Origin of the sequence: Lentzea miocenica (assembly GCF_033949945.1) — a bacterium.
In the GTDB taxonomy this organism is placed as follows: Bacteria; Actinomycetota; Actinomycetes; order Mycobacteriales; family Pseudonocardiaceae; genus Lentzea; species Lentzea miocenica.
This window is the reverse complement of the sequence record NZ_JAXAVW010000039.1, coordinates 1-57,152: the sequence shown is the minus strand read 5'-3', so window position 1 is coordinate 57,152 and position 57,152 is coordinate 1. Positions and strand designations below refer to the sequence as shown.

Sequence of the window (57,152 nt, the reverse complement as noted above, 5' to 3'; positions counted from 1 at the left end):
CGTGGTCGTGGTGGTTGTCGTCGTTGTGGAAGTCGTGGTGGACGTCGTGGTCGAGGTGGTCGTCGGTGGGTTGCCGCCGCCGCGCGGCAGGTCGGCCGCGATGGCGTAACTGGTGCCGCCAAAGGTGAACGTGAAGTTCGACGGCGACGCGATCGGCATGTAGTAGTTCAGCCGGACGTCGACCGACGCGTTCGGCGCGATGGTCTGCCAGCTCGGCAGCGTCACGACGACGTGCTGGAAGTCGCCGCGCAGCCCGCCGACGTTGGGACCGCTGTGGCCGCGGGTCGCCACGGAGAGCCCGAAGCCGGACTGGTCGGTCATGCTGCCCGGCGCGCTGGTGCCGTAGTCGAACTCGACGCGGGTCCCGCCGGGAATCGTCGTGGTGGAGTTGTTGGTGATCCGCATCGTCGGGTTGATCGGGTAGTTGGCGTCGCCCAGCGCGAACCCTGACACGCTCACGTTGACGTTGAGCACGGAAGAAGGCATCGTGCGGCCGGCCTTCGACGCGCCATAGGGAGCGGCGCCGCGCAGGCCGTCGTTGAGCTTCGAGATCAGCGTGTCGCCGATGTAGTACTGGTTCTTGGCGCTGTCGAAGGCGTAGTCGCCGGCCAGTTCCCAGATCATGACGCCGCCGATGCCCTTGCCGGCGACGTAGCTCGCCTTGGCCGCGATCGACGCGTCGTCCTCAGTGGACAGGAACACGCCCTTGGAACTGTTCCACAGCCACGGGGTCACCATCGTGCTGTTGTAGTTGCGGGAGTAGGTGCCGGTGACGCGGTCGTCGGGGTCGTTGACCGGGTCGAGACCGTACTTGGTCAGGTAGTCCGGCGTGATGCCGTTCTGCAGATTCATGGCGTGCCACATGGGGTTCACGCCCGACGGCACCTCCATGCCGTTGAGATCGTCGTGCCACAGGTTGTCGATGCCGATCGCCCCGTTGCCGCAGGGGACGGTCGACCCCACGGTGCCGCCGGTGCCCGGCGGGCACTGCGCCTGGTTCGGTAGGGCCGCGCGGCCCCACATCCCGCTCGTGCCACCGGTGACGCCTCTCCAGCCACGGGTGTAGAAGCCGACGCCGATGTTGATCCGGCCGGCCTGCATCGCGCCGCGGAAGTAGTGATAGGCCCAGTCGGTGTTGAGATAACCCTGACCGTCGTACTGCGGTGTCGTGTACACCTGCCAGTGCGCGAGCTCGGCGTCTTGGCCGTTGTCGTACAACGCCGCGTTCGGGCCCACGAAGTGATTCCACGCGCCGTGCAGGTCGTAGCTCATGATGTTGAGGTAGTCGAGGTACCGCGTGACGCCGTAGACCTCCTGGCCGCGCAACAACCAGCCGCTGGCCGGCACCGCGGCCGTGAGCAGGTAGTGCTTGCCGTCCGCGACACCCGCCCGGTCCAGCTTGTCGCGCAAGGTCTTCATCAGGTTCTCGTAGCCCGCCCACAACGTGCCGCGGTTGGCGTTGGAGATCCAGAAGTCGTCCGGGTTGCCGGCGTAGTTGTTCGACGTCGCGTACTCGTAGTCGATGTCCGCGCCGTTGAACCCGTACTGCCGCAGGAAGGCCACGACCGAGTCGGCGAACGTGTTGATCGACGCCTGCGACTGCGCGAGCTTGTAGAAGCCACCGGTGGCGTTGCGGGTGCCGTCCGGGTTCAGGATCCCGCCCGACTCGGCCCAGCCACCGATCGAGATCAGTGTCTTCACGTTCGGGTACTGCTTCTTGTACTTGGTCAGCAGGTTGAAGTGCCCCTTGTACGACAGCGCCGGGTCCATCTCCGCGCCGGGAACGCCCGGCCACTCCATGCCCGTCGACGCGTTGTTCGCGCCAGCGGGTCCCACCGAGATCCGGTTGTCCGTGCCGATGCCCGCGAACGCGTAGTTGATGTGGGTGATCTTGGTCCACGGGATGTTGCTCGCCAGGTAGGCGGGCGCGCCGTTCTTGCCGGTGCGCCAGTTGGTGAAGTACCCGATCACGCGGCGGGTCTTGTCGCCCATCTTCTCGCGACCGGCGGTGTCGTAGACGGCGCAGTACGGGGTGTCGACGCCGGGCGTGCGGTACAGACCGTCCGGGCGGCAGTCCTCGTGCCCCGCGGCGAGAGACACGTTCGGGCTGACCAGCGAGACGACCACGAGACCCGCGAGAGTGACCAGGGCCGCCAGCAGGGGAAGGATCTTTCTGGAGAGGGTTCTGCGCATGCCGAACCTCCTTGCAGGGAGGCGGCCTGTACCACCAAGTCTGGAACCGGGACGTGTCCCGGTCAATACGAGGTATAGACCAATGCATCAAATAGTTGACATCGACTAGTCAGCATCGGATAGTTGAGATCGACCAAGGAGGTCGCAGTGCGTCGCAAGGTGTCGAACCCGCTGGCCCTGGCTGTGCTGGCATTTCTCGTGATGGGCCCACAGCATCCCTATGAGCTGGGCAAACAGCTCAAGGAGACGGGCAAGGACCGCGACATCAAGTACAACCGCGGGTCGCTCTACATGGTCTTCGAGCAGCTGTTGAAGGCCGGCTTCGTCACCGAGCAGGAGACCGTCAAGGACACCCAACGGCCTGAACGCACGGTCTACGCGTTGACCGACACCGGGCGTGACGAGCTGTACGACTGGATGCGCGAACTCGTCCGCGACCCGGTCCACGAGTACCCGCAGTTCGGCGTGGCGCTGTCCCTGATCTCGGTGCTGGACCCGGCGGAGACCGTGGAACTGCTCCACACCCGCGCCGCGGCGCTCACCAAGGTCCTCGACGACACCCGCGCGATGGTCGCCAAGGCCACCGGCGACGGGGTCGAGTGGATCTTCCTCGTCGAGGAGGACTACCGGATCTCGGTGCTGGAGGCCGAACTGCGGCTGGTCGAGAAGCTCACGGGGGAACTGTCACAGGCCGACTACCAGCGCCGGTGGCACGAGGTTTTCGGGAGGAACACATGAAAGCGTTAGTCATCGGGGGCGGCATCGCGGGACCGGTCACCGCGCTCGCCCTGCAGAAGGCCGGCATCGACTCGGTGGTCTTCGAGGCGTACGACACGAGTGCGCACGGAATCGGCGGCATGCTGTCCTTGGCGCCCAACGGGTTGGCGGCGCTGCGGCTCGTCGGCCTGACACCCGACTTCGGCGAACCCTTGCGCACCATGGTGATGGCCGACGCGAAGGGCCGCACGCTGGGTCGCATCACGGGCGACATGAGCCGGGTGGTGGCTCGCGCCGAGCTCTACCAGCGGCTGCACGACCTCACGGTGTCGCAGAAGATCAAGATGGAGTACGGCAAACGGCTCGTCGACGTCGAGTGTCGCGATAACGGCGTCACCGCCACGTTTTCCGACGGCAGCACCGAGGAAGGCGACGTGCTGATCGGTGCCGACGGCATCCGTTCGGCGGTGCGCACGATCATCGATCCCCAGGCGCCGCAACCGGAGTACGTCGGCCTGCTCGGGTTCGGCTCGTACGCCAGGGACAGCGGCGTGCACGGCGACCCGGAGACGATGTACTTCGTGTTCGGCAGCTCGTTCCTCGGCTACTGGGAACAGCCGGACGGCAGCATCGCCTGGTTCAACAACCTCGCGGTCGACCGGCCGATGACACCGGCCGAGGTCAACGCGATCCCCGCCACCACGTGGTTCGAGCGCCTGCGCGAAGCCTACGGCGACGACGTTCCCGCGAAGCAGCTCCTGGCCCACAGCGACGAGGTGATCGGCGCGGGCCCGTTGGAGATCATGCCGAGCGTGCCGCGCTGGTACCGCGACCGGATGGTCCTGGTCGGTGACTCGGCCCACGCGCCCAGCGCCAGCTCCGGCCAGGGCGCGTCACTGGCGGCCGAGTCGGCGGTGCAGCTGGCCAGGTGCCTGCGTGACATCCCGGACCTGCCGACGGCTTTCGCGACCTACGAGCAGCTGCGGCGCCCGCGGGTCGAACGGATCGCGGCCCGCGCGGCCAGGACCAACAGCGACAAGCGCGGGATGGGCTTCCTGACCCGGTTGCTCATGCCGGTCGTGATGAAGACCTTCGGCGCCAAGGCGTTCACGAAAGACCAGAACTACCGCATCGACTGGGACGCTCAGGTCAGCCGGTAACCGTGCGCGGGCCGGTTCGCCATGCCGTACCGCGGTTGCACCTCGGCCTTCCCGATCGTCACGAGGTGCTCCAGATAACGGCGCGCGCTCACGCGTGACATCCCGGCCCGCTCTCCCACCTCCTGCGCCGACAGATCGCTTTCGCTGTCCCGCAACGCGTCCGTCACCAGCCGCAGCGTCACGGCCGACAACCCCTTGGGCATCACCAAAGCACGCGGCCGGTGGTGCATCAGCTGGTCGACCTCGTCCTGGTCCAGCACCTGCCCCAGCCGCTGCACCTCGATGCGCTGGGCCAGGTACTCCCGCATCCGGTCCAGGAACGCCGTTCGCGTGAACGGCTTCACCAGGTAGTTGTCCACGCCTCTGGACATGGCCTGCCGCACGGTTTCCCGTTCGCGGGCGGCCGTGACCGCGATGACGTCGACCGGCGGCCCGCTGCGGGCACGCAGCCGGGCCAGCACCTCGAGCCCGGACATGTCGGGCAGGTGGATGTCCAGCAGCACCAGGTCCGGCCGCAACGCCTCCACCGCCCGCAACGCCTCGCCGCCGCGGTGGGCCTCGCCGACCACCTCGAACTCGGGCATCGCCTCCAGGAAACCCCGGTGGATCGCGGCCACCGCGAAGTCGTCGTCGACGACCAGCGTCCGCACGCTCATCGGTTCCCCGTTTCCGGCAGCCACACGTCGAACGACGCGCCGCCGAGCTCCGAGTCGGTGATCGCCACCCGGCCGCTGCGCCGGGTCACCACCCTCGACACCAATGCAAGTCCTATCCCCCGGCCGTGCGCTCCCATTACATCCTTCGAACTCACGCCCAGGTCGAAGATGCGACCACGTTGTGACTCAGCCACTCCCGGACCGTCGTCGTCCACGACGACCCGCACTCCCGTGACCGACGAACGCACCAGCACGCGCACGACGCCGCCGGTCTCGACGGCGTCCACCGCGTTGTCGAGCAGGTTGCCCAGCACGGTCAACGCGTCGTCGCCCGCCCGGATGTCCACCGAGCTCTCCGGATCCAGCCGCAGCTCCACGCCGCGTTCGTGCGCCGTGGAGGACTTGGCCAGCAGCAACGCCGCCAGCGCCGGGTCCGCGTTCGCGCCGTCGATGATGTCCGCGGTGAGCGAGCCCGCGCCGCCGACCCGTTCGATGTAGGCGACGGCGTCGGACTGCCGCTCCAGGTCCAGCAGCCCGCCGATGACGTGCAGGTGGTTGGAGAATTCGTGCGCCTGTGCCCGCAGCACTTCCGTCACGGTCCGTTGGCCGTCCAGTTCGCGCAACGCGTCGTGCAACTCAGTGCGATCGCGCAACGTCAGCACGACACCGACGGCACGGTCGTGTGTCTTCGCGGTCATGCGGTTCGCGACCAGAACCCGTTCCCCGGCCAGCACGAGCCGGTCCGCCACGTCGTCCACCGACCGCGCCAGGTCCAGCAGCCCGTCGTCGAGGACTTCCTCCGCCGGCTGACCGGTGGGGTCGTCAGTGAGACCGAGCAACCGCATCGCCTCGTCGTTGACCAGCGCCAGCCGCTGGCGGTCGTCCACGGCCACCACGCCCTCGCGGATGCCGTGCAGCATCGCGTCCCTGGTCTCCAGCAGCTGCGCGATCTCCGCTGGTTCGAGCCGGAACGTGCGGCGCCGGACCAGTTGCGTGACCAGTGCCGCGCCGAGCACCCCGACCAGCGCGGCCGCCGCCAGCCACCCGATCAGCTGGGGCAGGTCCTCGGCGAGGTCGTCGGACAGCTGGCTCTCCAGGATGCCGACCGAGGCCATCCCGATGATCCGCCCGTCGGCGGCCCGCACCGGCACCTTCGCCCGCAGGGACGTGCCGAGCGTGCCGGTCTCGGTGCCGACGAACACCTCACCGGACAGCGGCGTGCTCGGGTCGGTGGAGACGCGTTCGCCGATGCGTTTCGGATCGGGGTGGGCGTACCGGACGCCGTTGCGATCGGTGACCACGACGTACGTGACCTGCGAGGCCTTGCGGATCAGCTCCGCCAGCGGCTGGATGGTCGCGGACGGTTCCGGTGAGTCGAACGCCTGCACGACCGTGGGCAGCCGAGCGACGCTCTCCGCGACGGACAGCATCCGGTCCTTGTACGCCTCGCGGATGCGGTCGCTCTGCAACTTGGCCGCGAGCAGCCCGGCGGCAGAGGTCGTCATCAGCACGATGACCGCCTGCAACACCAGGAGCGACACGCCCAGCGAGAGGGACCGGCGAAACATGGAGTGCATTCTTGCGCAACCAGTGTGAACCGCGTCACGAACTAAACGACCAATACGTCTTTTACGACCGATGCACACGTTTACGCAGCCGTCATACCTAGCGTTCCCGCCCAACGTCCGGCAACGAAGCTGAGGAGTGGGCTCGATGGGTGCAGGCTGGAGACGAGCGGTCGCGTTGACCGCGGTCGGACTGGTGCTCGCGGGATGCGGTCAGGCGGCGAAGAGCTCCGGCGGCGGTGACGCCATCGGCAAGCTGGAGATCATGGCGCCGGCCGACCCCGGCGGCGGCTGGGACCAGACGGCACGCGCCATGTCCGCGGCCGTGTCCGGGGCGAAGCTCGCCGGATCCGTGCAGGTCAGCAACGTGGGCGGCGCGGGTGGCACGGTCGGCCTGCAGAAGCTCGCGAACGAGCGGTCCACCTCCTACCTGATGATCACCGGCCTGGTCATGGTCGGTGCGGTGGAGACCAACGCGTCCACGGCGCGGCTGGAGGACACCACCCCGATCGCGCGGCTGACCGCCGAGGACGAGGTGCTGGTGGTGCCCGCCGACTCGCCGTACAAGTCGGTCGACGACCTGCTGGCGGCCGTCGCGGAGAAGGGCAAGGGCGTGTCGATCACCGGCGGTTCGGCCGGCGGCACCGACCACATCCTCGCCGGGCTGCTGCTCAAGGCGAAGGACATCTCGCCGGACAAGCTGAACTACGTGCCCTACTCGGGCGGTGGCGAGTCGCTGGCCGCGTTGCTGGGCAAGAAGGTCGACGCGGGCATCTCCGGCATCGGCGAGTACCGCGAGCAGATCAAGGCGGGCAAGCTGCGCGCGCTCGGCACGTCCGGCCCCAACCAGGACCCGACGCTGAAGGTGCCGACCTTCAAGGAGCTCAACCTGGGCGTCGAGCTCACGAACTGGCGCGGCGTGGTGGCGCCGGGCGGGATCTCCCCCGAGGCCAAGGACCGGCTGACCAAGCTCGTCACCGACATGCACGCGAGCCCGCAGTGGAAGGAAGAGCTGACCAAGAAGGGCTGGACCGACACGTTCCTCAGCGGCAGCGAGTTCTCCACGTTCCTGAACAAGGAGATCGGCCGCATCCGCCCCGCGCTGCAGAGCATCGGGCTCGTGAAGTGATCTCAGGAAAGATCTCGGCAAAAGTCGAGGAGTACGTGTTCGGCGGTCTGGTCGCGGCGATCGGGGTTTTCACCCTCCTCGACGCGACCACGATCGCCGCGCGTGCGGACAACGCGGTCGGGCCGCGTGCTTTCCCTTACGCGGTAGGGGTTCTCCTCGTCGCGACGGGCGTGGCGGCGATCATCGCCACCGCCCGCGGCAAGCTCGGCCAGGCCGAGGAGGGCGAGGACGTCGCCGTCGACAGCCGCACCGACTGGGTCACCGTGGGCAAGCTGGTGGCCGTGCTCATCGCACATCTGGTGCTGATCGACCTGGTCGGCTGGCCGGTCGCGGCGACCGTGCTGTTCTTCGGCGCGGCGTGGACGCTGGGTGCGGTCTGGTGGCGCGCGCTGCCGATCGCGGTGGCGCTGGCGCTGGTCGTGCAGGTGGTGTTCGCGTCCGGACTGGGCCTCTCGCTGCCCGCCGGGATCTTCGAAGGGGTGCCGTTCCTCGATGGATAGCATCACCGCTCTGCTGGAGGGTTTCGCCACCGCCGCGCAGCCCGCCTACCTGCTCTACGCGCTGCTGGGCGTCACGCTCGGCACGGCCGTCGGCGTGCTGCCGGGCATCGGACCGGCCATGACGGTGGCGTTGCTGCTGCCGTTGACCTACACGCTGGACCCGACGGCGGCACTGATCATCTTCGCGGGCATCTACTACGGCGGCATGTACGGCGGATCGACGACCTCGATCCTGCTCAACACGCCGGGTGAGTCAGCGTCGATCGTGACTGCCTTAGAGGGCAACAAAATGGCACGCGCCGGACGTGGCGCGGCAGCGTTGGCGACCGCTGCGATCGGGTCGTTCGTGGCGGGCACGATCGCCACGGTGTTGCTGACGCTGCTGGCGCCGACCATCGCGGACATCGCGGTGACCCTCGGACCGGCCGACTACGTGGCGCTGATGGTGGTGGCGTTCACGACCGTTGCGGCGCTGCTCGGCTCGTCTCCGGTGCGCGGCCTGGCGTCGTTGGGGCTCGGCCTGTTCATCGGCCTGATCGGCACGGACACCCTGTCGGGTCAGCAGCGGTTCACCCTCGGGGTGTCCACGCTGGCCGACGGCATCGACGTGGTCGTGGTGGCGGTCGGCGTGTTCGCGGTCGGCGAGGCGCTGTACGTGGCGTCGAGGTTGCGGCACGGGCCGATCGAGGTGATCCCGGTCGGCGGCAAGTGGATGACCCGCGAGTTCTGGGCGCGCTCCTGGAAACCTTGGCTGCGCGGCACGTTCATCGGGTTCCCGATCGGCACCGTGCCCGCCGGTGGCGCGGACGTGTCGACCTTCGTGTCCTACGCGGCGGAGAAGAAGCTCTCGAAGAAGCCTGAGGAGTTCGGGCACGGCGCGATCGAGGGGGTGGCGGGTCCGGAGGCGGCCAACAACGCTGCCGCGGCAGGTGTTCTGGTGCCGCTGCTGACTCTGGGCCTGCCGACGACGGCGACGGCCGCGGTGATCGTGGCGGCTTTTCAGAGCTACGGCATCCAGCCCGGACCGCTGCTGTTCACCAACAACTCGGCGATGGTGTGGGCGTTGATCGCGTCGCTGTACATCGGCAACGTGATGCTGCTCGTGCTGAACCTGCCGTTGGTGAAGATGTGGGTGAAGGTGCTGCAGATTCCGCGGCCGTACCTGTACGCGGGCATCCTGCTGTTCGCGGCGCTGGGCACCTACGCGGTGAACTTCGTGGTGGACGACCTGATCGTGCTGCTGATCATCGGTGTCGCCGGGTTCTTCATGCGGCGGCACGGATATCCGGTCGCGCCGCTGGTGGTCGGGCTGATCCTGGGGCCGATGGCGGAGGAACAGGTCCGGCGCACGTTGCAGATCAGCGAGGGCTCCTTGAGCGCGTTGGTGACCAGTCCGTTCGCGGCGGTCGCCTACAGCGTCCTCGTGGTGCTGCTGGCCGTGGCGGTCGTGGTGCGGGTGCGCCGGAAGAAGGCGGAAACTCTGGTGTAACGCAACGGCGTGCGCGACGATCTTGGGTCGTGGGAGGACAACGGTGATCCGGCGGCCCCGGCTCGAGGGGCTGCTCTGCACGACGAGGCTCACGACTCTCGTCGCACCCGCCGGTTACGGCAAGACAACGCTGCTGACGCAAGCGGACACCGACCGTCCGGTCGTGTGGCACACCTGCCAGGAAGGCCATCGGCTGTTGCAGCCGATGGCCATCGCCTTGTCTGCCAGTTGGACCAGTGTCCCGGCACTGTCCGGTGAGGACGAAGCCGGACGGGCGCACGCCATCGCCGGACTGCTGGCCGACGCCTGGCCAGAGGACGTGCTGGTGGTCCTGGACGACATACATGTGCTCAGACGAGGAGATCCGGCCGTACAGCTGCTGGAGGCACTCTGCCTGCAACTGCCGCCGAGTGCCAGGATGGTTCTGTCCGGACGTTCGCTGCCGCCGTTCTCGTTGCGGCGGCTGAAGGTCGACGGGGACCTGACCGAGATCAACGCGGCCCAGCTGGCGTTCACGGCCGAGGAGACCACTGTGGTCGCTGGTCACGACGTGCACGACGTCACCGGCGGGTGGCCGATCGCGGTGCGTTTGGTCGCCGAGACGGGCACCGTGGAGGAACTTGGCGATCTGGTCGACGAAGTGGTTGGCAGGGAACCGGAACAGACGCGTGAGCTGCTCAGGACCGCGGCCGCGTTCGATCGATTCACGTCCGATCTTCTGGTGCGGCTGGGACATTCCGACGCCTCGGCGATCCTGAACGACCTGGCGCGGCGCGGGTTGTTCGTCGAACACGTCCGCGCGGAACCGGGGTGGTTCGCGCTGGTTCCGTTGGCGCGGGAGTTCCTCGAACCCGCTGTCGGAGTGCACGCGGAGGCGGCGCGGTGGTTCACCTCACGAGGCGAGTACGTGCGCGCGGTCGATTCCCTTGCCGCGCTGGAGGACTGGCCCGGCGTCACGGCGTTGCTCGACGACGTGCTGCGGACGGGTGGCGCGGACGCCGTGCTCACCGCGACGGCACTGGTTCCCGAGGAGCAACGCACGGCCGCGGTGTGGCAGCTCGAAGGTGTCGCACATCAGTTGCGCGGTGAGTGGCTGCAGGCGGCGGACCGCTTCACTCAGGCCACCGAGGACGGGCTGACGGCGGAACTGGCGTGGCGCATGGCGTGGATCCAGCATCTGCGCGGCGGGCCGCAGGACGCTTTGAAGATCTGCGATGAATACGTTCCGGACGGTTCTGATCCGACGGCGGAGTCGATGCTGCTGAGCACGGCCGCCAGCGCGCACTGGGCGTTGGGCGACATCGAAGCCGCGGCGTCCAAAGCAACTGATGCGTTGAAGACGGCGACCAACGACGCCGCGATCGGCACCGCGCACACCGTGCTCGCGATGGTTGCTGCGGCGCAAGGGAAACGCGACGAGCTGACCGAGCACTACGACATCGCGCTCGACCACGCGCAGAAGGCCGGCGACGTGCTCGGTGCCATCCGGATCCGGTCGAACCGGGCTTCGCACCACGTGGAGGCGGGTGAGCACCGGGCGGCGTTGCAGGAGATCGAGGAGATGCTGCCGCTCGCGGACGTCACCGGGTTCGCCACCTATCGGGCGATCGGGCTGCACAACCGTGGCGAGGCGTTGCTCGGGCTCGGCCGGTTGGACGAGGCGGCCGCCGACTTCCTCGCGGCGCAGAAGGTGTTCGACCAGGCCGGGAGCTGGCTCGCGGCGGCACCGCTGGTCTACCTGGGCGAGGTGCACCGCAAGCGGGGCGACCGGGCGTTGGCGGGATTCGCACTGCACGAGGCGTTGCGGCTCGCCTCAGCCAAGAACACCGTGCCGCACATGGTGCTGGCCCACGTCGGGCTGGCCGAGCTGTTCTCCGACGACGATCCCGACCTGGCGCGGGAGCACGCGCGCAAAGCGTTGGAACACGGCGAGAACGTGGCAGCGCTGCTCGCGCTGGGGTGGCTCGACCACGACAAGGACATGTGCCAGGAGGCTGCGGAGATCGCGACCCGGCGTGGTGACCGGGCGGGGTTCGCGCGGGCGTTGCGGTTGCGGGGAGTGCTGGAACGCGACCCGGTGCTGCTCGACCAGGCACTGACGTTGTGGCGCGAGATCGGCAACCCGCTCGGCGAGATCCGGGTGCGCACGGCTCAGGCGATGCTGATCGGTGGTGCGGCAGGAGAACAGCTCGCCGGTGAGGCACGGCAACAGGCCGCGGACCTCGGTGCGCGGGTGCTCGCCGAAGCGGCCGCAGCGGTGGCCGAGACGTGCCGGAAGGCGAGCAGGCCCGCGTTGTTCATCCAGACGCTGGGCGGGTTCCGGGTGCTGCGCGACGGTGAACCGCTGCCGCCCGCCGCCTGGCAGTCGCGCAAGGCCAGGGACCTGGTGAAGATCCTGATCGCCCGGCGCGGCAGGCCGATCACCCGTGAGGGCCTGGGAAACCTGCTGTGGCCGGACGAGGAACCGGAGAAGGTCGCGAACCGGCTGGCGGTGGCGTTGTCGACGGCCCGCAGTGTTTTGAGAGCCGGTACGGGAATCGTGGCCGAGGGTGACGCGATCCGGCTCGACCCGGACGTGCTGCCCGTCGACGTGGTCGCGTTCCTCGCCGACGCACGGGCCGGACTCGCCGCGGCACAACGGAATTCGTCGGAGGCCCAGTCACTGCTGGCGGCCGCCGAGTCCGCGTACCACGGCGACTTCCTGGAGGAGGACCCGTACGAGGACTGGGCGGTCCGCCTGCGCGAGGAAGCCCGGTTGATCTACCTGCAGGTGGTGGCGGTGCTCGCCGCACGAGCCGAGTCCGGTGGGGAGTACGCGCTGGCGAGCAGGTACTGCCTGCGCGTACTGGAACGCGACCCGTACGACGAGCCGGCGCACCTGATGCTGGTGCGCGTCCTCGCCGCCGCAGGGAGCCATGGCGAGGCTCGGAGGTGCTACCAGACCTACGTCACACGGATGCGCGACATCGAGGTCGACCCGCGGCCTTTTCCAGGCGTTTTCATTGGGAGCACACGACGTAGGGCGTGATCGACCACCGGATGGCCTGCCCCTGCGCGTCCGTCGCCTCACCGGTGACGGTCGCGCCGGAGCCGTCCGGGACGACGTCGTCGATGATCGCGCCGGCGACCGCACCGCCGGCACTGATGGGCTGCTCGTCTCCTTGACACGCAACGGACTTCGACGCGGTCTTGGTCATCACGACCGAAGGGCTGCCACCGCGCAGGACCAGCCCCGGCCGGGTACCGCAGATCGCGTGTGCCGTGACGCTCGCCGTGTCAGGTGCCTCGACCACCGCGCCCTTGAGGTTGTTCTTGGGCGCGAGCTTGGTCAGGTGCACGCCGTCGGTCTCCCCCACGACGCCAACCGACTTCAGACCGGCGGGGCAGCTCGCCTCGACGGTCTTCGTGTCGCTCTTGGACACCAGCGTGAAGTCGCCGGGCGCGCAGTTCGCCCGCACCTTCACCACCCACGGCTGCACGGTCCCCGCACCGTGCTCGACCGCCGTGACCTCCACGCTGGTGAGGTCCGCGCTCGGCCGCACCCGCGTGATCGTGGTCCGCTCACCGGTCACCGAACCGCCGGTGCCGACGACCTTCGTCCCGCTCGGGCAGCTGACCGACACGGTCTTGCCCACCGAGTCCGCCGGGCTGACGGCCTGCACCGCCACGACCTCCCCGGTCGCGGCGTGCGCCACCGCCGGGCTGGTCAAGCTCAGCACGAGCAGGCCGGTGCTCATCACCTTCACGTTCCATCCCCCTTCGGGTCCGCGGGCTCTCCCAGCCCGCGGACCCGAAGGATGCCGCGCTCGCTTAAAGCGGTCTTAAGGTCGCGCTTTCCCCAGGTCAGGGGCAGCTGACCAGGACGTCGCCGTCCTCAGCGTCGAGGCAGGTGTCGACCCCGAGACCGCCGTTGAGCGTGTCGTTGCCTGCCGCGCCCCAGATGAGGTCGTTGCCGCCCAGCGCCGCGATGCTGTTGGCCAGCCCGTTGCCGACCAGGTGGTCGACGAAGTTGGTGCCGGTCAGGTTCTCGACGTCACCCGCGACGTAGTCCTTGAGCGCCAGCGTGTCGTAGCCGTCGTCGGTGCCGGAGCCGATGGTCACCGAGACACCCGAGTTCGGGTGCAACGCGCTGCCGACGCTGTAGTCGACCCGGTCCACACCGGTGCCGCCGTAGACGTTGACGCCACCGCGCTTCGGCCGCAGGTGGTCGACGCCGTCGCCGCCGCTGATCGTGCCCTTGGCGCGGGTCTCGATCACGTCGTTGCCCGCCTCGCCGTAGACGTGGGCGGGCATCGCGTCGGCGTTGGTGTTGTCGTACGCGATGTTGATGCGGTCGTTGAGGTCGTTCGCCCTGACCTGGATCGACATGATCAGCTTCGTGGCGCCGGACTCGTAGACGCAGTTGGCGTTCGCGCCACCCAGCGTGCAGCCCGCGCCGACGGCCAGCAGGTCGCCGGAGTCGGTGACGGTGAGCCGGTGGTTCACCGTGTCCAGGCCGACGGTGATGTTGTTCGTCTTGCCGGCCTCGGCCTCGACGATCAGCACGTTGTTCTGCACGTACACCGTGGTGTGCGGCTGTGCGTGCGCAACGGCGGGCATCGCGATCGCGGCGAGGGTGGCGGCACCCAGACCGATGAGCATTCTCATGCTGTTTGTCTCCCCTTGGTGGTCGTTTCCTTGCGGGGAACAGCCTGCTCAGCGCTCTTTCGGCCACCTTTGGGCCGTTTTAGGGCCGTCTTTCTGCTCCTAGCAGAACGCCCCTTTGCGGTGGTCGCGGTGCTGTCACCATGACCACATGGCCGAGATCCTGGACTTCAACCGCACTCCCGAGCTTCCCGAGCCGTTGTGGCGCGAGGCCCTGGGCCGGAAGCTGCGCGAGACCAGAGAGGCGCGCGGCGACCGCCTGGTCGACGTCGCCGAGCGGGCCGGCATCTCGGTGCAGTACCTGTCCGAGATCGAACGCGGCCGCAAGGAGCCGTCGAGCGAGATGATCGCCGCGGTCACCGGCGCGCTGGGCGTCGACCTGGCCGACCTGTTGATCAGCATCGCCGGCCAGGTCCGCCACTTCCAGCGCGCCCGCACCCAGTTCCACACCTCGCGCCCCGTCGGCCGTCCGTCGGGCCCGGTCGCCATGGCTTTCGCGCTGGTGGCCTAGGTGTACTGACCCGAGACGTTAGGAACGTCTCGGGTCAGTACACCTAGCCCCGGCGTTCGAGCACCCGGTCGGCCAGCCCGTACTCGACGGCGCCCAGTGCGTCGAACACCCGGTCCCGGTCGGTGTCGTGCCGCAGCTCGGGCACGCTCCGGCCGGTGTGCCGGGCCAGGATCTCCTCCAGCTGCGTGCGCACCCGGACCACCTCGTCGGCCGCCAGGATCAGGTCCGGGATCGTGCCGCGCCCCTGTGCCGCGGGCTGGTGCAGCACGACCCTGGCGTGGGGCAGCACGGCCCGGCGCCCTTCCGCACCCGCGGCCAGCAACACGGCCCCGGCCGCCACCGCCTGCCCGACGCACGTCGTCGCCACCGGCGCCTCGATGTAGCGCATGGTGTCGTACAGCGCGAGCATCGCCGCCGGGTCGCCGCCCTCGCAGTTGATGTAGAGGCTGATCTCCAGGTCCGGGTTGTCCGCCTCCAGGTGCAGCAGCTGGGCGATCAACGCGTTGGCGACGCCGGAGTCGATCCCGGTGCCGAGGTAGACGATCCGCTCGGACAGCAGGTGCGAGTACACGTCCATGACGCGCTCGCCCCGAGCGTCGCGCGTGATGACGTTGGGAATCGTGTAGGTGCTCATGCGACAACTCCCGAGTGCAGTCCCAGCCTGTGGTTGCGCACGGGCACGACCTGCCCGAGATCGCTGACGATGTGGTCGATGAACCCGTACTCGCGTGCCTGGTCCGTGGTGAACCAACGGTCGTGCAGCGAGTCGGTGAAGATCCGGTCGAACGGCTGGCCGGTGTCCTCCGCGATGAGCCCGAGCACGGTGTCCCTGGTGTGGCGCAGGTCGTCCGCCTGCACCTCGACCTCGACGGCCGAGCCACCGATTCCCGAACTCCCCTGGTGCATCAGGATTCGCGCGTGTGGCAACGCGAACCGCTTGCCCTGCGTCCCCGCGGACAGCAGGAACTGTCCCGCGCTGCACGCCAATCCCAGCGCCAGCGTCGCCACGTCGCACGGCACCAGCCGCATCACGTCCCGGATCGCCAGCATCGAGGGCACCGAACCGCCAGGTGAGTTGATCCACAGCGCGATGTCCTGCCGCGGGTCCTCACCCGCCAGCGACAGCATCTGCGTCGCCAGCGCGGTCCCGTTGTCGTCGTCGAGCGCGCCGTCGAGAATCAGCACCCGCTGACTCAGATACCGCTCACGCAGCCCAGCGCTGAACAGCTTCTCGTTGTCTGCCATGCCACTGACGATGCCGACTCGACAGGGCCGCCCGCCTCTTTCTCTGCTGTCGGCAGATCAGCCCACAGCAGGCAGGTACTCGTTCGCCGGTCGGCCGGGGACGTTGACGTCGACGGCGAACAACGCGCCGTCGTGCAGCGATGGACGGCGCAAACCGTGCCTGGCGGTGGTGATGAACAGCCGGCCCATGTCCGGTCCACCGAGGCAGACGCTCGTGGGCTGCCGAGCGGGAAGACGAACCTCCCGGTCCATCCTGCCGTCCGGACCATAACGGCGGACGACCGACGAGCCCCAGAAAGCGATCCACACGTTGCCCGCCACGTCGGTGGTCATGCCGTCCGGGGTCTGCTTCGGGGTGTGCAGGAAGACGCGGCGGGCAGCCAGTTCGCCGTCGCGTTCCACGTCGAACAGGTGGACCACGCCACGCGCGCTGTCGGCGAGGTACATGAGCCTGCCGTCGTGCGAGAACGCCGGCCCGTTCGGAATCGTCAGTCCTTTCAGGACGGGAGACGGCGAGCCCAGGAGGTGCAGAGCGCCGGTGCCGGGTTCGGCGTCGCAGGCCATCGTCGTCACCCAGAACCGGCCTTCGGGATCGGCCACGGCGTCGTTCACCCGCATGCCGTCGCCGGCGAAGTTCTCCTGCGCGGGGCCGTCGAGCAGACCCGCACCGGTGCCGAACGCGGCCATCAGCCTGTCGCTGCCCCGCACGGGCGCGACGGCACCGACGGGAACCGGGAGCTTCGCGATCTCCTTGAACGGGGCGGGAACATCGCCGGAGGTTTCCAGCACGCGGCCGGCCAGGAGGTCCACCACGACGAGTCTGCCGTTGATCCAGCGGGCGCCTTCGCCGAGTTCGAGCTGTTCGAAGTTCCACTGCGTCAACGTCATCGGACGGTGCTCCCTGATTGCAGGTCCAGCAGTTCCAGGTCGGTGTGGGTGGGCAGCCCCTGCCAGTCGCCGGGGTCGCCACGGCGAACGCGTCGCCCGTGGTGTCGACGGCCGTGGCCTTGTGAGTCCAGCCGGATCACCCTTGCCGCCTCGGCCGGCGACCAGTCGCGGCACGCCGATGTCGAACACCGCCGAGCCGGAACGGTCCGGCGGCGCGAAACGCACCCATGGTCAGCACGTCCGTCATACCGTTCCTTCCTCGTGAGCGGTGAGGGTCAGGCGCCACCGCACAGTTCCCGAAGCCGGAACGACCGCGACCGGACGAGTGGTGTCATCGCGGTCGAAAGTGCGGCCGAGCATGGGTTCCACGCCGATGCTGCGATACGGGTCGCCCTCCGGCCAGCCGCACAGGTTGCGCCACAACGCGACGGAGACAGGTTGATCGACGCACTCGACGCGCAGGTCCAGCTGATGATCTCCATCCACCACCCGGATCTGACCGTGCTCCACCACCGCCCCGGCCGCCGACCCGTCGTCGGGCCCGAGCAGGTCCAAACCCGCGGGCCACTCGCGCGACACCGGCGCCGGATCGGTGATCAACACCGGAGTGCCCGCGGGCGCGATCAACCGACCGGCCTCGCCGACGTCGAGCAGCGCGTGCGCGGCCCACACGAACCGGTAGCCGGGCTCTGCCGTCAGTTCGTAGTCCGCGACGACGGCGCCGTCCTGCGAGCCGATGCTCCGGCGAAACGCGAAGTCCGGGCAGTCCACACCGGATTCGTGCCACGGCCTGCTCCAGGCATCACCGTGATCAGGAGTGCCGCGGACGGTCGGGACGCACTCCTCCAGGCCACCCGCGTCCACGAACGGATCGCCGGGCTCGACACCCGACCGCGCCGGATCGGCACGGCGCCACAGCCACTCGCGGTGGGCTGTGCGCAGCGATGTCCAGCGTCCGCCGAGGGCGCGATCGACCTCGACGTACAGCGGCACCACCCTTGTGACCTGCACGGTTCGTCCCTGACATGATCAATCAGCAGTTAATTACTAATTTATCTTGCCATGTCCATCCGCCAGGACCAACAGTCAGCTCGTCGCGCAGGCCGTCCCGTTGAGCGTGAACGACGCGGGAGCGGTGTTCCTGTCACGGAACGACCCGAGGAACCCGATCGACACTTCACGTCCTGGCGCGATCGTCGCCGTGTAGAACACGTTGGTCGCACTGACCTTCGCGCCACGCTGCGACGAGGACGCGTTCCACATCTGACTCACGGTCTGACCGTCACCGAAGGACCACTGCAACGTCCACCCGTTGATCGCCGCGCCACCGGTGTTCCTGATCGTGACACCACCCTGGAACCCGCCCGGCCACTGCCCGCTGACCCGATAGGCGACCGTGCACGGCGGCGCAGCAGGCGGAGGAGGTGGCGCTGTCGTCACCACAACCGGCGGTGCGGCGGCGACAGTGGTCGTCGTCGCAACCGGCTTCGGCGGCTGAACACGCTTGGGAGACGTGGCGGCCGTCGTGGCCACCACGTCCAGCCCGTTGCAGGGAAGTCCCCACAGGCCGCGGTTCTCGCGCGCCGCAGCGGCTTCCGCGTCGGCCAGCACGCCGGCCGCACCCTGCGCCCGCAGCACCCCTTCCCGCACGGCGAGCATCGCGTAGTCGGTGCCGTCCTCAAGCCACAGGTTCACCTCGCCGGGAATGACCGACGTCATCCGAACCGGCCGCTCCACCAAGGCCTTCGTCGCGAAGGCGATCGCCGCGGCCGCCCAGCACTCCGCCGGCGGCGCGAGCAACGAGATCCGGACTCGCTCCCCGCTGTCCAGCAGAACCGTGCGACCGTCGACCACCTCACGCACGAACCGCGGCACGTTCTCCTGCACGTCGGTGATCAACGTAGGCGGCCGCACCGGCCCGCGAGTGGACACAGGCGGCGCCGGACTCTCCACCGTGCACGCACACGTGAGCAGAACCATGAGAACTGACAAGGACTTCCGGACCACCAAAGGCTCCCGACGCGGTCGTTGAAACTTTGACGACCGTATCGCCCCGCAGCCCCCACCTCACTCCGCCGTTCGGCCTTGATCAACTACCCTGGGTGTGTCAGCACCACATCTCCAGCTCGTCATGTTGCCGTCGAAAGACTCCCCCGGCAGCCAACCGTCAACATGAACGGGTCCACTCCAGACGGTTGCCACGCAGCCCAAAACCGCGCGCACCAAATACACGTCTCAGCCGAAGCCCAAGCCGATCCACATGGCCCCCGACAACCCACAAAACAGCAATCCCCCGATTCCAATGTGGAATAACGGCTCACGTCGAACCGGGGTCGAGCGAAGCGACGACCCGATGCTGGGGTCCGGGGGCGCAGCGCCCCGGCTGGGGTCTGGGGGCTCGGCCCCAATGGCGCTTCCTTAATGATCTTCGTCTAGTTTGATCTTGTGGCTGGTGTGGAGCAGGACGCGGGCGGGCTGCCGGAGCGGGTGGCGATCGGGGTGCTGACCACGGTGTTCCCGCCCGCGCTGGTGGACGAGGTGATCGAGCAAGCGCAGGCGCGTGAGCTGCGGAAGCGGTCGTTGCCGGCGCGGTTGACGCTGTATTTCACGCTGGCGTTGTGGCTGTTCCGCGGTCGTGGTTACGACCTGGTGCTGCGCAATCTGGTCGACGGTCTGGCCTTCACCCGGCGAGGCTGGGGTGACTGGCGGGTGCCGTCGACGGGGTCGATCACCAAGGCCAGGGCCAGGCTGGGGCCCGCTCCACTGGAAGCGTTGTTCCGTCGCGTCGCGGGTCCGGTCGGTGCCCGCGGCGCGCCGGGGGTGTTCTGGCGGGGGCTGCGGCTGGTCTGCCTGGACGGCACCGGCGTGGAAGTCCCCGACAGCGACGCCAACCGCGCTGTGTTCGGCCGCCCGTCCGGCAAGGACGGCTGGATCGGCCCTTATCCGCAGGTCACCGTGGTCGCGCTGGCCGAGTGCGGCACCCATGCGCTGCTGGACGCCGCGTTCGGCGGCTACCGCACCGGCGAGCAAGACCTCGCTGCCGGGCTGGCCAGCGCGCTGCGCCAGGACATGCTGGTGCTGGCCGACCGCAACTTCCCCGGCGGTCCACTCTGGACTGCGATGACCGGGCGCGGGGCGCAGCTGTTGTGGCGGATCAAGACCGGCCAGTTCGCCCTGCCCGTCGAACAAGTTCTGCCGGACGGCACCTACCTGTCGTCGTTCACCAGCGGCAAAGGCCGCAACCGTATTCGTGTCCGGATGCGGGTGCTGCACTACACCGTCACCAGCACCGACCAGACCACCGGCGAGCAGAACACCGAAGAGTTCTGCCTGGCCACCACCCTCACCGACCCCGCCACCGCCCCGGCTCTCGAGCTGGCCGGGCTCTACCACCAGCGCTGGCAGGCCGAAACCCTCTTCGCAGAGCTGAAAACCACTCAACGCGGCGGCGCACTCGAAGTGCTGCGCTCGCACAGCCCCGACGGCGTCGCCCAGGAAATCTGGGCCATGCTCTGCGTCCACCACGCCCTGCGCGGTCTGATGGCCACCACCGCCCACGCCACAGACACACCCGCGCTGCACATCAGCTTCACCCGCGCACTCGACGCCGCCCGCCGCACGGTCACGCCCGCGGCGGCTTTCCCCCCTCCGCCAGGTTCTTGATCACTTCAAGCGAGACATCCTCGACCGGCTCACACCACACCGCCCCGGACGCCGCAGCCCACGCGCGACCAAACGACGATCACCCCGCTACCCACGCCGCAAGAACGTCCCGGCCAGCACCCGCGTCCACCACCACCTCAACCTGCAACCACGCAGCTAAGGAAGCGCCATTGGGGCTCGGCCCCCAGAAAACACCACGGGAGAGGTACGGTCTGCGCTTTCCGCAGACATACCTCGCCCGAAGGTCGTGCCCCCGGTACGCCTCGTACAACGTCGACACAGTCCCGCACCCGCCGTGAGCTGCAAGTTTCCGCCACCGTGGAGGTCCCACGCGGCCGCCGCCGTCGCGCTGGCGATGAAGAATGAACCCGAGCGGGATCATCTACGGCCTGACAGAACTGCAAGCTGACGGCTTGGCCTGTCCGGTTTGCGCAGCGAATTTCATGCAGGTCCATATTGCTTCGGTGCCTGTTGGTCGCTCGGTGACCGGCTCGCAGGTCCACGCGTGCGTCGACGAGTGCGCCGAGTCAGCCACGGCAGCCATCGAGGCTCGTCGTCAAGCAGGCGGTGCACGATGACCGCTGTCGTCCGGCGCGATCGCTCGCTGTGGGTCCAGTGCGCGTGCACGGCTCTGGTCGCGCTCGGCGCGGCGTACGCCTCGTACCGACACGGGCACGAGTTCGCGCTCCGGTTTGGCGCGGACGAGACGACCGCGGCGATCTGGCCACTGATCGTGGACGGCTTGTTGACCACCGCGACGGTCGAGCTGTGGAAGACCGGTCACGGCGGCGGGCGCTGGAAGGCCTGGCTGGCGTTCGCGTTCGGCATCGTGCTCTCGCTTTGCGCCAATGTGGCCGCGGCGCCGGAGTTGAGCGTGTTCGCCGTGGCGGTCGCGGCGTGTCCGCCACTGGCACTTCTCCTCGCGGTCGAGCTGCTCAACCATGCACTGAAACGCCGACGCGCCGAGAGCGCCAACGAGACCGGAACCGAGAGCAACGAGAACAGTGACGAGAACTCCGGCGTCGTACGTCTCGCGGGGATCTCGGACGACTCTCTACCGTCAGCAGAACCGACCGCCGAGCAGCGGATGTGGACCTACTTCCGCGCACAGGTCGCGCACGGTCGAATGCCGACCGGCGCGGAGTTGGACCGTGCTGCGGGAACCAACAACTACGGTCGTCGAGTACTCCGCCAGTGGCACGAGAAGGGCCGCATCCCCTCCACGGCTGCTCACCTTCGCCAGCAAGGCCGTCCTTAGCCATAACTGCAGGTCCCGATGCCCACCCGCCGGTCGGCGTAACAGTTCACCGGCGAGATCGAACATTCAAGGAGGGTCATGGCGAGCGAGGGAAGGCGAGCATGGACTTTGAGAAGCTCCTGTCCGAGAAGACCACCGCAGCCCCGATCGAGCCACGCGAGCTGTACTCCTCGTTGCCTGACAAGGCGAAGGGCTACGGATACCTCCGCGACGTGCAAGGCCAGATCCTGACCACGTGGCACGAACGCCGCCACGAACGTGATCTTGTCGTCAAGGTGAACACAGGCGGCGGGAAGACGATCGACGGTCTCGTGATTCTGCGCAGCTATCTCAACGAGGGTCGTGGACCTGCACTGTATGTCGCGCCAGACAAGTATCTCGCTCTGCAGGTCAGAGAAGAAGCCGACCGTATCGGTATCGCCACGGTTGACGACCCTGACAATCCCCGGTACCTCTCGGGTGACGCGATCGCCGTAATCAACGCCTACAAGCTGGTCAACGGAAGGTCAGTCTTCTCCTCCAAGCGGCCGACCCGGCCACCTGCACCTATTGGGAGCGTGGTCATCGATGATGCCCACGCGGCCCTCGCTATCACCCGCCAGAAGTTGACGATCGGACTCTCCCGCAGCCACGACGCGTTCGACCCCCTGTTACGGATGTTCCGCGGGGCCATCGGTGAACAGGCTCCGAATGCATTACTTGACTTGGATGACGAAAGTCCAAGCGCGCTTGCTCGTGTCCCATTCTGGGCGTGGAGGGACCAGATCGACGCTGTACGCGCCCAGTTACACCGGCACCGTGAGACCGAGGAGCTCTTCTACGTCTGGCCCGCTATCGCCGACGTACTGCACCTGTGTCGGGCGGTGTTCACCGCGAACACCCTTACGATCACTCCGTTCTGCCCGCCGATCCGCCACGTCACCGGCTTCGCCGACGCCCAGCATCGCGTTTACCTCACGGCAACTCTGGCTGACGACAGCATTCTTGTGAGCGACTTTGGGGCAGACCCCGCAAGCGTCCGAGCCCCTATTAGCCCGCTGACCGCAGGCGACATTGGCGAGCGCATGATCCTGGCGCCTCAGGAGATCAACCCAGGGGTAGTTCTTCAGGACGCCCGCGACGGGATCGCGCAGCTTGCGCACCAACACAACGTCGTTGTCCTCGTACCCAGTGACCGTGCTGCCACCAACTGGACTGGATCCGCCCAACGAGTCGTACATGCCGATGACATGGCTCAGACGGTGGAGGATCTACGGGCTGGTTTTGTTGGACTTGTTGTGTTCGTCAACAAGTACGACGGCATCGACCTTCCGGACAACGCGTGCCGGGTCCTGGTGCTAGATGGTCTGCCGGAGGTGGCTACCGGCGACGAACGCCTCGAAGCGCAACTGCTGCGTCGTGCTGGTACTGATGACCGACAGATTCAGCGCATCGAGCAAGGCATAGGGCGCGGAGTCCGAAGCAACGAGGATCATTGCGTCGTGTTCTTGCTCGGTTCCCGACTTAGCCAGCTTGTCGCCGACCCGAGGTCGTTTGCGCGTTTCGGCCCCGCCACCCAGGCCCAGCTCGAGCTTTCGCGCACCGTCGCTATGGACCTCGAAGGAGAATCTCTCGACAAGATCATGGCTGTGGCGAACCAGGCACTCAACCGCGACCCAGGCTGGATCAAGCTGGCGAAGCTCACGCTAGCGGCCGTGCCGCCGCAACCGGGCAATGTCACGGACGTGGCGGTCGCTCAGCGTGCGGCTTTCGAGGCAGCCACTGATGGTGACTACCGCGCTGCGGCAGAGCAATTGGAGGTTGCTGCGAGCACGGTCGCCGACAACCGGGAGAAGGGCTGGTTGCTTGAGCAGCGGGCCGCCTATCTCGATCAGATCGATCCTGTGCAAAGCCAGCACATCTTGGTCGAGGCGCGCAAGAGCAACCCGTCGATCTTGCGGCCCTTGTCCGGTGTCACATACGAACGACTCGCCCTCAGTGAGGGACAAGGACAACGGGCTGCAGATATCCTTGCATCGCTCTACGGCACGCCCGCAGAACTCCGGCTAGGATTCCGTGCGCTCACCGAAGACCTCGTGTTCGACAAGGAACGCACAGACGCACACGAGAACGCGCTCGCCCGGCTCGCAGACCACCTCGGGCTCACCGGACAACGCCCGGAGCAAGACCTTGGTGAGGGACCGGACGTGCTGTGGGCCCTGGGAAATCTTGGATTCTGGGTGATCGAGGCCAAGAGCGGATCGAGGACCCAAGTGATCCACAAAGGCGACGCCAACCAACTTGCCGGCTCGATGAACTGGTTCAGGGAGCGCTACGACCCAACCGCTCGCGCCACACCCGTCATGGTCCACAAGGCACATCGCCTCGCCGATGATGCCGCCGCAGCAGCAGGAATGAAGGTGCTCGACGAGGACGGACTCAACCGACTTCGCACCGCAGTACTCGCATTCGCCACAGGACTCGCAGCAGACCGATGGGACCGAGCCGCAACTGTCGATCGCCACCTTGCTGGGCACAAGCTGCGCGCGGCCGATCTGTCCAGCTATCTCCGCGATTGTCGGCTCGCCCGGTGAGCAGCACCGCCGGGAAGCCTACGCCCAATGCTCCTGCGCATCGTGAATCTTCCATTCCTTGCTTCTGCTGATATCGCTCAGAGGAGGCCACAAATGACCATCGGACGGTGCCACTGAACACCAAGCAGCTGCGGTCCTCAGATATCCGAGTCCGAAGGCTGGCATACGGCAGAGCCGCGCCTGGAGTCCGTTCGGCAGGTGTGTACGGGCAAGGTCGCGGTGGACCGGACGATGCGTGCGTGCGCCACCACCAACCTCAAGGGGCCAATTTTCGGCCTACCAGGGCCATGTGACCAGCGTGGTGTCGTTCGACGAAGACCTCTAACGGCTCGCCGCCGATTGCAGGACCGTAGATTGACCGGCGGTAGAACCTCTTAGCGTCGCCATCGCCACCGGCGACGCTGCTGATCATTAGGCGATGGATCAAGAGGCTCCGTCGAAGGCACTACAGGGGTTTTTTCCCCACCGAGCACGGCATTCCGAATTGCCTGCCAGTTCGCAGATTTCCACCAATCGAACAGCCGAAGCGTCCCAACGACGGGTACGTCGAGTGCTTCAACGAACTCGCGACGTTGGTACACCTCGTTGGAACGTTGCTCCGGCGGAGTCCGATGTTCGTGATTCACGACCAACGCGCCACCAGACACCGTCATGTCCGATCTGAGTCGTGGCCAGGTGCTCAGGTGCCGCAGAAGATCGCCTACGAGCGATTCCTTTGCCCTGCGACCTTCTGACTTCACCTCGACGAGCACGCTGTCGTTGCCAATTGTCGCCAGCAGATCTGCAGAACGCGTACCGCCGAGCTCCTTGTCGAGGTTCACCACCGAGAAGCCGGCGTCGATCAGCACCTGTTCAACTGCCGCGGTGAGAAGGTCACCGGTGCCAAAGAACAACCCGTCGCGGACGGCGTCTGCCGCACGCTTCGCCTCAACGAGTCGCACTTCCAGGTCTGCACGTTCGTTGGCATAGCGAAGCTCCATCGCGGCAAGCGCCTCACGCGCGTGGATCTCGGCCGGCGTCTCAAAGTCTGGTGCTACGTGCACGGAGGTCCTGTGACGCCGCCCCGCCTCAGGGTTGTACGCGGGGATCGCGTGGTGGACCAGCCAATCCACCACGGTGTTCCAGTCAAATCCGTCCGGCAGCAGGTACCAACGCATGCTCCCGTCTGATGGGACCCATACCGCCATAACCGGGCAACCCAGGGGGTCGAGGAGTATGGGGTGCAGCTCTCCATCTGGCTGTACTACATGGGTTTGGCCCGCCATGGGATGCCAGTGATTGCCTGACAGCTTCATCGTCCACCAAGGTGCGTCGTGTGGACGACCATTGCGCAAACGCAGGCCTAGATCTCGATCGGTGTTGTTGGCGTCCGCATGGAGCTCGGGGCGAACTCCTGCAGGCAAACGTTCAGCGAGAACCACGCTGTTCTCGTCGGGGAGTGTAAGAGAGGCGTCGTATGGTGACAGTGGTCGCCTGATACCGTCGACTACACCGACGATGGCCACACCGATTGTCACTTCCTGGCGACGCTCGGCGCCCGAAAGCATGCGTCGTAGCTCGTCGCGTCCAGCTGCGAACGGTTGGCCCGGCTCAAGTACGGCAACGCAGTCAGAGGTCTCTGTGCCGAGCCACCTTGGCTCGATATTGTGCTGAATCCAATCGACCACGAGATTCTTCAGGGTCGACTGTTGCTCCGGCTCTTCGTGCCGAAGGCGGCCGCCGGGCTCGGCTGCGGTCGCTGCACGGGCTTCAGGGGCCGGATGACCTAGGTGGACCGGCAAGCGAGCGTCCATTTGACGATTCTAACGAGCTACTCCACCGGATATGGCGAATACATGCTGTTGTGCTCGCTGATCGCGGGAGGCCGACCGGACCGATCTGCGGGAGTGTGCCCGTTGCGCACACCCGATCCGGTCGCACGTCTTGTAACCAGACACGTCTGGCAGCGCCGTATCGCGGGAGATCCAGTCTGGCCGAGCGGACGAGGCCGACCGCGCGCCTGGGCTCGCGGCCGAGGCCGGCGGTGAACGTCGTGCTGGGTTCGAAGATCCCCACCACTCGCGATCAGGATCTTCAATCGGTGGGTGGTAGGTCCGCAGGCGGTGCATACTTCGAATTTGGGGCGATGCAACACCTTCACCAATTTGGAGTGTTCCACCTGATGACCGGTGCGAAGACGCAGTTGTGCTCTACCAACGAGTGCATGAATCCAGCTGCGTTCAACACGAAGACTAGACCTACCTGGTGTGGCGACTGCATCGATGGGTTCACGCGTGCCGGTGGTCTGGAGCCGCTGGAACCCTTCGCTGGAGTACGTGCGTGGAGGCTGACCGAGTGCCCGGTCTGCGGCGTCCGGGCTCACTACCGATTCGAGTACATCCAGGACAAGAACGCAGCCGGGGAGAAGGTCTGCCGTGGTTGCCACTGGATGTCCTGGGCGGGCTTGCACCGCACTGCTCCGTGGCAGGAGTTCGACCGTGCAACCCTGGAGTCTTTGCGGCGGGGCAGTCTTGAACAGGTCGCTTGGGCAGATCGGTTGGAGCGGTTCGCTGCTTACGTGGAGGAACACGGTTTTGACCTGGTCGCCAGCAACGCCGCTGCGAACAGCGACGGACCCGTGGTAACCAGATGCCGGGCTTGTCAGAAGCGCAGCGTCGACCGCATCAGCGACGTCGGGTTCGGCTGCACCTGCTCGCGCAACACTCGCTCGACGAACCCGGCGGGTGGAACGCGGGGCCGCGTCCTGCTGATCGAGTCGGACAGCCCTGGGCTGCGGTGGTGGGACAGCGAGCGCAACGACGAGGCCACCCTGCGGACCGTGACGGTCGCCGCGGTGCGGAAGTGTCACTGGAAGTGCCCGGAATGTGGCTTGCGGTTCCAGGCGAAGGTCAACGACATGGCCGCCGGGCCGACCTGCCCCGACTGCGCCGCGCGGAGCCGGGAGGACTGGAAGCGCGACTATGAACGCTGGCAAATCACCCCGGTTGCCGACGTGCCCGAGCTAGCGGCGGCGTGGGCTGACGAGGCCGCCCCATCGAGCGTGATGGTCGCCGGTGATGGGGCGGCGCCGAGGTTTCGCTGTTCCCAAGGCCACTACCCGCGGATCAGCCCTCTGACGTTCCTCGAAGGAGGATGTCCTCACTGCCGCGCGGCGCACACCGTGGTCTCCGGCAAGCGCTGGCTGGCCGACACGTTGCCGGAGATCGCCTCTCAGTGGCATCCGGAACGCAACGGCAAGCTCACACCGGAGAACGTGGTGTGGGACTCCAAACGCGTGGTCTGGTGGAGGGCAGTCTGCTGCGGACACGAGTGGCAGGAGTCCGTACGGGATCGGGACAAGTACAAGCGGCTCCGTTGCCCGAACTGCAAGACGATCCTCGGATCGCTGGCCTGGCATGACCCTGGTCTCGCAGCAGAATGGGCGCCGCAGAATCCTGTGACCGCCTGGCAGGTGCGCCCGACCGCAGCGACCAGCTTCGCACCTCTGTGGATCTGTGCCACCGATCCGGCTCATGTGTGGCGTGCGCCGTTGAGTAGTCGCTCGAGCGGAGCAGAGTGCCCGGACTGCCGCGAACACGGAAAGTCACGGGTCGAACTGGAGCACCACGCCGCGGCACTGGCATTGCTCGGCACCGCACGATCGGGAGTCACCTTGCGAGACAAGGCATTCACCTCTCGCAAGACGTGGACTGCGGACATTAGCGTCGACATCGACGGGCAGCTGCTCGTGATCGAATACGACGGCGCCTACTGGCACGCGGCGCCAGCGAAGGTCCTCGTTGACGAACGCAAGAGCCAAGACCTGCTGGCAGCCGGCTATCTCGTGGTGCGGCTGCGAGAAGACAGCCTGCCGCCGTTGGCGGTTGCAGATCCGAGATACTTGGAGATCAGGGTGTACTCGGCGGCGCCTCGCCCGCACGTGGTCATGGAGGGTATCCGGGAGTGGGTGCGCGGGCTGGTGTCGAGCGCGAGATGATCTGCCTGGTCTGAGATCCCGGGGGTGGAGAGTGGCCGACCGTCCGAAGTGCGGACGTCCGACGAAGGCGGGTACGCCGTGCGGGGCGGTGGTTCGGCGGTCAGTGCCGTTGAGCGCGGTGGCGCCAGCCTGCCGGACGCACATGACCGCGAAGGAGCGGCAGGAGTTCGATGCCAACCCTTTATGGTCTACCGATAGTCAGATCTTGTGGTTGTTCGGTGAACAGGACGAGGACACCGCCTTGTTGACGGTGGCGGAGATCTCCGGTCAGCTGGCGCTGGATCAATCGACAGTGTTGTACGCCTTACGGCAGTTGCGGGACGAAGGCAAGGCGGCGACGTGCCAGGTGGATCGGCGGGAAGCCTGGGGAACCGGCGACCAGGTCGTGGAGTGGCTCAGGAAACGCCGTCTGGAGGCACAGCGGATCGAGAGCGAACGTGAGCAGGCACGCGGACGCGTTACGAAGGCCAACGAGGCGTTGGCCGATGCGGCGACGCAGCTGCGTGAGGCCTGTGCCGGACGCGGGGTCAGCGTGTCGACCTTCGGGGGCTTCGGCACTGACTCCGGCGAACCTCGCAAGCTCTCGCTCTTGCTGTCCGTGGTCGATCCGGAGGCCGCCGCTTGGCTGGTCGGGCGCATGAGCAGACCCGTACCGGGGGAGGACGCGCCGTCCGCCGAGCAGTGGGCCGAACACGCCGGACACTTCGAGGAGCTGGTCAGTTGCTTCGAGTGGGCGGGATGGTCAGAACACGAGAACGACTACTTCACGGAGTACGACGACGAGACCGGGCCGGTGCTGTACACGACCCTGCATCGGACCTGTATGGCGTTCGATGTCGAATACCATCCGTCGACCGCCCGGCTCCGGCTTCTCCCGCACGAGTATCCAGGCGGTTGGCCGCAGATCTTCAGCATGCTGGACGACGAAGTCATGATCGAACTCGATGGCGAACTCGGCGAGCAGAAGGAGCTCATTACCGAACACGCAGGTGCGCTCGGTCTGCTCGACGCCACTCGGGTCGAGGTCGATCCTGATGCTGACGTGTCGTTGCGGCAGTTCATGGATGTCCAGCTGACCGAGTACGTCTTCGAGGAGTTCGCGCGATACCGCCAGAAACCGCTTCCGGACGCCGCCGGAGACCTCGACGGAGACACCTACCTCCAGACCTATTTCGCCACCGTCGTGGACATGTTCGGACGAGGTGTGCTGCCGGATCTCGTGCCGGACGCCGTCGTACACGGAATCGCGGCATGGTGCTGGCGCAACGACACGGCGGTGGAAGCGTGGCACGTGCCGGATGACGTGCTGATGGCCAGGATCAACATCGCGGTCACCAAAAAGATCACCGACTACGTCGATCTGCACGAGGGCGTCGACTGGCTCGGCCTAGAGGCGGCGCTGACCGATCCGGAGTGGACGCTGCCAGACGGGAGAAAGATCTCCGGCCTGTTCGAGGAGGGATGGCAGGAGGTCCGCGACTCCGTGAGTGAGAAGCTCATGACGTGGCGACGCCTGGACGAGGATCTGCTCGGTCCAGCGGCAACGTCGCGGTTGCTGACCATTGGTGGCTCAACCAGCTACACGTGGCAATGGTGGGGACAGGGCCGCTGGACAGCGATATGCCGTGCCATCGTCGAAGAGGCTGTCGCCGGCGGCATCGCTCTGCCCAAGCCCTACGACGGACTAGATCTAGAGCGTTTGGTCGCCGACCTCGCGGAGCCGGATCAGCTCGACGACGAAGCGCTGGAATGGCTGATCGACATGCCTGCCGCTGGCGTCGACGGCCCCCGCGGACTGCGGTTCCACCACGCTAGCAAGCCCATCTCGCGCATAGTGGAACCAGTCAACTGGCCTACGGAGTGAGATTCGGTGCTCGGGTCCATCGCGGGCATGCACCGCCGTGATGGCGGAGAGTGGCCTGATGGCACTACGCCCTGTTCGCGCCCAAGAATTATCGATTCTTGCGCACTACTCAACGTAACGCAGAAGATGGTCGGCGAAGGGCCTAATCTGCGACGGAACAGTTGCCAGAAAAGCGCTCGCCCAGGCCTACCTACGACGAGCCGACAAAGCCAGAACTCAACCAGACCCAGTAGGACGTGCAAGTCTGAGATACGGCAGGAGCACATCGACAAGTTCAGCTTCCTCGCGACCATGCATCATGGTGGGAGGCGCATTGAGTGCGTCAGATCGCGAATGCCGGAGCAACTGAATAACGCCTGCACTAAAGCGCGCAACCCGGTCGGTATATATGTCCTGACACGCGAGCACTATCGTGAGACCGTGCGTCTCGGATATCTGCTTAAGGACGGCCGACACCTTCGACAGGTTCGGACCGTCGAGGTTGTTACCAGACTCGTCAAGGATTAGCATCCGGCCTCGAGGACTTGTCGCGGCGACAAGTGAAGCCGTAGCCAACAACACATGAAGTATGATCAGCTCTGCAGTGTTAGGCGGGTTGGTGTACTCGACAGGTTTACCCTCAAGGGGTATCCACTGTGGATGCAGCTCCCAGCGCAATGGCTGCTCAACATCCTGGACGTCTGTGTTCCTCGGCCTGAGTCTGATCGGATCCTTATTTACGGACCGCAGGAGATTATTGAGCGTCTTCTCAGTGTCACGAAACGCTTTATCTATGATCGCGATCTGCATTTCACGCTGGCTCGCAATCCATTCCCGGGTCTCACCAGCCCGATGCTCAGCTGCGTCGATCTCCTCTTTATTCTTGCGGCGCTCGGAGTCAATCTCTTCCTCGCGAGCGTGGTCCTCTGCCCCATTCCATTCAAGCCAAGCGACCAGCGGCCTGGACACGCTTTCGAATGATCGAACAATGGCGGCATGATGAGCCTCGGACCATAGATACAATTCGGTTAGATCACCGTTTAGCTTCTGGTTCAGCTCGTCGGATTCGAGCACACCAGGGGTGCGCCCTGCGATTGCATCCTCACCCTCCCGTACTACATGCACGGCCGCGATGGCGTAGCGCAGGCCCGTGCGAGATTGATGGAATGCTGCATCGCGAGCTGCGCCGGAGACAACGACACTCTCCACTTCGAGGCGCTCCTGCGTAACTTCAATGTCTTGTATTGCAGCCGCCTCTTTCCAACTAGAGGCGACACCTCGCGCGAGCGAGGCCTTTTGTCTGGCGTCAGCTAGCTTCTGCCGAAGTACAGTTGTGCCGTCCTCCCCAGAACGCAGTCTGTCAATTTCATCTTTAAGGCCTGCGATACGCTTGTCCAAGCCCAAGATCTCATCTTGGGCTGCTTTAAAGTTCTCGCGCGCCTCGCCCAAACTTGCTTCAGCCGACTCAGCAAGACCTTCCAGTTCACGCAAGCGAGCATCTATAACTTTGAGCTCCTTGCTCACCTCATTCGCTTCCACTGCTGCTTTTGCGGCTTCCACGACGGCTTTCGCCGCCTCTACTCCCGATTTAGCCTCCCCTTCGAGACGGAGAGCTTCCTGCTGCTGTCGGTCAAGTTCCTCGAGTTCTGCTTGCACAGCGGCTATGGCCGCTTGTCTGTCGGTGAGCGGTACGGAATATCCCCCAGGAATCTCAAGTTTGAGCTCGAGATCAACGACCCAATCAGGCTCGGCCGTCGGCATACGCTTCTGCAAGGCGCCAAGGAAGTTCTCAATCGAAGTCTCCGGATCAGCATCTTGACCGCCTGACAACGACGTTGTCGGAGCATTAATAATCACAGGTGTGCCAGGATGACATGCAAGAATCAGTCGAGCGCGATCGACGACAGCAGCATTATCATCGTCGATAAGGACAATCGCGTTGACATAAGGGCTTAGGCGCGCCTCCCAGTAGACACGCGAGTCTTCACTGAGGTTGATGAGGTCAAGCACTGAGACAGCACGAATACCTTCGGCCTCCAGGGCTTCAAGAGCTAGGCCAGCCGGGCCGCCACGGCCCGCCTCGAGCTTCTCCAGATGTTCACACTTTTCCTGACGTCGACTTCCGATAATCCCCTTCCTCGTTCCTGCCGCTAGCCAACGCTGTTCAGCATTCACCAATTTGACCTCTGCCGCAGCGACGGAGATATCGGATGCGAGCGCGGCAACTTTCAGCAGGTGAGTTTGCTCACGTTCAAGCTCGGTTCGCTTGCTTTGCTTGGCCCCAGATTCTTTGAGTAGATTATCACGCACCGTTGATGCGCCATTGAGTTTCCCATTCGCAAGATCGAGGCGTTGCACAAGTGTCGCCCGATCAGCGAGACTCCTAAGCTCCAGAGTCTTCTGCGAGATAGAATATTCCGTTTCCTCAATCTTTCGACCGAGTTCTGCCAGCTTTTCAGCCTCCGACTCCGCGGCCTCATGCTCAAGTATTGCACCAATCGTGAGGAACATGTCCCAGAATTTTGATGCAACCGCTAGTTGATCGCGTGACCGTCTGCGATTTGCGATCTCTTGCAGCTCCCGCTCTTCGCGTTGATACTGAACCTCGTAGGCTTGTCGCTTAGCTTCCAACGCAGTCTGAGATGCTGCGAGATCGAGTCGGAATTGTCGCTCATACTCAAGCGCGTGTCGCTTGCCTGCCAGATTGATGATCTGGTTCGCAAGATCAATCGGCCGAAACGGCCGTTGACCGAGAGCAAGCAAACCGCGATCCTGATTATCTTCACTACCACGGGCTCGAATGTAGGCAATACATCGAGGAGCCTTGCCGAAGAACGCCTCCGCATACTCCGTGACTTTCAAAGTTTTTTGCCCGCGCAGGCTCTCCCAGATCTCTTCCGCGTTGGCGACTCTAGCCTTTTCCGTGTCACCGTTGGCGAGATGGACACCTTCCGCCCATCGGACCTGCACGTATTCAGGCCCGTGCCGCTCGATTCTCATCCACACACTAACTGCGGTGCCAATCTGCTCCGGCTTCAGATAAACGCCTGCAATGTACCCGTGTAGAGCATCACCGTGAGTAGGATCGCTGACTCGGGCACGGTTATGATCAAATAGAAGCCGTGCCGCATTCGGGCCAATACCACTGTCACCCCGCCATTGAGAATCTCCGTTCAACAGAGATATCGCACCCAGAAGCACTGTCTTTCCGGCGCCGTTCGAACCCGATTCCGGACCACGTCCCGCCACGACCCAAATTCCATCACGTGGCACGAGCAATGCGCTACTGGTGTGCCTGCCAATGCGTACAAGTTGGAGCGCACGTAAGGAGCGGTTGCCAATAACGCCCTCAGTGCCAACGTCGATCGGGAGGATCGGAGCGGTCATTCTTCCTCCGTCAGAGTTGACTCGGGCCGCCTAGCGGCCTTGATGTCCCGCGCCCATAGGCTATCGGGCCGCAGGAGGAGAACCAGGTTGCCTTCCAAGATGCGGCTCTGAGTAGGCGTGAGTCGCATTAGTGCCGGACCAAGCTTGTTTTGATTGGTAATCAGCTGGTGCGCCCGAAGTCGTCGCAGACTCTTGGTTAAGCGCTGTCCGCGCACGGTGTCACGACCGTCCGGTCCAGTATGCTGATCAAGTTGCTCAAGTACCGGAGGTACATCCTCACCCAATATCCGTACCAAGACCTCAGAGTGCAGGTAGATTAGGGCCAATACAGCGAAGTCGTCGGCGACAAGATCGGTCTCGTCCCCAGCGAGCTCGGCGGCGACCTCATCAGACCAGCCGCTGAGCCAGCCTTCTATTGGCCCTCCGTCGCCATGAGTTACGGCCACAAGTTGGCGGCCTAAACCTTTGAGATGCCCACCTACCAGTTCGCGAATGTGCGGATCTTCCAACGCGGGCCAGTCGCGTGGGCGAAGCGGCGCGTCGGCTGCCTCAAGGGCGCGAACTGTTTGGAGTACGAGGCCCTCGTCTGTGGCCTGGTCACGCATTGGCACCTCCAGGCCACAGCGGATGAGTCCACAACCGTTCCGCGGCGTGATCCATTACTGCTCTGGTCGGCCCGTCCCAGGTCAGCATCTTTGGGCCGGGCTGCCATCCGTTCGAGGTCAAGACAACCAGTCCTGCCGCCGTAAGGACTTCTGAAAGCGCCTTCTCTGCAGTGCCTCCGCTACCAGGTCCGACTAGGCGGTCAAGTGTGCCCGAAAGTTGCGGAAGGCGCAGCGATTCCTGCACAGTGTTGGGGTCCTTGATCAGCGCGTAGAAGACGACAAGCACCTTGACCGCTGATTGTGGCAATGTCCGACGGACCAACTTGGGCGACCGTGTGCTCGCTGCCGGTTCGACGCTATGCCAGCCCAGCACGAGACTGACGGTGTTGTCGTCTTCGGCCGTGCTTACGACATGTAGTTGACGGCCGTTTGCGTTAGCGGCGATCTCAAGATCGGCGACACGCGCGTCAGCGATAGGAAGTTGATTGTGCCGCCTCAGCCGAGCGAGCTCGAGTGCTAGTTGGTCCATTCGGGTGTTCACAACAGCACTCCGCTCAGAGGTACGGAAGCACCCACTTCCACCCGCCTGAGATACAGCGACGTGACGACGCGGGTCATGGACTGATCATTTCGAGTTGCGAGCGTCCCTGGATACGTCAACGCGTAGCCGATATCCAAGCCTTCTAGCAAGGCCAACTGCGCGAGTAGCACGGCAGGCTCCGGCCACGGCACGGTCAGTAGCATCGGAGTCAGGTCGCGTTCGTCGGCGCCGTCGAGCAGGTCCTCAGCCAACGCGCGCAGCACGTCTTGCAGTGGCGGTTCAGCCTCCGTCTCCGAAGCTGTGCCACCAGGCTCGGGGATCTCGCCTGTCGCTTTGACAAAAGTGAGGTCGTCGGCAGCCAACACCACCTGTGCCGGCGAGAGCCAGTATGGCGCCTCGTCGAAGGCGATCCCGTCCCAGAGCGACGCGAGTCGACTTAGGCTTGCACCGCGCATCACCTCGTCGACTTCATCCCGCCGCACCCAGTGCCCAAGAGTCTTACGTGACGCACCAAGTAGTTTGAGTAGCCGCAGCTGCTGAACAACGTATCTGTCTCCAGCAGCTCCGAGGCTCTCCAGTTCGTCTGTGAGTTCATCGGGAAACTGCTGTACGACTGCATCTTTGAGCCGGCCTATGCGAGCTCTCAGGATGCGGTCATCCGCAACGCGAGCGTACTCAAGCATCGCAGCCGTCTTCCTGGAGTCCACCATCCGCCGAAGGTCGTTCGCGAAGGTCGACAGCACTCTGCGCAGATCGACGAGATCGGATCGAACGTCTGCGACCGAGGCACTGCGCGAGGTCGCGCGAGCCTCGATACGGGTAAGCATCTCCAGCAGATGACGTTGACCGGACATCGAGGTGATCCACGGAACGATGCTCAGACTGAGCGACCCAGCCAGGCTCAATCTGACATCGACCTCGTTGAGAACGTCCTTGTCCTTGAGGATGGCGCCGGATGTCATCAGGACGCCAAGTCGGTTCTGCAGTAAGCGTCGCGGATACCGGCTCTGAAGGGCTTCAAGCAGCCTGCGCGTGGGGACGCCATCACCATACGGGTCGAGGTCGGCCAGGGTGCGGCACAGATCGAGGCCAGCATCGATCTCTTCGCGGGTGGAGTCGAGCGCTCCGATCTCCTTGAGTAGTGCTCCGAGGACCCCAGCGGCTTGCCGTGCTTCTGCACTCTTGAACTCATGGGGCGCACGCGGGAGCGGTGCCGCGGTACGGGGCGCGGCCGCAGCGCCGTCTCCATCTCCGGTGCTAGCATCCACACGCGAATAGTAGCTGGGAATACTGCCTCGGTGACAGGATCGGTGCACATTGCCGGAATCTACCCGCGTTGCGAGCCATCCGGTCTCCATTCCACACCTGCCGGGCGGACTCGAAGCCTATCCAGTCTACCGCGATCGAACCCGCGGCCCTGGCGAGAAGACAAATTCCACGCTACTTCGACTTGAGGTCCGTGCCGCGCGCCAATCTGCGAGTACGACGTGGTCTCATCACCTTGCGACTCTCGACGCTAAGACCCGTGATTGGCTGACCAAGAATCGGGCCGGGTTCGCCAAGACAATCATCAGGCGATTCGGTGAGCAAACTATGGAACTGCTCTACCGTTGGTGTACAGACGGCATTGTCATCTTCTCCGTCAAACCTCCGACCAGTCCTGATGGACCGCATGGACCCCTGATCGACTGGCGATTAACACAACCGGTGCTAGGTTTCGCGCAGGACGCCGACCGCACGCTTGCCTCACAGCGAGCCGGCCAGCACGACGAGGCACGCAAACTCGCTGAACAGCTCTCGAATCTCTCAGCAGGACTCGAACTGAGCCGAGTTCTGATCGAAATCACGGATAGCGAGTACCTGTCTCATGCCATCGCCTCTGCACGGGCTTTGGTCACTGATATCAGGGCCAAGGCGCACGGAGATGATGATCTAGCGCAGGCGTCATGGAACATTGTCCGACAACTTTCCAGAAGTAATCTCAAAGATTATTCGCTCGACCGCGAACGAATGACAGGAGGACAAGCCTATGTCTACATCGCCTGCCATAAGGCATCGGGCACGCTTGTAGCATATAAGCGTCTGAAAATTCGCGACGCCGACAGCATCGCACGCATGCGTCGCGAGATCGAAGCCGGCAGCATGTTCGGCCATCAGACCAATGTCATGCCGATACTCGACGCCGACCCCGAATCCTGCTGGTTCGTTATGCCCCTGGCTTCCAGTACTGCTCGCGCGAAGGCCGCGGAACTGCGGGAACCCAAGCGACTAAAGGAGCTCCTCGTCGCAGTTTGTGACGCATTGCGAACACCTCACGAAATGGGCTGGATTCATCGCGACCTAAAGCCTGACAACCTACTTATGCTGGACAACCGATGGGTCGTCGCTGATTGGGGGCTATCGCGCCGCCCGCGCGGCGCAACCAGTGACCCCGGCCGCACACGCACAGGAACGGGATACGGAACGGAAGGTTACGCCGCTCCCGAACTGTCCTTAGATGCTCACCGAGTCGGCCCCGAGGCCGATATTTACAGTCTCGGTCAAATCGTCGGTTCGATCCTGACCGGGCGTTCTCCGCAGGCAAACATTCCCTTGATTCCACCGTTTGAACCATGGGCCGAAGTAGTGTCACGCGCCACGCGATACGTTCCTGCCGAGCGCCATCAGAGCGTCGACGAGTTCATGAACCACGTTGATACTGCCAGCCAGACACACAATCGGAGCACGTGATGGAAAGAATCGCACTTGAGCCCTACTTTCTACACGAGGAACAAGTCCAGGGACTTCTCGGACCCAAGCGTGCTGCGACGGCCATCTCCCATGCCCATGCAGGCCAGGTGGTCTCCGTCAATCCTACGGCATACGCGTTGGCAACGGCCCTCGCCGAGGCATTGCCCCGCCTGAATGTTCCCGAACTACAGCGAGCAGTTCATAACAACACGCTTCGCCTTGGTGCAGCCGTCGGTATTGAACAAAGGTTTCATTTTTTCCGAAATAGGCCTAGCGACAGGCCTGGCTACAAACCCGTAGAGTTTTCGGCGACCTTGACTACAGATGACAATGTGACGGTTGCGGGTACGTTCAATGCCGCCAGATTTGTCTCGCACTCAGCCGCCGGGAGTCTCTCTGGAGACCGGTCGGCCTACATTGTAGGAACCGTCACCGAACGAGCGGCTGGGCAAATTATCATCCGTCCGGCTTTCGTGGGAGTGCGTACATATCTCGACGACGACCATGACGCAGATTACGGAATCACAACTGGTCGCCGCGTATACCCGAGCGAGGTTGATCAGTTTGGGGAGATCGACTTCATGAGCGCGATAGCGCCGGATGAAGTCAAGCAGGTACTGAAGGTGCCTGAGGAAGTTGTCAAGACTACGGTAGCTCGAATGCTAGACGAGCACTACGTCCACAAAGACTGGGGCGGCGAACGCTCGGACCTTTACACATCCCGGCTGCGGATCAGAGGTCGGCAAGTCTCTAGCGCATGGCTTTTTAAGGGACCTGGTTTCCCGCGCCCGATGACAGTCAAAGCACTTGGGTCACCCGGCGATCAGATTGACCGACTGTTCAGCCAATCGGCGGAAGTGTTGGTGATTCAACATTGCCACGAGATAACGCCAGCAGTGGTCTCCATGATGGAGACTTACGCATACGACCTCAGAAAACCGAGGCGGTACATGATCATAGACGGCACCGATACCGCACGCATTCTCCTGGCGCAAGGAAAGCTCATCAAGTCAGCATGACGCCTGAATAGGTATCCCAAACGGGTCGCGATGGCGGGCGCGTTGGAATGCCGGCTGGCGTTCGTGTTTGACATCGCGCTCTCGCTATGTGCCAACGTGGCCGCGGCCTCGGAGTTGAGCGTGTTCGCCGTAGCAGTCGCGGCGTCTCCGCCATTGGCTCTGCACGTCGCAGCCGACCTGCTCAACCACGCGCTCAGGCGGCACCGCGCCGAGACCGCGAACGAGACCAACAACCAGACCAGCGAGACGGCCGTGCGGGTGGTGCGTTTCGCGGTTGCTCCGGACGACTCGCACATGCCGGCCGAGCAGCGGATGTGGGGCGTACTACGTCACCGAGCAGCCGAAGGGGCGCACGCCGACCGGCGCATAGCTGGACCGGTGTCAGTGTCGTGCGCTGGCGTGGTGCAAGTCTTGCGACTCCATTGGGGCCGAAGTACTGGATGGGCGGCCTAGGGGTAGCCCATCCAGTACTTGCTGCTACTGCGGATAGCTTGTTCCGCTCTTGAGTTCGTCGATGAAGCTGCAGAACGCAGTGCGCTGGAACCCCAGCGGCTCCGCGTCCGGGTTCTTGGAGTCGCGGACGCCGACGTCGTCAGTGCTCACGGCGAGTTCCACGCACTCGTTGCCGCCTCCTCCCGAGTAGCTGCTCTTGCGCCACATGGAGTTGCTGCTGCTCATTGTCTGCCAAGCGCCCCTATCTGTCGGCCGATGCGCGCTGCCGTCTCGGTGGGCGACAACGCGACCAGGCTCACGTCGTCGAACATGGTGGTGAAGCGGACTACGTCAGCCTCATTGTCCACCCACGCGCCTCCGGCCGGGTATTCCAGGTAAACGCCCGGAGGATCGGCCGGACTCGGGAAGCTGACGATCGTGCACGAGCCGGACATGCTGCCGTAGGCACCGGCGGTCTTGGGGATGATCTGCAAGGTCACGTTCGCCCGTGTGCCCACGGTCAGCAGGCGGTGAAGCTGTTCCTCCATCACCTCCGGACCACCGACCTCGCGCTCGATGACCGCCTCGTCGATCAGCGCGTGCAGCTGCAGTTCGCCGTTCTCCAGGCGTTTCTGCCGGTTGAGGCGTGTGGCGACGTGGCTGTCGAGTCGCACGTCTTGCTTGGTGTACCGGTGAGCGGCCGCCTCGATGGCGCGGGCATAGGACTTCACCTGGATCAGGCCGGGCACGACCAGCGGCTGAACGGAGCGCACCTTGTCGGCTTCGAGCTCGGCGCGGACGAACGTGCGGAACGCCTTGGTCGAGCCTGCGGGTAGGCGCACGCGCGGCGCGGCTCATCGCTCGCGTTCTCCCACAGCCGAGCCGCGGTGTCGCGATCCTCGTCGCTGGCGTCGTAGGACGCGCACAAGGCGGCGACGCTCGCCCAGTTCGGCAGCACGTGTCCTGACTCGTACCGGCTGATGGTGCTGTCTGACGTCTTGAGTTCCTTTGCCGTCTGCGCGAGAGATCTGCCAGCGCTGTCTCGCAATCGCGCGAGGTGATCGCCGAGACGCTTCTTCGCCCGAGTTGGTGCTGCCATGTAGGCGAGACTAGCGCTGCACGCTCCCATGCAACAGTTCTCCAGCGACCCGATTGGGCGATGGGAGTCGTGCTATTGCACGGTATATGTTGCATGGGTCGGCGGGACTGCTGGCCTCGATGGCCGGGCCGTCACGTGGTGGTGAAGCGCCCCTGCAGTCCCGTCGGCCCAAGCAGAAGTGCCCGCCATGGGCACCCAGGCTCGTCGGAAGGAATGTCGGGGTGATGGACGTGGTGTTCGACGAGCTGCACCGCAGGGTGAAGAGCTACCTGGCGACCGTGAAGAACGTGGCCGCCGATGGCGGCGACGAGGCCGCGCTGGTCATCGCTCGCGACGAACTGCCGTTGATCGTCGACGCCTTCGACGCGCTGTTCGGCGGGCACATCCCGGACGACAACGGTCACTGCCGCCAGTGCCATCGAGCGGGCCGGTGGTGGCGGCGACGCCGGGTGCCGTGCCGGGTGTTCCTGCAAGCCCAGATCGCTCTGTTCCATCCCGCCGGCCACGGCCGTCATGCGCTAACGAGGGCCGAGCTGTGAACGCCTGCGCTCTTGATGCGGTCACACAGATGCAGCGCCTGCGTCATCTGCACCAAGTGCGGGGCTGGTCCTTCGACCCGCTCCGGTCACCCGACCCTCCGCATGAGCTGGCGGAGCTGATCTATTCGTTCTGCCACGGCCAGTGGCTCGACGTGCTGCGGGTCAGGTCAGACACCGACGCACAGGCCGGGCGGTTCCTCACCGAGTCGATGGTCGGCAGCGGTTGTCCTCGGGCGTGCTGGCTGGCCACGGGCACGCTCGCCGACGTGCTGGACGGCCTGGACGACCTCCCACTACCGATGTCGCAGCTGACTCCTCGTCTTCTCCTACCCGCGATCGTGAGGTGACTATGTCCCCGCCCCGCAATGCAATTCGTCTCGGCATCGGCGTCCAAGAGGGACCGCAGACCGAGTTCGAGGCCGCCGCCCAGTCCTATCAGGACGACTACGGCTGGACGGTGGGTGTGTACCGCACCGGTGTGTGGCTGGTGTCCGGCCGCGGGATCGACGCGCTGGATATGCCGAGGAAGCTCGGTGAGCGAGTGCGAGCCGTACTGGGGGACTCGGTGCCGCTGTTCGAGTCGCCTGACGACCACGGCGTGCACTGGGTGTTCCTCGTCGTGTCGCACACCGGCCCTCCTCCCCCGGAGGTCGCCGAACAGGGCGTCGATCATGTCCGGGCCGGGAGGTGCGTCGATCTGCCGCCCAGCCGGTTCGGACCGCACCGGTTGCGGTGGATCACCGACCCAGGTGGTGTGCCGGTTCCTGACTTCACGACCGTGGCGCACGCGGCCCTCCAGGCGAGGTGATCGTGTGTGCTCCCGGCCGGAAATGACACCGCCGGAACGCAAAGTCGTTGCGGTGAAAGGTCTTACGCCGCCCCGCCCCTTCCGCTGGCTGCCGTACCTCGGCGCACGACATGCGATCCCGCGGGCATTGGCGGCTCCGGGTGCACGCGGAGAGGCGCTGTGCGGTGCTGAGGTTGTGGTTCCGGAGAAGACGCCGCCCAAGTACCCGGACGGGTTGTGGAGCGAGTGCCCGCAATGCGATCGGCAGTGGCGTCAACGGATTGGCCTGAGGCAGCGTCCCTCGGCAGCCCAACGTCACCAGATGTGAACGTCGAAGCAGATTCACGAACCAAGAACAGGTTGAGAGCACATGGCGCTGGATCTTGTCGCCGGGAGAGCAAGTCTGGAAGTCCGGGCGTTGAGCCGGACCGTACTGGGCTGGCGAACGAAACGCGGTTGGTCTCTGAAGGAGCTGGGTGAGCTGGTCGGCTTCTCGCCAGCGAAGTTGTCGCAGCTCTGCAGGGCCGTTGTACGCATGTCCGCGCTCGAAGTCGTGGCGGTCGGTGCCGCGTGCGGCGCGTCCGACGAGGAAGTCGAGCTCTGCGTTCGCGTGGCGCAGCGCGCGGTCGACCCTGCTATGTGGGATCGGATTAACGGTGACGCGTGGGCACGGCTGACGTGGACCCCGTGGGATGTCATGGCCGAAGCGAGCGAGCTGGTGATTGTGGCGGGCGAGGTGCTGCCTGAGCTGGTGCGCGTCGACTCCTACCACGCGGCCCTGTTGGAATCTGGGGCTGCTGCGCACGAGCTGGACCTAGCGCTACAGCACGAGGTCCTGAAACGCCTGGAGATGGACGCCAAGGCCGCTGCGCGGCCGGGCAGCCCGCGCCGGCTGCGTGTGCGGCTGATCGTGACCGAGTCGCTCATCCGGGACACCGTCGGTGGCGCGCGGGCGATGGCGGATCAGCTGGAGCTCTTGGAGGAGCTGAGCGAACTGCCTGGGTTCGAGTTCCGAGTTGTGGACGGTAACGCAGGGCCGTACTTCGGCCAAGGCGCGTCGTTCACGATGATGCGGTTCGTCGAGAAGCGTTTCGACGATGCCGTCCTCCTGCGCACTCTGCATGGCGGTGACACCTGGCTTGAGTCCGCGGCCGAACGCGAGCCCTACGAGCGCGCACTGCTCGTGCTCGATGGTGTTCTCCGATCGGGGGAGGAGTCAGCGCGCTGGCTCAGCCACGCTTCGCTGCGTCTTCAGGATCCGTTGCCGGACAACGACTCTGGAGATCAGCAGCGACACTTGCAGTTGGTTGCCGATCAGGCGGGGAGCTAGACATGCCAAAACGGTTCTCCACCGCGCGTGGTCGTGAGTTCGGCGCCGGGCTGCGAGCGGCGATCACGGGTGCGGGTCTGACCTCACGCGCCGCTGCCGAGATCGTGGACTGGGACGAGGCCAAAGTCTCGGACGTGGTGAATGGCAAGGGCGGCGCCACCCAGCTTGAGGTCGCCGTGCTGCTGGGCGTCTGCCGCGTCAACGCCGAGGAAGTCGTCCACCTGTTGTCGCTTTACGGCGAGACACACATCCGGGGCTGGTGGCAGCAGCACGGCAGGTGCGCGCCCATCCGGTTGCGCACGGTCGTCGAGCATCTGAAGGTGGCCAAGACGCTGATCAGCTGGCACACGCACCTGGTGCCGCTGTTTCTGCAGACGACCGACTACCTGCGTGAGGTGCTACGCGCATCCGCTACCACGCCGGCCGACGAGCTGGCGGAGCGCGTGCAGGCGCAGCTCGCGATGCAGGCATTGGTCCGGCGCAACGTGAAATGCATGTTCGTCATCCACGAGCTGGCGCTGCACCTGCGGGTCGGCGGTGCCGAGGTCCACGCTGGGCAGTTGCTGCACCTGATGTTCATGGCGAACCGGCCGAACGTCAGGATCCGGATCGTCCCTGCGGCACGCGGTGCACATGCCGGGCTGGCCGGGCCGTTCACACAGCTGACCTTCGCCAAGTACGAATCGCTGGTGTGGGCGGAGACAGAGAGCTCTACTCTCCTCGCCGAGGCGAAGGACGCGATCAACGGCTACGAGACGGTCGTCCGTGCGCTCGAGGCGCAAAGCTTGGGCGAAGCCGAGTCAACCGCGTTGATTACCCGTCTGTACGAGGCCGTGCAACCTTCTCACAACCAGGCAGTCGCGGCGGAAACGCGTTCGACCAAGCCGTTCCCGCCGCTGGCCTAGACGATCGCGGTCACTCCAGCGGCTTGAGGGCACTCAACTCGGCGTGCTTTCAGCTGGGGACTTCTCGGTGCTTACTGCGTCTGGACCGCGTTGTAGAACGACTTCGCGAGTTCACGCAGCGGCCCACGGCACTCCTGCGACCTCGGCGCGGGCTTGTCCGCAGGTTTGTTTTCGAGAATCAGCACGGCGTTGACGTCGAGGATTATCAGCGTGCAGCTGCCCCTGTCCTTCGGCGTCAGCCACTTCGCATTCTCTCCCACCTCCACGTCCTCAGCCGCACCGTCGTCCGCCGGATCGGCGCCAGGTTTGGATGTCACGTCGTACACTTCACGGGCCTTGAGCGCTCCTCTACCTGGCCCGGCAGGCCCCGAAATGTCGCTGTTCTCGTCTCGCCACGCCGACACCTGCAGGTTCACCCGCGGCCAGTCCGGGATGCGCTGGAACTCACATCCGGTGAGCATGTCGGACACCGAGGGGTCCTCGTTGCCGGACCGGAACGGCGGCAGACCTGTCACCCTCTGCGTCACCTGCCGGCAGGTCGGCAGTGCCGTGTACTTGGCGCGAACGGGCGCAGGCGATGTCGCCGAGGTCGGCGACGTGCTGGACATGCTCTGCGGCCTGCCGCTCACCGCGTCGCCACCGGTACACGCCGCCGCACTCAACGCGAGCACCGCCACGCCCACGATCCCAGCGGATCGGTTCACTGCGCCCCCAGTCCCTTCCACAGGTCCTCTTCCGGATCGGCTTCCGCGGCACGAGGGCGACGCCCGGACGGGCTCGCCGGTGTCATACCTCGATCCGAGGTGAGCCCAGCATCGCCGAACACCTCCCACAAATCTTGTTGCAACTGCCCGACGTTCGCCTGAGAGATCGCCGCGGCGTTCGCCGTCAGGCCGACCAGCGCCCTGTTACGGATCTGCAGTGTCATGAGGCCATACGGACTGTGCAGGGTCGTCACCTCGAGTGACACCTTGTCCGCGTTCTCCCTGGCTTCGCGTAGCTGTCGGCCGATGGCAGCCTGTTCTACTTTGACCTGAGCCAGCCACGTCTCCAGGTCAGGCATGCCGGACCAGCTCTGAAAGCTGACCGGTTCGGGTTCGGCACGGTGCTCGCGCCGTGCCTGCCGTTCGACGGTGGCGGCGATCCGCACAGCGTCGAGGTAGGTCGTCATCAGCGCCTGGCCGAACTCGGCGGCTGGCAGCCGCGTCTGCCAGCTGCTGCTCACGTCGAATCGCAGCACCTTTGCGTCCGGGTCAACGACCACCCACAACGACCGCGAAGGATCGCTCGCCTTGTACTGGTCCGCGGGTGCGGACGGGAGCTCCGGAGGTGGTGACGTCCTGGTCGCGGCGATAGGCGGCAGGTGCAGCTCGGCCAGCTTCAGGTTGCGCAGGTGTTCTTCCAGCATGTTCTCAGGTCACCGCCTGCGGCCAGGCTCCCCTGGGGAAGGCTGGATTGCTGGTGCGCGTGCTGTACATGTCGCGCATGAAGGCGACCGTGTTGGTGTAGTACTCCACGCTGTCGCCGAACACTGTCACAGCCGAAGCAACCAGTTCCCCGCAGATCTCGGCGGCGTCACCGATCGCTTCCAAGGCGCCGATGATCGTGCCCGCGGAGATCAACGCCGACACCGCCTTGGCGACGAAGTTGCCGATCCTGTCCGCGTAAGTGTTGAGCAGCTTGATGTTTGTCTGCGCCACCTGGATCAGCCACTTGCTGATGGCCTCGGCTTTCGGGGCGAACTGGTCGAGTGCCTTCTGCTGCCGGGCGAGCACCTGCGAGTTGTAGTACGTGGCGGCAGGGCCGGTCCACTGACCGAAGCTCTTGTTCTCGCTCTGGTCTCCCGCTCGCGCGGCGATGTCCGAGACGGGCTTCTGCATCACGGTGAGCCAGTCGAAACTGGCCTGGATCAGCGCGATGACCGGGGCGTGGTGCTCCAGAAAGCCCAGCATCACCCTGGCGAACTTTTCGACGTAGTCGCGCAGCTCGTTGAGCGCTCGCTCCAGCCCGCCGAAGAAGTCCGGCGCCAGGTAGATGAGCGGGTTGGTGTTGATGTTGTGGACACCCTTGGTGAAGTTGTCGATGAGAAGGTTCACCGCCTCCGCCGCCAGGCGAAACGCGCCGTTCAGCGCCTCGATCAACGCTGGATAGTGAGACGCTTCAGGATTGCTCATATTCCCAGATTCCCCTGAATCTAGTAGACCTGATCCAGGTCAAGCTCGACAACTTCTTCGTTGCGTTCGTACGTCTCTGCTATCTTGATCAATGTTCCACTGATCTCTCTGAACTCTTTCTCCGCCTCGGCTGCGAGCTTTTCCATGTACGATCGCATGTCCTCGTACAGACTTTGCAACTCCTCAGGAGGTGTCGGCAGATTCAGCGGAAAAACCGCGAACGTGACCGCGTCCGCAGCGAAGAACGCCAGCGGAGAAAGCGCGAGCCCGGTCAGCCCGCTACGCACAGTTCCCATTTCGGAGGCGAACTCATCCCACTTGACGGCTTCCTTGCGCACCGCCGAGGTCACCACCTGATAGCCGGTCATCAGCCCTCCTTGTCCAGCTTGAACCACTCAGCACACTCTTCAGGACGTCGCCGTCATTCGCCGAGTACTGGAGGAGCCACGAGCGTGTCGTTGCCGAAGATCTCGTCCGGATCTGGCTCGAGCAGATAGGACGGGGACGTCCGCTCAATGTCTTCGTCGCCCTGGCCCTTGGCGGCACCGGCTCCCATGCCGCCCATCGCGCCGCCACTGGCACCACCACGCCCGGCAGCACCACCAGCAACCGCACCACCACGGCCTGCCGCGCTCTCGCCGCCCGGCATGACGCCCGCTGACCCGCCAGGACCGAAACCCTTGGCAGCAGTGGGATTGCCGAGGCCAGTACTGCCGCCAGGAAGCCGTCCGCCGCCCGTGCCACCCGTGCCGCTGCTGCCACCGCGTCCAGCCGGCCCGCCGCCGGCTCGGCCGCCAAGACCACCCTGGGTGCTCCTGGAACCGGAATTCGGGCCGGGCAGCGGTCCGCCGAGGCTGAGGTTGTTGTTGCCGCCCAGCTGGTTGTTGCCGCCCTGGTTGCCCAGGTTCGGCCCGTTGCCGCCGAGATTGTTGTTGAGGCCGCTGGTGTTCGTCGTGCTGGTGCTCTGGGTCGGCGGGGCCGTCCAGGCCGTGTTGGTGGTGTCGTTGCCGACTCGCGGGGGAGGTGTGTTGCCCTGACCGGTGAAGCCGGGGTTTGGCGCGATCGGCGGCCTGCCGGGATCAACCGGTTCCTTCGGCGGGGCGGGTGGCTCGGGTGCGAACGCCGGCTGGGCCGCGGCGGTCTGTGCCACCGTGCGGTCGTAGGTCTCCACTGACCGCGCGGCCTGCTCGTGATCCTGCTGCTGTTGCTGGAACGCGGCCTTGTCCGCCGCCGCCTGCTGCACGAACTGAATCGGATCGGTGATCGACATCAGCCGTTCCCGCGACGCCACCGCGTCATACGGCTGTGCGGGTGGTGGCGGCACGTTGTTCTTCGCGTCACTCAGCGCCCGCGACTGCTGGGTGAACAGCGTCCCCGCGAGCTGTGCGGCGGTGCCGGTCTCACCGGCCCGGTTGCCCATGCCGGCCAAGGCCTGCCGGGCGCCATCACCGGCCTTACCGGTCCAGTCGCTCTCGCTGCTGCCGATGGCCGATGCGACATCGTCGTTGAAGGTCGCCAGCTCGTTGCCGATCTGGGTCCAGATATCGCCGATCTCGCCGATCGCACCGGGATCGACCCCGTTGTTGACCGAGTCGTGCAGCTGCTGGTGCGGGATGCCGATGTAGTGCGCGTCCGGACCGGCAGGAGCCGACCGGGTCAGCACCTGCCCCTTGAGCTGCGCCGCCTGAGCGTCCAGCACGTCGTCCACCCGGCCCGGTGCCTCGACCAGCTGCATCACCATGCCCAGGAACGGGCCGTACCGACCCTGGACCTCGGCCGTGACCCGGTCCTGGACCTCCTGACCGGTCTGCACCTCCGCGTGCCGCTGCACGCCGTAGCGCGAGTACACATCGGACGGTCTTCCCGGCGCTCCCTCGTTCATCCCCCGCACCCCTCTCCCAGCAACAGCGACTACGGCAACTTCGGCTCGACCAGCTCAGCGATCTTCAACGCCAGCGGACACGGATCGGTTGACGCACCCGCGTTGAGCACGACATCAACCCGCGACGACGAGTCGACCCCGAGGTAGACACCGCAACTACCAGTCGCACCGAGCAGTTGCTTCGCTTGGTGACTGCCAACCTTGACGTCTTTGATCTCGCCACCGTTCGGCTGAAGACCAGCCAGCCCGACGTTCGTACGGATACCTACGCCCAAACTGACGCGCTTTGGCGAGAACTGGCAGGTCCGTGCGGTGCCAAGCTTCTCCTGCTTCGGTTCCTCATCCAAGGTCCCCAGCACCTGTTCGGCCTCGCTCTTGGTGAGCAGGCTGCACGGGTCGGTGTCCGCCAGCGAGCCGCTCGACTTGGTCGAGGTCGGCGAACTCGTTGGGCTGCCAGCGTCCTCGCTGGAGGTGTTGCTGCCGGTATTCGGCGTGGGCTTGGGATCACCGGGGGTCGATCCGGTGCACGCGGTGATGGCGACCAGTGCGGCGGCGGCCAGGCTGGTCAGCACGATCCGAGAGTTCACGAGTTGCTTCCTGGTTCGGTCAGGCGGAAAGGGTCTACCCACCGGCCTTGTTGATGCCCTGCTTGGCGTCCTGGTCGGCCGTCTGGTAGGCGGCCATCGCCTTCTCCACATCAGCGCGCATCTGCTCCAGTTCCTTCTGGAACTGCTTCGCTGCGGTGATGAAGCCCTGCGCCGGGTCGGTAGCGATGGTGGCTAGGAACGGCTTATAGACCTGTGCGGCCGGAGTCGTCCCAAGCGGCGGCTCCTGGCTGAGGAATTCCGTCTTCTGAAGAGCGTCCGAAATACCTTTGTGCATTTTGTCGACGGCCTTGATCAGGGCTTGGCCGCCTTGTTCGTTGACACCCACGCCCGCCGCGACCGAAGCGGAGAAGGCTGCCACCGACTCGCTGATCCCCCGCATGCCGCTGAAGAACGCCTCCGGCATAGTCGAACCCCTTCTTGACGCTGCGTCGCCTCACGGTAACAAGTAGTCGCGGCCGTGTCCGCCGGATCGGACGCACCAGGCTCACCACCAGTTCCCCGTTCACCGGCTGGAGTCGATGATCCGGTTCAGCTGCCGGTCGAGAGCGGCCTGGTCAGCAGGGGTGTATGTCGCCACTAGCCGTCCATCGTTGCCAGCGGTGGGGATCACCGCGTACCGCCCGGCGTCGGTGTCCAGGTAGTTGATCGTCCCCAGCTCGGTCTCCTGCCCATTGCGGCCACGCGCCGAGACTTGGAGGTACCCGGCGCCCAGCCGGGGACGGCGCAGGATCTCCTCGGCCGCCGCTCGCTGTCCGGCCGGCGACGGCGCAGTGGCCTTCACCGGGGTCCTGAAGGTGTGTTCGGAGAAGTCGTCGTCCGCCCGCCGCCTGCCCTTGGGTGCCGAGATGTCGGTCACCGTGACCGAGACTCCCGGACCAGGGCGCATCGGAGGCAGCAGCCGCACCAGAGCGGGCACGGCCGCGTCGGGCTGGCAGAGTCGGAAGGCGATCGTTTCGCCCTGCTGTTCCGCAACCACGCCCGTGCGGTCGTCGGCCACCGCGAGGGCCGCGGGCTGTGTGTCGCCGGCGGTGCCGACCAGCGCGATCACCAGGTTTCCGCGGGCGAACACGTGCAACGCCTCCAGCAGCTCCGGCGCGAACTCGCCGTCGCGGACCAGATCACGGTCGATCAGGTCCCGGTGCACCGCCTCGACCAGCCGGAGCCGGTCCTCCCTCGTCGCACCGTGGTGCGGGATGGCGAACGGGAACCGCCGCAGATTGATCCGCAACGCCTCACCGAGCACGTCCAGCGCCGCGAACGAACAGACGATCTCCCCCGACACTCTTCGACCACTCCCTTGCCTGTGCACCGTTCTCACACGGTGCGTGACCGGACGGCATACTGCCAGTCGAACACTCATCAGCAGAGCGTTACCGTCCACATTCAGTCGAAGATCGCACCGACGATCACTCGGGCGGGCAGACTGAAGCGCATGACCGACCCTCACCTACCGCCCGAACTCGACGAACTCGGCCTTACCGCCGAGCAACGCGCCGAGTTGGACGCGCTGTCCGCCGAGGAGCGCCAGGCGGCACTGGAGTACCTGGACCGGGTGAGTCTGTTCGGCTCGCGATCACGCGAGCTCTTCGCAGAACTCGCGCCCCAACTGGAGGACTTCGGGCACCTGGTCACTGACGTGATGCGCAAGCAACGTGGCGAGCAGGCCCGTGAGGGGTGGCTCGATCAGGCGATGTTGTTCAGCCTTCAGGCAGAGGCAGCCCATGCCATCGCCCGCCGTGACGTCAATGCCGTCGTCTACTTCAACGGTCTTGCTGACGACTACCGCGACAAGGTGTCAGAGCGGCGACGGGATGAGGACACCGACTAATTGAGCACGTTGTGGTCTAAGTTTCTTCGCGTTGCGGCGAGCATCGATCCGGTTGAAGAGCGCCGCGACTCGTTCGATCTCTTCCTGGGTCGTCGTCGAACCGGGCGTCGAGGAACGCGGCCACGGTGTCGAGCAGCGGCAGGTCGATGACCGGGACGGTACCGAGATCGAACGGTCTGCCGCCTGAGGCAACCCTGCGGAGCAGACAGTCGCACCAGCATTCACCCGAACGGGGCATTGAACGCTACTCTGATTCCGAGCTACCCTGGAAGGTTCTAGCTTGAATCGCTTGATGTGCAGGTTCCGCCGAGAGGATTTTATCGCACACGGCAAGTGATCACAAGGTGGGCGTCGCCGTTGGACCGGCCGGGTGGACCCCTCAGGGGCGCTTGGAGTCGAGTGTCCCGGTGTCGCGGAGCGCCACGGTAGGCGCGGGGACGCGGCACCACGCCCGACCAGGGTGTGGTGCCAGACGCGGTAGAGGAGTTCATGTCCCGGCTATCTAGAGCCGGCCCTCCTCGATGACCGCGCAGGCCCTGCCGGATCTGGTCGCGCTCCTGATCTTTCGTGTTCGTCCGCCGACACCGCGCCGCTGCGACATGCCCACGCCACCGAACCCGTGCGGGGCTGTCTGCATCGCGGCCACCGTCGCGGACGTCTCGCCAGCGAACACGACGCATCCCCGACCCGTGGAGGTAGAGACGCCATGCCATCGCGCGACTTGCTCTCCGTTGATCTTCAAGCCGGGCTTGTCCCGGCCGTGCCCTTGTCCACACCGCCGTCCGCGCCAGAGAAGTGTTCGGACGCGGACTCACCGTTGGGCTCGTTTCTGTGTGATCCGTCCAGCCTGTGGGCATGGCTGTCCTACGCGGCTGGCTGGGCGTGGCGCACGATCCAAGTGTGGTGGCCGCTGCTGGTGCTCACATCCGTGGCGGCGCTGACGGTGGGCGCGCTGCTCGCCGTGGCGGTACGCCGTACCCGCGCGGAGGCGGCCGAGCAGGCATCGTGGGTGCAGATCACCCCGCCCGCGGTGATGCCCGCCGACGGTGCGCGCGGGCTGTGGCGGGCGCTGGCGGGTCTGCTGTCCCGCACCGGCCGAGGACTGGCCCCACGGCATCTGGCGGTGGAGTTCGTCGCCGATGCCACCGGGATGCGCGCGGGCGTGTGGGTGCCTCCGGCACTGTCTGCGTCGTCGGTGGCCGAGGTGATCGGGCGGTGCTGGCCCGGTGCCCGTGCCACCGTCACCAACAACCCGCCCGCGCTGTCCCGTGACAGTGCTGGGCGGGTTACCGCCGCGTACGTGCTGCCGTGCGGTGGACCGTGGGCGCCGCTGCTGGACCCCACGCGCGCCACGCGGCGACAGGCCGCCGAGGTGGACGGGCTGCACAGCGTGCTGGCCGCGCTGGCCGACCGCGGTGAGACGGACAGCGCGTGCGTGCAGCTCATCGTGTCCCCGGCCCACGCCGGCCGCCCTCGCGGCGACCGGAGCCGGTCGTGGTGGGCGCGGATCGCCCTTGGTTTCCTGAAGGCGCCGTTCGTGATCATCCTCGCGATCGCGGACGTATTCCTCGGCAAGGGCTCGGCCGCCAGCCACGAGCCTGCCGCGGCCACCAGCGCGCCGGAGGATCCGGCGGTGGCCGCGTACCGCAAGGCGATCGCGGCCAAGCAGGCACACGGCCCGCATCTGCAGGCGACCCTGCGCCTGGCGGTGTGCTCTCCGGTGTCACGACGGCTACGACGGCGCGCGGTGAACGAGCTCGTCAACGGCTACGACCTCGCCGCCCCCGCGGCCATCCTGGCCACCCACCCCGCCCACCGCGCGGAACGGCAGCTGGCGCAGCGGCTGCCCGGACGCCGCCAGGACCGGTTCCTGGTCACCCTCGACGAGGCAGCCGCGCTGTGGCATCTGCCCGACCAGCCGGCGCAGTACGGCATCACCGACGCCACCGCCCGTATTCGGCGCCCCCGCCGCGACCTGCCCCGCTTCGATCCCCGCCGCCCCAAGCCGGACCAACCTGAGGGAGGCCACGATGCCGCAGCCTGACCGCCACATCCCCGCCACTCGTACCGAGACCGCCGCGCGTCGGCGCCGATCGTCGCGGTTGCGGCTGGTCCCGGCCGAGCATCCGGCCCGGCAGATCCCGAAACCGCTGGGGATCGCCAATGACGGCCCTCCCCAAGGAATCGCGCTGCGGGTGGCCGACGCCCGTCACCACATCCACGTGCAGGGTGTGACCGGGGTGGGCAAGTCCACCTGGCTGGCCAACCACGTGCTCGCCGAGGCCGACGCCGGGCGCGGCGTGGTGTTGCTGGACTGCCAAGGAGATCTGGCCCGTCACGTGCTCGACCGGCTCCCCGTGTCCTGCGGGGATCGGCTGGTGATCCTCGACCCCGCCGAGACCGAGGCACCGCCGGCGTGGAACGTGCTCGCCCCGCTCGACCGCCCCGGCGAGACGCCGGGACGAGACACTGAGACCGCCCAGCGAGACCGCGAGACGGCGCTGCGAGACGGCGAGACCGGGCGGGAGTGGGCCGCCGAGAGCGTGGTCGGTGTGTTCCGTCGCCTGTACGCCGCCTGGTGGGGACCACGGATGGACGATGTGCTCCGCGCCGCCTGCCTGACGTTGGTGCGGCGGCCGGGATCGACACTGGCCGAGGTGATCCCGGTGCTGACGCGGCCGGAGTTCCGCCACGCCATCCTCGCGAAACACGGGGAACCGGAAGGGCTGGACGGGTTCTGGGAGGGCTACGACGCCCTGTCTGCGGGGCAGCGCAACCAACTTGCCGGGCCGGTGCTGTCACGGTTGCGGTCGGTGCTGTCCCGCCGGTTCGCCCGCGATCTGCTCGGCACCGCGGCTTCCACGATCAACCTGGCCGACATCCTCGACGGCGGCATCCTGATCGCCCGGCTGCCCAAGGGCGAAATCGGTGAGCATGCCGCCCAGCTCGTCGGGTCATTGCTGCTGTCCGGGCTGTGGTCCGCCGCCACGCGCCGCGCCGCCCTGGCGCCGGAAGACCGCAGGGACGCCACGATCGTGGTCGACGAGTGCCACAACTTCCTGCACATGCCGATCGGCGTGGACGACGCGCTGGCCGAAGCACGCGGCTACCGCCTCTCGCTCGTGCTGGCGCACCAGCACCTCGCCCAGTTGCCTCCGGATGTGCGGGAGGCAGTGGATGCCAACGCCCGCAACAAAATCCTGTTCACCGTCTCTCCGAATGACGCGACCAAACTCGTCCGGCACGTGGCACCCTATTTCGACGAACGTGACCTCGCCCGCCGTCCCGCCTTCGAGGTCCTGGCCCGCACCGTCCACCACGGACACGACGTGCCACCTTTCACGCTCGCCACGGAACCACTGCCGCCGTCTGTTCCCGGCCGTGCTGAACAACTACGAGCTGCCGCACGCAAACGGACCGGCCTGACCGCCGAGCAGCGCGCCCGCGCCGCCCGCCGCCGGCACATTGGCACCGCGCCCCGCGCCGCCCGGCTGGGCGCCGATCTCACTCGCACTGTGGTGCCCAATCAGTCAGCGGGCCACTCAGTGGGCCAGCCACCGGCCACTCAACGGGTCACCTATGACTGGCCCACTGACTGAACGCCCGGCACCGGCCTTTCCGCAGCTCACGGCAGAAGTGGAGGAACAGTGCGCGTCTCCCGACATTCATCGATACATCCGCACACACCCCCAAGGGTGGAGATCCGCCCGGCAAGCCGGGCCGACGTGCTCACACACTCGCGCGGGCTCACCGCCCGCGATGCCGAGGTGATCTCCTACCTGGCGCGGCATCGGGTGCTCACCGCACTGCAGCTCGCGCGGCTGGTGTTCGGCTCCTACTCCCACGCCCGATCCCGGCTCGCGGTGCTCCACGAACGCGGCGTGCTCGCCCGCTTCCGCCGCGACATCTGGCCCGGCTCCCAGCAGTGGCGCTACACCCTCGGCCCCGTCGGCGCTGTCGTGCACGCCGCTGCAACCGGAGCCGCACTGCCGCGGCCCGCCACAGTCACCGAAACCGTGCTGCGGTTCGCGCACTCCACCCACACCGAACACCGGCTCGGCGTCAACGACTTCTTCGCCACCCTGGCTGGACACACCCGAGACCACCCCGAGTGCGCCCTGCGCGAATGGTGGCCGGAAAACGAGATCGCCGAAACCTGCGCAGGCATCGTGCGCCCTGATGCCTACGGTGAATACACCGCTGCCGACGGCACACTCGCGTTCTTCTACGAACACGACACCGGAACCGAACCCATCGCGACCCTGGTGGAGAAAGTCGGCAAGTACGCCGAGCTGGCCGACGCCGGCATCCGCAAGCCCGTCCTTTTCCAGCTCCCTAGCACGAGCCGCGAGCACAACTTCCACGTCGGCATCGCACGGCGCTGGCCGCATAAGGCACCCGTACCCGTGGCGACCTTGCCCGCGGACCAACTCGCCCCGCCCAACCAGCAAATCACGCCCGCCACACCATCCATCGTGGACGAACTCTGGCTGCCAGCTGGGCACGTACGCCGCCGCGCCCTCGCCAGCCTCACATCTCGCCGCACGCAACCGTTGGAGGATGATCGAGACTCATACCTTCGTTCCGCCTGAAGTTCATTTCCCCACAACATGTTCCGGACTCGCGTCGAACGCCCGCCTGTCTCGCCTTTCGGTGAGACCAGCAACGAGACAGCGAGACAACGCCGAGACCGCAGCGAGACACCTGTTCTCGCTCGTCTCGACCAGGTCTCGCAGCTTGTCTCGCTGTACCAAGGGCAACAACGTCCGGAGCGCAACCACACAGCCGGTGATCGCCGGCCCCGACGGGTGCCGAAGTGCAGTCGGGGAGTCGAGGCCCACCAGTTGGCTTTCCTGTTCGACGCCACAACCTGGCCTGCCGAACAACCGCCCGTGACATCACGCGCACCAGGAGCGTGCTCACGGGCATCTGGAGGTGCCGACGATGGACCCCCAACCGCACGACGACGCGATTGTTGTTCCACTGCCTCGAAAAGCACCCGATGGTGACATCGAGATCCCGCCCCATGCCATCCCTGAACAGGTGGTTTGGCGGTATGATGGGACAGGAAAGCGCACGCAGAACTGGACTTTCTCCGGTGACGTGCGCTACGTGAGTGGCGCCGAAGGCGATCGTTTGCACGGCGAGCTGAACGCCGTGATCCACGACCTTCTCGACTGGGCTATGACCCAGGAACGCGCTGAACAGCCCGACGAACGGGAGGCTGCATGAACACGCCGAACAACCCCGATATGGACCCGCCCGCACCGGCACTGGCCGCACGGTTCCCCGCGGCGCTCACTGTGGTGCCGTCCGGGCCGTCAGGGTTGTCGGACTACGCGGTCTCGCCACTCGGCATACCGACAGCCTTGCTGCGCAACGAAGTCCGAGTCGCCTTCCTTGCTCGAACGTCCACTGACGACCAGCAGGATCCGCGCCAGTCCATGTTGCGGCAGCTCGGAAACTGCAAGGCCGCCATCCCTGAGTCGTGGGTGATCGTCACGCACTTCTACGACGTCGAGTCAGGCCGCATGGAACTCGACCAACGTGGTCGTGGTGAGAACTACGAGCGCTACGACATCCCGATCGCTCGTGACGGCGGCGTCACCGATCTGCTCGACGAAGCCACGCATCCAGGCCGCCGATTCGATGTCGTGATCTGCGAGAGCGTCGCGCGAGTCGCCCGCCGCACCTTCGAGGGCCTCTCGATCGAACGGGAGTTGGAACGAGTCGAGGTCCCGCTGTTCGCCTCCAACGAACCGATCACACTGGCCGGGAGTCGGGCGCAGCGAATTCTGCAGCGCCGGATCAACCAGTCGGTGGCCGAGTACGAGGTCCTCAACACCCTCGAACAGTCCTGGGGTGGACTGTGCACGCATGTGCGCGAAGGCTGGAACATCGGCAAACCGCCGTACGGCTACAAGGCCAAGATCTACCGCCACCCCAACCCCACCAAGGCCGTCAAGGGTCAGACCAAGACACGGCTCGAGCCCGACGGCCTGCGGGGCGAGACTGTCACGCAGATGGCCGCGTGGCGCTATCACGAAGGTCTCGGCTACGACACGATCGCCGACCGTCTGAATTCCGACCCCGCCAAGTACCCGCCACCCGTGCCGCCCGGCAAGGTCCGGGCACGCGGGGCCTGGGGCAAGACCAGCGTCTACGAGATCCTGCGCAATCCCAAGTACACCGACTACCAGGTGTTCAACCGCCGCGCCTCCCGCTCCCGGCGCGGCAAGATCAACGATCCGGTGAAGTGGGTGTGGTCCACCGAGCCTGCGCATGAACCGCTGATTCCGAAGTGGATGTTCGACGAGCTCAACGCGCGGCGGCAGGTCAAGCGAGGCTCGCGCGACGGCAACGAGTTGAACAGCCACCCCGAGACCACCCGTACGTACGTGTTTCGCGGCATGGTGTTCGACGCCTGCGGGCGCCGGATGTTCGGCAGCCAGCGCGGTGAGCGCGCCTACTACCTGTGCTGGCCACGCAACAACAACCGCGGCCGCCCCGACAACTACCCCAACCACGCCAAGACGGTCTACATCCGCGAGAGCAAGCTGCTCGACGCGATTGCCGCGTTCTACGCCGACAGGGTCTTCGGCCCACACCGCCGAGCGATCCTCGCCGCCGAACTCGCCACGGTCGACGACCGGCAAACCCAGGAACGACAGGCCCAGCGAGAGCGACTACAACGCGGCATTGCCGATGTCGCTCGCCGCCAGGACACCATCCTGCGCCAGGCACAGAGCGGCGATCCCGATGACCCGTTCAGCCGAGGACTGCGCCAGAGCTACAACGACCTCGAAACCGAGAAACAGGCCCCCCTGGCCACCGTCACGGAACTCGACGCCGTCGACGAGGCCGAGCCCGCCAAACCCAGCGAAGAGGACGTCAACCTGATCGACGCGCTCCCACAGCTACGGATCGACCTGGCCAAGGCACCCGAGAAGCTGCTGCGGAAGCTGTTCGACACCACCCAGCTGACCATCCGGCTACATCCGGACAGCAACTACGTGACTCTGACCATCAAACTGCCGGCGGATCGGCTCACCGCCATCGCCGGAGCTGTGGAAAGGATCGACGAAATGTCCCAAGACGCGCAGAAACCCGTGACCAGCGCGGTCACGGGCTCCTGTGTGGACGTTGTACGTGCCCCCGGTGCGACTCGAACGCACACTGGACGGATTTTGAGTCCGCTGCCTCTGCCGATTGGGCTACGGGGGCGTAGCGACGTGAACTCTAGCGGATCAGGCCACCGGGTTTCTTGCGGGGACCC

General features: G+C 65.7%; 52 protein-coding genes, 1 tRNA gene and 1 pseudogene (1 of these 54 running past the window's edge). 27 read left to right on the top strand and 27 right to left on the bottom strand.

Going from position 1 to position 57,152, the window contains the following annotated elements:
- Positions 1–2,193, bottom strand: partial view of a chitinase C-terminal domain-containing protein gene (locus tag SK803_RS37315; protein WP_319970909.1) — the 5' portion only. 156 nt of this gene lie to the left of the window's left edge; 2,193 of the gene's 2,349 nt are visible here — the first part of the coding sequence; it begins with the start codon at positions 2,191–2,193; its stop codon lies beyond the left edge, outside the window.
- Positions 2,194–2,340: 147 nt separating this feature from the next.
- Here SK803_RS37315 and SK803_RS37310 point away from each other — a divergent pair, with 147 nt between their 5' ends.
- Positions 2,341–2,931, top strand: a complete 591-nt coding sequence (locus SK803_RS37310) for a PadR family transcriptional regulator (RefSeq protein ID WP_319970908.1) — start codon at positions 2,341–2,343, stop codon at positions 2,929–2,931.
- Complete coding sequence (locus SK803_RS37305; RefSeq protein ID WP_319970907.1) at positions 2,928–4,070, top strand: FAD-dependent oxidoreductase; 1,143 nt, start codon at positions 2,928–2,930, stop codon at positions 4,068–4,070. Before SK803_RS37310 ends, SK803_RS37305 begins: the two co-directional genes overlap by 4 nt.
- On the opposite strand, the gene SK803_RS37300 is transcribed toward SK803_RS37305, so the two are convergent.
- Positions 4,055–4,726, bottom strand: coding sequence for a response regulator (locus SK803_RS37300; RefSeq protein WP_319970906.1), 672 nt, complete (start codon positions 4,724–4,726; stop codon positions 4,055–4,057). The genes SK803_RS37305 and SK803_RS37300 overlap by 16 nt on opposite strands.
- Positions 4,723–6,294: a sensor histidine kinase gene (locus SK803_RS37295; protein ID WP_319970905.1), complete on the bottom strand. Its 1,572-nt coding sequence runs from the start codon at positions 6,292–6,294 to the stop codon at positions 4,723–4,725. Before SK803_RS37295 ends, SK803_RS37300 begins: the two co-directional genes overlap by 4 nt.
- A gap of 145 nt (positions 6,295–6,439) precedes the next feature.
- On the opposite strand from SK803_RS37295, the gene SK803_RS37290 reads away from it, so the two are divergent.
- From SK803_RS37290 to SK803_RS37275, 4 genes are read left to right on the top strand one after another with little or no spacing between them, the layout of a single operon-like run.
- Positions 6,440–7,420, top strand: a complete 981-nt coding sequence (locus tag SK803_RS37290) for a Bug family tripartite tricarboxylate transporter substrate binding protein (RefSeq protein ID WP_319970904.1) — start codon at positions 6,440–6,442, stop codon at positions 7,418–7,420.
- Entirely contained in the window at positions 7,417–7,920 is a 504-nt protein-coding gene (locus tag SK803_RS37285) for a tripartite tricarboxylate transporter TctB family protein (protein WP_319970903.1), read from the top strand. Before SK803_RS37290 ends, SK803_RS37285 begins: the two co-directional genes overlap by 4 nt.
- The gene (locus SK803_RS37280) at positions 7,913–9,409 is read left to right on the top strand and encodes a tripartite tricarboxylate transporter permease (RefSeq protein WP_319970902.1); all 1,497 of its coding nucleotides are present in this window, start codon (positions 7,913–7,915) and stop codon (positions 9,407–9,409) included. Before SK803_RS37285 ends, SK803_RS37280 begins: the two co-directional genes overlap by 8 nt.
- Before the next feature lie 43 nt (positions 9,410–9,452).
- Positions 9,453–12,437, top strand: a complete 2,985-nt coding sequence (locus SK803_RS37275; protein ID WP_319970901.1) for a BTAD domain-containing putative transcriptional regulator — start codon at positions 9,453–9,455, stop codon at positions 12,435–12,437.
- On the opposite strand, the gene SK803_RS37270 is transcribed toward SK803_RS37275, so the two are convergent.
- Both SK803_RS37270 and SK803_RS37265 read right to left on the bottom strand, forming a co-directional pair.
- Positions 12,409–13,155, bottom strand: coding sequence for a hypothetical protein (locus SK803_RS37270; protein WP_319970900.1), 747 nt, complete (start codon positions 13,153–13,155; stop codon positions 12,409–12,411). The two genes, SK803_RS37275 and SK803_RS37270, sit on opposite strands and share 29 nt — an antisense overlap.
- Before the next feature lie 97 nt (positions 13,156–13,252).
- Complete coding sequence (locus tag SK803_RS37265; RefSeq protein ID WP_319970899.1) at positions 13,253–14,056, bottom strand: calcium-binding protein; 804 nt, start codon at positions 14,054–14,056, stop codon at positions 13,253–13,255.
- Positions 14,057–14,204: 148 nt separating this feature from the next.
- Between SK803_RS37265 and SK803_RS37260 the strand changes: the two genes are divergently transcribed.
- Positions 14,205–14,564: a helix-turn-helix domain-containing protein gene (locus tag SK803_RS37260; RefSeq protein WP_319970898.1), complete on the top strand. Its 360-nt coding sequence runs from the start codon at positions 14,205–14,207 to the stop codon at positions 14,562–14,564.
- A 43-nt stretch (positions 14,565–14,607) separates the two neighbouring features.
- Here SK803_RS37260 and SK803_RS37255 read toward each other — a convergent pair whose 3' ends face one another.
- From SK803_RS37255 to SK803_RS37235, 5 genes are all read right to left on the bottom strand, one after another.
- Positions 14,608–15,198, bottom strand: coding sequence for a ClpP family protease (locus tag SK803_RS37255; RefSeq protein WP_319970897.1), 591 nt, complete (start codon positions 15,196–15,198; stop codon positions 14,608–14,610).
- Complete coding sequence (locus SK803_RS37250) at positions 15,195–15,809, bottom strand: ClpP family protease (protein ID WP_319970896.1); 615 nt, start codon at positions 15,807–15,809, stop codon at positions 15,195–15,197. The genes SK803_RS37255 and SK803_RS37250 overlap by 4 nt, the downstream gene beginning before the upstream one ends.
- A gap of 57 nt (positions 15,810–15,866) precedes the next feature.
- Positions 15,867–16,697 carry an SMP-30/gluconolactonase/LRE family protein gene (locus SK803_RS37245; RefSeq protein WP_319970895.1) on the bottom strand — a complete coding sequence of 277 codons (831 nt, stop codon included), beginning with the start codon at positions 16,695–16,697 and terminating at the stop codon, positions 15,867–15,869.
- A 243-nt stretch (positions 16,698–16,940) separates the two neighbouring features.
- The gene (locus SK803_RS37240; RefSeq protein WP_319970894.1) at positions 16,941–17,708 is read right to left on the bottom strand and encodes a hypothetical protein; all 768 of its coding nucleotides are present in this window, start codon (positions 17,706–17,708) and stop codon (positions 16,941–16,943) included.
- Positions 17,709–17,783: 75 nt separating this feature from the next.
- A complete protein-coding gene (locus SK803_RS37235; RefSeq protein ID WP_319970893.1) occupies positions 17,784–18,677 on the bottom strand; it encodes a cellulose-binding domain-containing protein in 894 nt (297 codons plus the stop codon).
- 465 nt (positions 18,678–19,142) lie between these two features.
- Here SK803_RS37235 and SK803_RS37230 point away from each other — a divergent pair, with 465 nt between their 5' ends.
- The 3 genes from SK803_RS37230 to SK803_RS37220 all read left to right on the top strand — a co-directional run bounded on the left by SK803_RS37230 (position 19,143) and on the right by SK803_RS37220 (position 24,191).
- Positions 19,143–20,360 (top strand): IS4 family transposase, encoded by a 1,218-nt coding sequence (locus tag SK803_RS37230; RefSeq protein WP_319970892.1) that lies wholly within the window; start codon positions 19,143–19,145, stop codon positions 20,358–20,360.
- A 574-nt stretch (positions 20,361–20,934) separates the two neighbouring features.
- Positions 20,935–21,618, top strand: coding sequence for a DUF2637 domain-containing protein (locus SK803_RS37225; protein ID WP_319970891.1), 684 nt, complete (start codon positions 20,935–20,937; stop codon positions 21,616–21,618).
- A gap of 101 nt (positions 21,619–21,719) precedes the next feature.
- A complete protein-coding gene (locus SK803_RS37220; RefSeq protein ID WP_319970890.1) occupies positions 21,720–24,191 on the top strand; it encodes a helicase C-terminal domain-containing protein in 2,472 nt (823 codons plus the stop codon).
- A 374-nt stretch (positions 24,192–24,565) separates the two neighbouring features.
- On the opposite strand, the gene SK803_RS37215 is transcribed toward SK803_RS37220, so the two are convergent.
- Positions 24,566–25,984, bottom strand: coding sequence for a hypothetical protein (locus SK803_RS37215; RefSeq protein ID WP_319970889.1), 1,419 nt, complete (start codon positions 25,982–25,984; stop codon positions 24,566–24,568).
- A 230-nt stretch (positions 25,985–26,214) separates the two neighbouring features.
- On the opposite strand from SK803_RS37215, the gene SK803_RS37210 reads away from it, so the two are divergent.
- On the top strand, positions 26,215–28,167 hold the full coding sequence (locus SK803_RS37210; RefSeq protein WP_319970888.1) for a zinc-ribbon domain-containing protein: 1,953 nt from the start codon (positions 26,215–26,217) through the stop codon (positions 28,165–28,167).
- A 142-nt stretch (positions 28,168–28,309) separates the two neighbouring features.
- Positions 28,310–30,031, top strand: a complete 1,722-nt coding sequence (locus SK803_RS37205) for a winged helix-turn-helix domain-containing protein (protein WP_319970887.1) — start codon at positions 28,310–28,312, stop codon at positions 30,029–30,031.
- Between the two features lie 216 nt (positions 30,032–30,247).
- Here the strand turns inward: SK803_RS37205 and SK803_RS37200 are convergent, their stop codons facing one another.
- The 3 genes from SK803_RS37200 to SK803_RS37190 form a co-directional block, all read right to left on the bottom strand.
- A complete protein-coding gene (locus tag SK803_RS37200; RefSeq protein ID WP_319970886.1) occupies positions 30,248–33,010 on the bottom strand; it encodes a coiled-coil domain-containing protein in 2,763 nt (920 codons plus the stop codon).
- Between the two features lie 383 nt (positions 33,011–33,393).
- Positions 33,394–34,002, bottom strand: coding sequence for a hypothetical protein (locus SK803_RS37195; RefSeq protein WP_319970885.1), 609 nt, complete (start codon positions 34,000–34,002; stop codon positions 33,394–33,396).
- 537 nt (positions 34,003–34,539) lie between these two features.
- Positions 34,540–35,811, bottom strand: a complete 1,272-nt coding sequence (locus SK803_RS37190; RefSeq protein ID WP_319970884.1) for a hypothetical protein — start codon at positions 35,809–35,811, stop codon at positions 34,540–34,542.
- Between the two features lie 325 nt (positions 35,812–36,136).
- Between SK803_RS37190 and SK803_RS37185 the strand changes: the two genes are divergently transcribed.
- From SK803_RS37185 to SK803_RS37175, 3 genes are read left to right on the top strand one after another with little or no spacing between them, the layout of a single operon-like run.
- Positions 36,137–37,273, top strand: coding sequence for a serine/threonine-protein kinase (locus SK803_RS37185; protein ID WP_319970883.1), 1,137 nt, complete (start codon positions 36,137–36,139; stop codon positions 37,271–37,273).
- On the top strand, positions 37,270–38,292 hold the full coding sequence (locus SK803_RS37180) for a hypothetical protein (RefSeq protein WP_319970882.1): 1,023 nt from the start codon (positions 37,270–37,272) through the stop codon (positions 38,290–38,292). The genes SK803_RS37185 and SK803_RS37180 overlap by 4 nt, the downstream gene beginning before the upstream one ends.
- 30 nt (positions 38,293–38,322) lie before the next feature.
- Positions 38,323–38,745 carry a hypothetical protein gene (locus SK803_RS37175; protein ID WP_319970881.1) on the top strand — a complete coding sequence of 141 codons (423 nt, stop codon included), beginning with the start codon at positions 38,323–38,325 and terminating at the stop codon, positions 38,743–38,745.
- A gap of 24 nt (positions 38,746–38,769) precedes the next feature.
- On the opposite strand, the gene SK803_RS37170 is transcribed toward SK803_RS37175, so the two are convergent.
- Genes SK803_RS37170 through SK803_RS46665 form a run of 3 tightly spaced genes read right to left on the bottom strand, consistent with a single transcriptional unit; the run spans position 38,770 to position 39,823 of the window.
- Complete coding sequence (locus tag SK803_RS37170; RefSeq protein ID WP_319970880.1) at positions 38,770–38,970, bottom strand: DUF397 domain-containing protein; 201 nt, start codon at positions 38,968–38,970, stop codon at positions 38,770–38,772.
- The gene (locus SK803_RS37165; protein WP_319970879.1) at positions 38,967–39,566 is read right to left on the bottom strand and encodes a DUF5753 domain-containing protein; all 600 of its coding nucleotides are present in this window, start codon (positions 39,564–39,566) and stop codon (positions 38,967–38,969) included. The genes SK803_RS37170 and SK803_RS37165 overlap by 4 nt, the downstream gene beginning before the upstream one ends.
- Complete coding sequence (locus SK803_RS46665) at positions 39,461–39,823, bottom strand: helix-turn-helix domain-containing protein (protein WP_406601640.1); 363 nt, start codon at positions 39,821–39,823, stop codon at positions 39,461–39,463. The genes SK803_RS37165 and SK803_RS46665 overlap by 106 nt, the downstream gene beginning before the upstream one ends.
- Positions 39,824–40,047: 224 nt before the next feature.
- Here SK803_RS46665 and SK803_RS37160 point away from each other — a divergent pair, with 224 nt between their 5' ends.
- The 6 genes from SK803_RS37160 to SK803_RS37140 all read left to right on the top strand — a co-directional run bounded on the left by SK803_RS37160 (position 40,048) and on the right by SK803_RS37140 (position 43,384).
- Complete coding sequence (locus tag SK803_RS37160) at positions 40,048–40,362, top strand: hypothetical protein (protein ID WP_319970878.1); 315 nt, start codon at positions 40,048–40,050, stop codon at positions 40,360–40,362.
- 29 nt (positions 40,363–40,391) lie between these two features.
- On the top strand, positions 40,392–40,709 hold the full coding sequence (locus tag SK803_RS37155; RefSeq protein ID WP_319970877.1) for a hypothetical protein: 318 nt from the start codon (positions 40,392–40,394) through the stop codon (positions 40,707–40,709).
- Between the two features lie 2 nt (positions 40,710–40,711).
- Positions 40,712–41,170 carry a hypothetical protein gene (locus SK803_RS37150; RefSeq protein ID WP_319970876.1) on the top strand — a complete coding sequence of 153 codons (459 nt, stop codon included), beginning with the start codon at positions 40,712–40,714 and terminating at the stop codon, positions 41,168–41,170.
- A gap of 22 nt (positions 41,171–41,192) precedes the next feature.
- Positions 41,193–41,477 carry a zinc finger protein gene (locus tag SK803_RS46660; protein ID WP_406601642.1) on the top strand — a complete coding sequence of 95 codons (285 nt, stop codon included), beginning with the start codon at positions 41,193–41,195 and terminating at the stop codon, positions 41,475–41,477.
- A 42-nt stretch (positions 41,478–41,519) separates the two neighbouring features.
- Positions 41,520–42,479, top strand: a complete 960-nt coding sequence (locus tag SK803_RS37145; protein WP_319970875.1) for a Scr1 family TA system antitoxin-like transcriptional regulator — start codon at positions 41,520–41,522, stop codon at positions 42,477–42,479.
- A gap of 104 nt (positions 42,480–42,583) precedes the next feature.
- Positions 42,584–43,384: a DUF5753 domain-containing protein gene (locus tag SK803_RS37140; RefSeq protein WP_319970874.1), complete on the top strand. Its 801-nt coding sequence runs from the start codon at positions 42,584–42,586 to the stop codon at positions 43,382–43,384.
- Between the two features lie 71 nt (positions 43,385–43,455).
- On the opposite strand, the gene SK803_RS37135 is transcribed toward SK803_RS37140, so the two are convergent.
- The 8 genes from SK803_RS37135 to SK803_RS37100 form a co-directional block, all read right to left on the bottom strand.
- Entirely contained in the window at positions 43,456–44,088 is a 633-nt protein-coding gene (locus tag SK803_RS37135; RefSeq protein WP_319970873.1) for a hypothetical protein, read from the bottom strand.
- Positions 44,085–44,792 (bottom strand): hypothetical protein, encoded by a 708-nt coding sequence (locus SK803_RS37130; protein ID WP_319970872.1) that lies wholly within the window; start codon positions 44,790–44,792, stop codon positions 44,085–44,087. Before SK803_RS37130 ends, SK803_RS37135 begins: the two co-directional genes overlap by 4 nt.
- A 4-nt stretch (positions 44,793–44,796) precedes the next feature.
- Complete coding sequence (locus SK803_RS37125; protein ID WP_319970871.1) at positions 44,797–45,525, bottom strand: hypothetical protein; 729 nt, start codon at positions 45,523–45,525, stop codon at positions 44,797–44,799.
- A gap of 53 nt (positions 45,526–45,578) precedes the next feature.
- Entirely contained in the window at positions 45,579–45,926 is a 348-nt protein-coding gene (locus SK803_RS37120; RefSeq protein ID WP_319970870.1) for a hypothetical protein, read from the bottom strand.
- Between the two features lie 53 nt (positions 45,927–45,979).
- Positions 45,980–47,440 carry a hypothetical protein gene (locus SK803_RS37115; protein ID WP_319970869.1) on the bottom strand — a complete coding sequence of 487 codons (1,461 nt, stop codon included), beginning with the start codon at positions 47,438–47,440 and terminating at the stop codon, positions 45,980–45,982.
- Positions 47,441–47,469: 29 nt separating this feature from the next.
- A complete protein-coding gene (locus SK803_RS37110; RefSeq protein WP_319970868.1) occupies positions 47,470–48,012 on the bottom strand; it encodes a DUF3558 domain-containing protein in 543 nt (180 codons plus the stop codon).
- A 49-nt stretch (positions 48,013–48,061) separates the two neighbouring features.
- Positions 48,062–48,451, bottom strand: coding sequence for a hypothetical protein (locus SK803_RS37105; protein WP_319970867.1), 390 nt, complete (start codon positions 48,449–48,451; stop codon positions 48,062–48,064).
- A 99-nt stretch (positions 48,452–48,550) separates the two neighbouring features.
- Positions 48,551–49,330 carry an ESX secretion-associated protein EspG gene (locus SK803_RS37100; RefSeq protein ID WP_319970866.1) on the bottom strand — a complete coding sequence of 260 codons (780 nt, stop codon included), beginning with the start codon at positions 49,328–49,330 and terminating at the stop codon, positions 48,551–48,553.
- Positions 49,331–49,369: 39 nt separating this feature from the next.
- On the opposite strand from SK803_RS37100, the gene SK803_RS37095 reads away from it, so the two are divergent.
- Positions 49,370–49,876, top strand: coding sequence for a hypothetical protein (locus SK803_RS37095; protein ID WP_319970865.1), 507 nt, complete (start codon positions 49,370–49,372; stop codon positions 49,874–49,876).
- A 502-nt stretch (positions 49,877–50,378) separates the two neighbouring features.
- Here the strand turns inward: SK803_RS37095 and SK803_RS37090 are convergent.
- On the bottom strand, positions 50,379–50,549 hold the full coding sequence (locus SK803_RS37090; RefSeq protein WP_319970864.1) for a hypothetical protein: 171 nt from the start codon (positions 50,547–50,549) through the stop codon (positions 50,379–50,381).
- Between the two features lie 243 nt (positions 50,550–50,792).
- On the opposite strand from SK803_RS37090, the gene SK803_RS37085 reads away from it, so the two are divergent.
- The 5 genes and pseudogenes from SK803_RS37085 to SK803_RS46655 form a co-directional block, all read left to right on the top strand.
- A complete protein-coding gene (locus SK803_RS37085) occupies positions 50,793–51,920 on the top strand; it encodes a hypothetical protein (RefSeq protein ID WP_319970863.1) in 1,128 nt (375 codons plus the stop codon).
- Positions 51,907–53,475, top strand: coding sequence for a type IV secretory system conjugative DNA transfer family protein (locus SK803_RS37080; protein ID WP_319970862.1), 1,569 nt, complete (start codon positions 51,907–51,909; stop codon positions 53,473–53,475). Before SK803_RS37085 ends, SK803_RS37080 begins: the two co-directional genes overlap by 14 nt.
- A 96-nt stretch (positions 53,476–53,571) precedes the next feature.
- On the top strand, positions 53,572–54,468 hold the full coding sequence (locus tag SK803_RS37075) for a replication-relaxation family protein (RefSeq protein WP_319970861.1): 897 nt from the start codon (positions 53,572–53,574) through the stop codon (positions 54,466–54,468).
- Positions 54,469–54,820: 352 nt separating this feature from the next.
- Positions 54,821–55,108, top strand: coding sequence for a hypothetical protein (locus SK803_RS37070; protein WP_319970860.1), 288 nt, complete (start codon positions 54,821–54,823; stop codon positions 55,106–55,108).
- Positions 55,105–56,151 (top strand): annotated as a pseudogene (locus SK803_RS46655) (recombinase family protein); the annotation flags it as partial. The gene SK803_RS37070 and the pseudogene SK803_RS46655, both read left to right, overlap by 4 nt.
- A gap of 875 nt (positions 56,152–57,026) precedes the next feature.
- Here the strand turns inward: SK803_RS46655 and SK803_RS37060 are convergent.
- Positions 57,027–57,100: transfer RNA gene (locus SK803_RS37060), tRNA-Leu, on the bottom strand.
- Positions 57,101–57,152: the final 52 nt, after the last annotated feature.

Excerpts from the sequence above, each read along its gene's own strand:
- SK803_RS37305 (WP_319970907.1), top strand. The coding sequence starts at position 2,928 with ATGAAAGCGTTAGTCATCGGGGGCGGCATCGCGGGACCGGTCACCGCG.
- SK803_RS37295 (WP_319970905.1), bottom strand. The coding sequence starts at position 6,294 with ATGTTTCGCCGGTCCCTCTCGCTGGGCGTGTCGCTCCTGGTGTTGCAG.
- SK803_RS37120 (WP_319970870.1), bottom strand. The coding sequence starts at position 45,926 with ATGACCGGCTATCAGGTGGTGACCTCGGCGGTGCGCAAGGAAGCCGTC.
- SK803_RS37185 (WP_319970883.1), top strand. The coding sequence starts at position 36,137 with ATGGAACTGCTCTACCGTTGGTGTACAGACGGCATTGTCATCTTCTCC.
- SK803_RS37220 (WP_319970890.1), top strand. The coding sequence starts at position 21,720 with ATGGACTTTGAGAAGCTCCTGTCCGAGAAGACCACCGCAGCCCCGATC.
- SK803_RS37195 (WP_319970885.1), bottom strand. The coding sequence starts at position 34,002 with ATGCGTGACCAGGCCACAGACGAGGGCCTCGTACTCCAAACAGTTCGC.
- SK803_RS37160 (WP_319970878.1), top strand. The coding sequence starts at position 40,048 with ATGGACGTGGTGTTCGACGAGCTGCACCGCAGGGTGAAGAGCTACCTG.
- SK803_RS37155 (WP_319970877.1), top strand. The coding sequence starts at position 40,392 with ATGCAGCGCCTGCGTCATCTGCACCAAGTGCGGGGCTGGTCCTTCGAC.
- SK803_RS37205 (WP_319970887.1), top strand. The coding sequence starts at position 28,310 with ATGACCGCGAAGGAGCGGCAGGAGTTCGATGCCAACCCTTTATGGTCT.
- SK803_RS37250 (WP_319970896.1), bottom strand. The coding sequence starts at position 15,809 with ATGGCAGACAACGAGAAGCTGTTCAGCGCTGGGCTGCGTGAGCGGTAT.
- SK803_RS37170 (WP_319970880.1), bottom strand. The coding sequence starts at position 38,970 with ATGAGCAGCAGCAACTCCATGTGGCGCAAGAGCAGCTACTCGGGAGGA.
- SK803_RS37265 (WP_319970899.1), bottom strand. The coding sequence starts at position 14,056 with ATGAGAATGCTCATCGGTCTGGGTGCCGCCACCCTCGCCGCGATCGCG.
- SK803_RS37070 (WP_319970860.1), top strand. The coding sequence starts at position 54,821 with ATGGACCCCCAACCGCACGACGACGCGATTGTTGTTCCACTGCCTCGA.
- SK803_RS37235 (WP_319970893.1), bottom strand. The coding sequence starts at position 18,677 with ATGGTTCTGCTCACGTGTGCGTGCACGGTGGAGAGTCCGGCGCCGCCT.
- SK803_RS37115 (WP_319970869.1), bottom strand. The coding sequence starts at position 47,440 with ATGAACGAGGGAGCGCCGGGAAGACCGTCCGATGTGTACTCGCGCTAC.
- SK803_RS37080 (WP_319970862.1), top strand. The coding sequence starts at position 51,907 with ATGCCGCAGCCTGACCGCCACATCCCCGCCACTCGTACCGAGACCGCC.
- SK803_RS37130 (WP_319970872.1), bottom strand. The coding sequence starts at position 44,792 with ATGCTGGAAGAACACCTGCGCAACCTGAAGCTGGCCGAGCTGCACCTG.
- SK803_RS37150 (WP_319970876.1), top strand. The coding sequence starts at position 40,712 with ATGTCCCCGCCCCGCAATGCAATTCGTCTCGGCATCGGCGTCCAAGAG.
- SK803_RS46660 (WP_406601642.1), top strand. The coding sequence starts at position 41,193 with ATGACACCGCCGGAACGCAAAGTCGTTGCGGTGAAAGGTCTTACGCCG.
- SK803_RS37300 (WP_319970906.1), bottom strand. The coding sequence starts at position 4,726 with ATGAGCGTGCGGACGCTGGTCGTCGACGACGACTTCGCGGTGGCCGCG.
- SK803_RS37105 (WP_319970867.1), bottom strand. The coding sequence starts at position 48,451 with ATGCCGGAGGCGTTCTTCAGCGGCATGCGGGGGATCAGCGAGTCGGTG.
- SK803_RS46665 (WP_406601640.1), bottom strand. The coding sequence starts at position 39,823 with ATGGCAGCACCAACTCGGGCGAAGAAGCGTCTCGGCGATCACCTCGCG.
- SK803_RS37225 (WP_319970891.1), top strand. The coding sequence starts at position 20,935 with ATGACCGCTGTCGTCCGGCGCGATCGCTCGCTGTGGGTCCAGTGCGCG.
- SK803_RS37175 (WP_319970881.1), top strand. The coding sequence starts at position 38,323 with ATGGCGGGCGCGTTGGAATGCCGGCTGGCGTTCGTGTTTGACATCGCG.
- SK803_RS37200 (WP_319970886.1), bottom strand. The coding sequence starts at position 33,010 with ATGAGAATCGAGCGGCACGGGCCTGAATACGTGCAGGTCCGATGGGCG.
- SK803_RS37145 (WP_319970875.1), top strand. The coding sequence starts at position 41,520 with ATGGCGCTGGATCTTGTCGCCGGGAGAGCAAGTCTGGAAGTCCGGGCG.
- SK803_RS37255 (WP_319970897.1), bottom strand. The coding sequence starts at position 15,198 with ATGAGCACCTACACGATTCCCAACGTCATCACGCGCGACGCTCGGGGC.
- SK803_RS37215 (WP_319970889.1), bottom strand. The coding sequence starts at position 25,984 with ATGGACGCTCGCTTGCCGGTCCACCTAGGTCATCCGGCCCCTGAAGCC.
- SK803_RS37290 (WP_319970904.1), top strand. The coding sequence starts at position 6,440 with ATGGGTGCAGGCTGGAGACGAGCGGTCGCGTTGACCGCGGTCGGACTG.
- SK803_RS37260 (WP_319970898.1), top strand. The coding sequence starts at position 14,205 with ATGGCCGAGATCCTGGACTTCAACCGCACTCCCGAGCTTCCCGAGCCG.
- SK803_RS37280 (WP_319970902.1), top strand. The coding sequence starts at position 7,913 with ATGGATAGCATCACCGCTCTGCTGGAGGGTTTCGCCACCGCCGCGCAG.
- SK803_RS37245 (WP_319970895.1), bottom strand. The coding sequence starts at position 16,697 with ATGACGTTGACGCAGTGGAACTTCGAACAGCTCGAACTCGGCGAAGGC.